General features: G+C 49.3%; 48 protein-coding genes. 28 read left to right on the top strand and 20 right to left on the bottom strand.

The window, feature by feature from the left end:
• Window positions 1–385 precede the first annotated feature (385 nt).
• Window positions 386–2,011 (top strand): FMN-binding glutamate synthase family protein, encoded by a 1,626-nt coding sequence (locus tag ACL9RG_RS20710; RefSeq protein WP_422794544.1) that lies wholly within the window; start codon window positions 386–388, stop codon window positions 2,009–2,011.
• A gap of 293 nt (window positions 2,012–2,304) precedes the next feature.
• Window positions 2,305–3,249 carry a LysR family transcriptional regulator gene (locus ACL9RG_RS20715; RefSeq protein WP_422794545.1) on the top strand — a complete coding sequence of 315 codons (945 nt, stop codon included), beginning with the start codon at window positions 2,305–2,307 and terminating at the stop codon, window positions 3,247–3,249.
• 4 nt (window positions 3,250–3,253) lie between these two features.
• Here the strand turns inward: ACL9RG_RS20715 and argE are convergent, their stop codons facing one another.
• The 3 genes from argE to ACL9RG_RS20730 are packed head-to-tail and all read right to left on the bottom strand — an operon-like array spanning window position 3,254 to window position 5,497.
• Window positions 3,254–4,405 (bottom strand): acetylornithine deacetylase, encoded by a 1,152-nt coding sequence (gene argE / locus ACL9RG_RS20720; protein ID WP_422794546.1) that lies wholly within the window; start codon window positions 4,403–4,405, stop codon window positions 3,254–3,256.
• Window positions 4,398–5,075 (bottom strand): DUF1028 domain-containing protein, encoded by a 678-nt coding sequence (locus ACL9RG_RS20725; protein ID WP_422794547.1) that lies wholly within the window; start codon window positions 5,073–5,075, stop codon window positions 4,398–4,400. The genes argE and ACL9RG_RS20725 overlap by 8 nt, the downstream gene beginning before the upstream one ends.
• Window positions 5,072–5,497, bottom strand: a complete 426-nt coding sequence (locus ACL9RG_RS20730) for a RidA family protein (protein WP_422794548.1) — start codon at window positions 5,495–5,497, stop codon at window positions 5,072–5,074. The genes ACL9RG_RS20725 and ACL9RG_RS20730 overlap by 4 nt, the downstream gene beginning before the upstream one ends.
• 905 nt (window positions 5,498–6,402) lie before the next feature.
• On the opposite strand from ACL9RG_RS20730, the gene ACL9RG_RS20735 reads away from it, so the two are divergent.
• The gene (locus tag ACL9RG_RS20735) at window positions 6,403–7,413 is read left to right on the top strand and encodes an acyltransferase family protein (RefSeq protein ID WP_422794549.1); all 1,011 of its coding nucleotides are present in this window, start codon (window positions 6,403–6,405) and stop codon (window positions 7,411–7,413) included.
• 280 nt (window positions 7,414–7,693) lie between these two features.
• On the opposite strand, the gene hemW is transcribed toward ACL9RG_RS20735, so the two are convergent.
• The 5 genes from hemW to ACL9RG_RS20760 all read right to left on the bottom strand — a co-directional run bounded on the left by hemW (window position 7,694) and on the right by ACL9RG_RS20760 (window position 11,717).
• Entirely contained in the window at window positions 7,694–8,836 is a 1,143-nt protein-coding gene (gene hemW, locus ACL9RG_RS20740; protein ID WP_422794550.1) for a radical SAM family heme chaperone HemW, read from the bottom strand.
• A complete protein-coding gene (locus tag ACL9RG_RS20745) occupies window positions 8,829–9,437 on the bottom strand; it encodes an XTP/dITP diphosphatase (protein ID WP_422794551.1) in 609 nt (202 codons plus the stop codon). Before ACL9RG_RS20745 ends, hemW begins: the two co-directional genes overlap by 8 nt.
• A gap of 97 nt (window positions 9,438–9,534) precedes the next feature.
• A complete protein-coding gene (locus ACL9RG_RS20750) occupies window positions 9,535–10,089 on the bottom strand; it encodes a YggT family protein (RefSeq protein ID WP_422794552.1) in 555 nt (184 codons plus the stop codon).
• Between the two features lie 35 nt (window positions 10,090–10,124).
• Entirely contained in the window at window positions 10,125–10,946 is an 822-nt protein-coding gene (proC, locus tag ACL9RG_RS20755) for a pyrroline-5-carboxylate reductase (RefSeq protein ID WP_422794553.1), read from the bottom strand.
• A 45-nt stretch (window positions 10,947–10,991) separates the two neighbouring features.
• Window positions 10,992–11,717: a YggS family pyridoxal phosphate-dependent enzyme gene (locus ACL9RG_RS20760; RefSeq protein WP_422794554.1), complete on the bottom strand. Its 726-nt coding sequence runs from the start codon at window positions 11,715–11,717 to the stop codon at window positions 10,992–10,994.
• 21 nt (window positions 11,718–11,738) lie between these two features.
• Between ACL9RG_RS20760 and ACL9RG_RS20765 the strand changes: the two genes are divergently transcribed.
• Both ACL9RG_RS20765 and ACL9RG_RS20770 read left to right on the top strand, forming a co-directional pair.
• Window positions 11,739–12,758, top strand: a complete 1,020-nt coding sequence (locus ACL9RG_RS20765; RefSeq protein ID WP_422794555.1) for a type IV pilus twitching motility protein PilT — start codon at window positions 11,739–11,741, stop codon at window positions 12,756–12,758.
• A gap of 119 nt (window positions 12,759–12,877) precedes the next feature.
• A complete protein-coding gene (locus ACL9RG_RS20770; RefSeq protein ID WP_422794556.1) occupies window positions 12,878–13,156 on the top strand; it encodes a hypothetical protein in 279 nt (92 codons plus the stop codon).
• Window positions 13,157–13,246: 90 nt separating this feature from the next.
• Here ACL9RG_RS20770 and ruvX read toward each other — a convergent pair whose 3' ends face one another.
• The 8 genes from ruvX to metK all read right to left on the bottom strand — a co-directional run bounded on the left by ruvX (window position 13,247) and on the right by metK (window position 21,663).
• Entirely contained in the window at window positions 13,247–13,684 is a 438-nt protein-coding gene (ruvX, locus tag ACL9RG_RS20775; RefSeq protein ID WP_422794557.1) for a Holliday junction resolvase RuvX, read from the bottom strand.
• A complete protein-coding gene (locus ACL9RG_RS20780) occupies window positions 13,684–14,247 on the bottom strand; it encodes a YqgE/AlgH family protein (RefSeq protein WP_422794558.1) in 564 nt (187 codons plus the stop codon). The genes ruvX and ACL9RG_RS20780 overlap by 1 nt, the downstream gene beginning before the upstream one ends.
• A 159-nt stretch (window positions 14,248–14,406) precedes the next feature.
• Window positions 14,407–15,357 carry a glutathione synthase gene (gshB, locus tag ACL9RG_RS20785; RefSeq protein WP_422794559.1) on the bottom strand — a complete coding sequence of 317 codons (951 nt, stop codon included), beginning with the start codon at window positions 15,355–15,357 and terminating at the stop codon, window positions 14,407–14,409.
• A 22-nt stretch (window positions 15,358–15,379) separates the two neighbouring features.
• A complete protein-coding gene (gene rsmE / locus ACL9RG_RS20790) occupies window positions 15,380–16,111 on the bottom strand; it encodes a 16S rRNA (uracil(1498)-N(3))-methyltransferase (protein WP_422794560.1) in 732 nt (243 codons plus the stop codon).
• Between the two features lie 187 nt (window positions 16,112–16,298).
• Window positions 16,299–17,003, bottom strand: a complete 705-nt coding sequence (endA, locus tag ACL9RG_RS20795) for a deoxyribonuclease I (RefSeq protein ID WP_422794562.1) — start codon at window positions 17,001–17,003, stop codon at window positions 16,299–16,301.
• 109 nt (window positions 17,004–17,112) lie between these two features.
• Window positions 17,113–17,619 (bottom strand): SprT family zinc-dependent metalloprotease, encoded by a 507-nt coding sequence (locus ACL9RG_RS20800; protein ID WP_422794563.1) that lies wholly within the window; start codon window positions 17,617–17,619, stop codon window positions 17,113–17,115.
• Window positions 17,620–18,745: 1,126 nt separating this feature from the next.
• Complete coding sequence (locus tag ACL9RG_RS20805) at window positions 18,746–20,146, bottom strand: sugar porter family MFS transporter (RefSeq protein ID WP_422794564.1); 1,401 nt, start codon at window positions 20,144–20,146, stop codon at window positions 18,746–18,748.
• A gap of 365 nt (window positions 20,147–20,511) precedes the next feature.
• The gene (metK, locus tag ACL9RG_RS20810; protein WP_422794565.1) at window positions 20,512–21,663 is read right to left on the bottom strand and encodes a methionine adenosyltransferase; all 1,152 of its coding nucleotides are present in this window, start codon (window positions 21,661–21,663) and stop codon (window positions 20,512–20,514) included.
• An 872-nt stretch (window positions 21,664–22,535) separates the two neighbouring features.
• Between metK and speA the strand changes: the two genes are divergently transcribed.
• Window positions 22,536–24,515: a biosynthetic arginine decarboxylase gene (gene speA / locus ACL9RG_RS20815; protein ID WP_422794566.1), complete on the top strand. Its 1,980-nt coding sequence runs from the start codon at window positions 22,536–22,538 to the stop codon at window positions 24,513–24,515.
• Between the two features lie 93 nt (window positions 24,516–24,608).
• Here speA and ACL9RG_RS20820 read toward each other — a convergent pair whose 3' ends face one another.
• Window positions 24,609–27,767 (bottom strand): autotransporter outer membrane beta-barrel domain-containing protein, encoded by a 3,159-nt coding sequence (locus ACL9RG_RS20820; RefSeq protein ID WP_422794567.1) that lies wholly within the window; start codon window positions 27,765–27,767, stop codon window positions 24,609–24,611.
• A 666-nt stretch (window positions 27,768–28,433) separates the two neighbouring features.
• Between ACL9RG_RS20820 and speB the strand changes: the two genes are divergently transcribed.
• From speB to ACL9RG_RS20860, 8 genes are all read left to right on the top strand, one after another.
• Entirely contained in the window at window positions 28,434–29,360 is a 927-nt protein-coding gene (gene speB / locus ACL9RG_RS20825; protein ID WP_422794568.1) for an agmatinase, read from the top strand.
• 355 nt (window positions 29,361–29,715) lie between these two features.
• A complete protein-coding gene (yhfZ, locus tag ACL9RG_RS20830; protein ID WP_422794569.1) occupies window positions 29,716–30,615 on the top strand; it encodes a GntR family transcriptional regulator YhfZ in 900 nt (299 codons plus the stop codon).
• Between the two features lie 19 nt (window positions 30,616–30,634).
• Entirely contained in the window at window positions 30,635–30,991 is a 357-nt protein-coding gene (locus ACL9RG_RS20835; RefSeq protein ID WP_422794570.1) for a PRD domain-containing protein, read from the top strand.
• Between the two features lie 120 nt (window positions 30,992–31,111).
• Entirely contained in the window at window positions 31,112–32,275 is a 1,164-nt protein-coding gene (locus tag ACL9RG_RS20840; protein ID WP_422794571.1) for a YhfX family PLP-dependent enzyme, read from the top strand.
• Window positions 32,275–33,507: a phosphopentomutase gene (locus tag ACL9RG_RS20845; RefSeq protein WP_422794572.1), complete on the top strand. Its 1,233-nt coding sequence runs from the start codon at window positions 32,275–32,277 to the stop codon at window positions 33,505–33,507. The genes ACL9RG_RS20840 and ACL9RG_RS20845 overlap by 1 nt, the downstream gene beginning before the upstream one ends.
• A complete protein-coding gene (locus ACL9RG_RS20850) occupies window positions 33,504–34,394 on the top strand; it encodes a phosphotriesterase-related protein (RefSeq protein WP_422794573.1) in 891 nt (296 codons plus the stop codon). The genes ACL9RG_RS20845 and ACL9RG_RS20850 overlap by 4 nt, the downstream gene beginning before the upstream one ends.
• A 69-nt stretch (window positions 34,395–34,463) precedes the next feature.
• Entirely contained in the window at window positions 34,464–34,817 is a 354-nt protein-coding gene (locus ACL9RG_RS20855; RefSeq protein ID WP_422794574.1) for a DUF2620 domain-containing protein, read from the top strand.
• Window positions 34,818–34,833: 16 nt separating this feature from the next.
• On the top strand, window positions 34,834–36,126 hold the full coding sequence (locus tag ACL9RG_RS20860) for a YhfT family protein (protein WP_422794576.1): 1,293 nt from the start codon (window positions 34,834–34,836) through the stop codon (window positions 36,124–36,126).
• Between the two features lie 96 nt (window positions 36,127–36,222).
• On the opposite strand, the gene ACL9RG_RS20865 is transcribed toward ACL9RG_RS20860, so the two are convergent.
• Window positions 36,223–36,975 carry a M48 family metallopeptidase gene (locus tag ACL9RG_RS20865; RefSeq protein WP_422794577.1) on the bottom strand — a complete coding sequence of 251 codons (753 nt, stop codon included), beginning with the start codon at window positions 36,973–36,975 and terminating at the stop codon, window positions 36,223–36,225.
• A gap of 354 nt (window positions 36,976–37,329) precedes the next feature.
• Between ACL9RG_RS20865 and tkt the strand changes: the two genes are divergently transcribed.
• The 4 genes from tkt to ACL9RG_RS20885 all read left to right on the top strand — a co-directional run bounded on the left by tkt (window position 37,330) and on the right by ACL9RG_RS20885 (window position 44,681).
• Window positions 37,330–39,324: a transketolase gene (tkt, locus tag ACL9RG_RS20870; protein WP_422794578.1), complete on the top strand. Its 1,995-nt coding sequence runs from the start codon at window positions 37,330–37,332 to the stop codon at window positions 39,322–39,324.
• A gap of 1,066 nt (window positions 39,325–40,390) precedes the next feature.
• Complete coding sequence (gene cysJ / locus ACL9RG_RS20875) at window positions 40,391–42,199, top strand: NADPH-dependent assimilatory sulfite reductase flavoprotein subunit (protein WP_422794579.1); 1,809 nt, start codon at window positions 40,391–40,393, stop codon at window positions 42,197–42,199.
• Between the two features lie 20 nt (window positions 42,200–42,219).
• A complete protein-coding gene (cysI, locus tag ACL9RG_RS20880; protein ID WP_422794594.1) occupies window positions 42,220–43,935 on the top strand; it encodes an assimilatory sulfite reductase (NADPH) hemoprotein subunit in 1,716 nt (571 codons plus the stop codon).
• A gap of 11 nt (window positions 43,936–43,946) precedes the next feature.
• Window positions 43,947–44,681 carry a phosphoadenylyl-sulfate reductase gene (locus tag ACL9RG_RS20885; RefSeq protein ID WP_422794580.1) on the top strand — a complete coding sequence of 245 codons (735 nt, stop codon included), beginning with the start codon at window positions 43,947–43,949 and terminating at the stop codon, window positions 44,679–44,681.
• A gap of 174 nt (window positions 44,682–44,855) precedes the next feature.
• Here the strand turns inward: ACL9RG_RS20885 and ACL9RG_RS20890 are convergent, their stop codons facing one another.
• Window positions 44,856–45,899: an aminopeptidase gene (locus ACL9RG_RS20890; RefSeq protein ID WP_422794581.1), complete on the bottom strand. Its 1,044-nt coding sequence runs from the start codon at window positions 45,897–45,899 to the stop codon at window positions 44,856–44,858.
• A 276-nt stretch (window positions 45,900–46,175) separates the two neighbouring features.
• On the opposite strand from ACL9RG_RS20890, the gene cysG reads away from it, so the two are divergent.
• The 10 genes from cysG to ACL9RG_RS20940 all read left to right on the top strand — a co-directional run bounded on the left by cysG (window position 46,176) and on the right by ACL9RG_RS20940 (window position 55,492).
• Window positions 46,176–47,600, top strand: coding sequence for a siroheme synthase CysG (gene cysG, locus ACL9RG_RS20895; RefSeq protein ID WP_422794582.1), 1,425 nt, complete (start codon window positions 46,176–46,178; stop codon window positions 47,598–47,600).
• 9 nt (window positions 47,601–47,609) lie between these two features.
• Complete coding sequence (gene cysD, locus ACL9RG_RS20900) at window positions 47,610–48,518, top strand: sulfate adenylyltransferase subunit CysD (RefSeq protein ID WP_422794583.1); 909 nt, start codon at window positions 47,610–47,612, stop codon at window positions 48,516–48,518.
• Window positions 48,519–48,530: 12 nt separating this feature from the next.
• The gene (gene cysN / locus ACL9RG_RS20905) at window positions 48,531–49,958 is read left to right on the top strand and encodes a sulfate adenylyltransferase subunit CysN (protein ID WP_422794584.1); all 1,428 of its coding nucleotides are present in this window, start codon (window positions 48,531–48,533) and stop codon (window positions 49,956–49,958) included.
• A gap of 1 nt (window position 49,959) precedes the next feature.
• A complete protein-coding gene (gene cysC / locus ACL9RG_RS20910; RefSeq protein ID WP_422794586.1) occupies window positions 49,960–50,565 on the top strand; it encodes an adenylyl-sulfate kinase in 606 nt (201 codons plus the stop codon).
• Between the two features lie 130 nt (window positions 50,566–50,695).
• Window positions 50,696–51,034: a DUF3561 family protein gene (locus tag ACL9RG_RS20915; RefSeq protein ID WP_422794587.1), complete on the top strand. Its 339-nt coding sequence runs from the start codon at window positions 50,696–50,698 to the stop codon at window positions 51,032–51,034.
• 228 nt (window positions 51,035–51,262) lie between these two features.
• On the top strand, window positions 51,263–51,586 hold the full coding sequence (ftsB, locus tag ACL9RG_RS20920) for a cell division protein FtsB (protein ID WP_422794588.1): 324 nt from the start codon (window positions 51,263–51,265) through the stop codon (window positions 51,584–51,586).
• Window positions 51,583–52,311, top strand: a complete 729-nt coding sequence (gene ispD, locus ACL9RG_RS20925) for a 2-C-methyl-D-erythritol 4-phosphate cytidylyltransferase (protein ID WP_422794589.1) — start codon at window positions 51,583–51,585, stop codon at window positions 52,309–52,311. The genes ftsB and ispD overlap by 4 nt, the downstream gene beginning before the upstream one ends.
• Before the next feature lie 35 nt (window positions 52,312–52,346).
• A complete protein-coding gene (gene ispF / locus ACL9RG_RS20930; RefSeq protein ID WP_422794590.1) occupies window positions 52,347–52,820 on the top strand; it encodes a 2-C-methyl-D-erythritol 2,4-cyclodiphosphate synthase in 474 nt (157 codons plus the stop codon).
• Between the two features lie 4 nt (window positions 52,821–52,824).
• Window positions 52,825–53,871 carry a tRNA pseudouridine(13) synthase TruD gene (truD, locus tag ACL9RG_RS20935; RefSeq protein WP_422794591.1) on the top strand — a complete coding sequence of 349 codons (1,047 nt, stop codon included), beginning with the start codon at window positions 52,825–52,827 and terminating at the stop codon, window positions 53,869–53,871.
• Window positions 53,872–54,298: 427 nt separating this feature from the next.
• Window positions 54,299–55,492, top strand: a complete 1,194-nt coding sequence (locus ACL9RG_RS20940; RefSeq protein ID WP_422794592.1) for a tyrosine-type recombinase/integrase — start codon at window positions 54,299–54,301, stop codon at window positions 55,490–55,492.
• 174 nt (window positions 55,493–55,666) lie between these two features.
• Here ACL9RG_RS20940 and ACL9RG_RS20945 read toward each other — a convergent pair whose 3' ends face one another.
• Window positions 55,667–55,888 carry a hypothetical protein gene (locus ACL9RG_RS20945; RefSeq protein ID WP_422794593.1) on the bottom strand — a complete coding sequence of 74 codons (222 nt, stop codon included), beginning with the start codon at window positions 55,886–55,888 and terminating at the stop codon, window positions 55,667–55,669.
• Between the last annotated feature and the right edge of the window lie 74 nt (window positions 55,889–55,962).

Here is a 55,962-nt window from a genome sequence, read left to right on the forward strand (position 1 = left end):
ATTGAACACTGCATTTGAAAAGCCGAAAAATTCACTAATCCATTTTTAAAAAATCCCAGCGTTGATTCAAACGCCACTTAGCGCACTACCCTTATGGCGGCTTAGACTGCAACGCCTCATTGAACACTGCATTTGAAAAGCCGAAAAATTCACCTTTCTAGCTTTGAATACCGCCTAAGTCCGGTCTGGCTTAAAAAACGCCCCAATCCCGGTATGGCTTGAACAACCGCCCAAATCTCGGTCTAGATTTACCCTTTTTGTTTATTTTTTGTAAAAAATAACAATGTCGCCATAACAGACAAATAACATTGTTGCTCAATCATTAATCTGACTATTCTCAGTAAGTACTCTTATTTTTAATAATGATAAAGCGACAGGAGTCGTTATGAGATTGTCTTTGTTTAGCCGTTATACGTGCTTTGCCCTGTGTATTTTGATTTTCATTGTGAGCTTGTTTTATCTGCATCATGTTGAGGGCATGTGGATTCTGACGCTGATTTTTGGCGCATTAACCCTGCTCGGTTGCCATGATGTGTTGCAGAAACCCCATGCGATTTGCCGCAACTATCCGGTGATTGGTCGCATTCGCTTCTTAATTGAATTTATCCGTCCAGAACTACGTCAGTATTTATTGGAAGAAGATAACGCCGAAGTGCCTTTCTCTCGTACTCAGCGCTCTTTGGTCTATCGCCGGGCCAAAAATGAGATGGGGGAGAAGCCTTTCGGTACGTTGCTTGATGTTTATCAAACCGGATACGAATGTATTGGTCACTCGATGCAACCGGTGCCCGTTGCCGATCCTGAAAGCTTCCGTATCACCATAGGTGGACCAGATTGTACTCAGCCTTACTCAGCATCCGTTTTTAATATCTCGGCGATGAGCTTTGGTGCGCTGTCTGCCAATGCGATTCGGGCGCTTAATCTTGGCGCGGCAATGGGTGATTTCTATCATGATACTGGCGAGGGCAGCATTAGCCGCTATCACCGCGAGCACAAAGGGGATTTGGTATGGGAATTGGGCAGCGGTTATTTCGGCTGTCGCACCGCCACCGGGCAATTTGATCCCGAGGCGTTTTCCCGCCAGGCCAAAGATCCGCAGGTGAAAATGATCGAAATAAAACTCAGCCAAGGGGCTAAACCAGGCCACGGTGGGATTTTGCCGGCGAAGAAGGTTGATGCGGAAATTGCCGCAACTCGTGGTGTGCCACAGGGTGTTGATTGTATTTCTCCGGCGTCACACAGCGCCTTTAATACCCCGCTGGAGATGATGAGTTTTATCGCCAAACTGCGTGAATTGTCCGGCGGTAAGCCGGTCGGTTTCAAGCTTTGTATCGGTCATCCTTGGGAATTTGTTGCCATTGTGAAAGCCATGCTGGAAACCGGTATTACGCCAGATTTTGTGGTTGTCGACGGCAAAGAAGGTGGCACCGGCGCTGCGCCATTGGAACTGTCCAACTATATGGGCATGCCGCTGCGTGAAGGCTTACTGTTTGTGCATAACACGTTGGTTGGCGCTGGGCTACGCGACAAAGTGAAAGTGGGAGCGAGCGGTAAAATGATCAGCGCCTTTGATATCGCCAGTGTTATGACGCTGGGGGCGGATTGGGTTAACTCAGCGCGCGGGTTTATGTTTGCCGTTGGTTGTATTCAGTCGCAGAGTTGTCATACCAACCGTTGTCCAACGGGTGTGGCGACGCAAGATCCGCTGCGTCAAAAAGCGCTGGTGGTGCCAAGTAAGGCTGAACGGGTGTATCACTTCCACCAAAATACAGTAAAAGCCTTGGCAGAAATGCTGGCAGCAGCGGGCGTTAGCCGCCCGGAAGATTTAACATCGCACCATATGCTGCGGCGTATTACGGCCACTGAAATAAAAGTCTTTGCCGACATCTATTACTATCTACAGCCCGGCGACTTGCTAAAGAAACAGATCGACAGCGAGTTTTATGCCCGTATGTGGCGTATGGCATCGTCACGCAGTTTTGATGCGCAGGCCATTCGTTTAGTTGGGTGATGAAAGGTCCGGCTTAATGGTTGCACTTCATTAGGCAGAACACTTCATTTAGTCGATGTACTTCGCATCTTCATCATGCTATGCCGCTCGATGAAGGTGCGTTTTTATTTTGTGATCACCAATCACTTTCTTACTGGCTACACTCTGTCATCTTGCCTTTGGTCCGTTTTCTTAATGCGACAGTATCTCTTTGCGTGCCAGCTATATGGCTGGCATAGAGTTTGCTTGTTAATTAAGCCTCGTATTTTCCTATGCAGAGGTCGCTATTGAATAACAAAAGAGAGGTTAAAGGCATGGCTCATTTCACGTTAAGGCAGCTCAAATACTTTGTTACGGTGGTTGAATATCAAAGTATTGCTGAAGCCTCTCGTCACCTTCATATTGCTCAGCCCTCGATATCGAGTGCAATTAAAGGGCTGGAAGAAAATTTCGAACAGCAGCTGTTCATACGCCACCACGCGCAGGGCGTTTCTCTAACACCGAGTGGCCGACGTTTTTATGAAAAAGCCTCTGAGTTATTGCGTATGTCCTATCAGTTTGAGCAAAACACGCTGGCAGATAATGATTTGGTTTCCGGTACGATTTCGGTGGGCTGCTATGAAACAGCTGCGCCCCTTTATATGCCAAAATTGATCGCAGGGTTTAAGGCCATCTATCCCGAAATTGATGTACAGATTTATGATGGTGAGCAGCACGAACTCATGCATGGTTTGCATCGCGGCCGCTTTGATATGGCGATTGTCTACAACCACGAACTCGATTCGAGCATTCAAACTGAAGCGCTTAACGCCCCACAAAAACCTTACGCGTTGTTCCCCGCAGACCACCCTTTAGCTATGCGTGACAGCGTGAGTATCGAGGAGCTAAGCCAGCAGCCGATGATTCTGCTTGATGTGGTACCAAGCCGTAACTACTTCCTTGATATTTTTAAAGAGAAAGGGCTGAAACCCAATATTGCTTTCAGCTCGCCTTCGATTGAGATGGTGCGTTGTATGGTAGCACAGGGCTTTGGCTTTTCACTATTGGTGACACGACCTTACTCTGACGTGACTTACGATGGTCAGCGGGTAACGCGTGTTGCCATTCGTGATGAAGTCAGTTCATCGTGCCTGGTGATGGCATATTTACGCCACGCCGAACCCACGCGTCCGACGCGGCTGTTTATGGATTACTGCCGCACGCAGGAGTTAACACCAGGTCATCTTAGCGAGGCCGAAGTATCACGCCTGTCGGCGTAACCGTTCAATCTTGCAGCCAGTGCCAGAGGCGTAGCATAAATGCATCACATGCTTGCAACTGTTCCAAGGTAATAAACTCGTCTGGTTTGTGTCCTTGCTCCATGCAGCCGGGGCCGCAAACCAACGTTGGAATACCGTGCTGCTGGAATAAACCGCCTTCGGTACCATAAGCCACAGTTTGCAGTATTTGCGGTTTGGGTAGCAGGGTAAGCAAGGCATCAATCATGTCTACAGATTGTGTTTGCAGAGCAGGGTAACGGCTTAGTGTGCTGAAGGTGATGGCACACTGTGGTGAGATTGCCTGCATTTCTGGCAGCAGTTCTGCTTGCGTCCAGGTGGTAATTTCATCGACTAATTGCTGGGCATTAACTTGCGGTAAAGTGCGGATTTCAAAATCAAACTGGCAATGTTCAGGCACAATATTTAGAGCCTTGCCGCCGTTAATCAGCCCGGTTTGCAGCGTGGAAAAAGGTGGGTCGAAGTCCAAGTTTTTCTGCTGCTTTAGTCGGTTCGCCAGCGTCATCAATTGCTGCATAATGCGCACAGCATACTCAATGGCGTTGACGCCCTGCGGCGTGTAGGCGGAGTGCGCGCTTAATCCTGTCACATTGCAGCGTACGGCGATTTTGCCTTTATGCCCCATCACCGGGTACATTTCAGTGGGTTCACCGACGATGCATGCCGCGGGCAAGACCGGCAATTTATCCAACTGAGCCAGCAAACCGTGTACGCCTTTACAGCCGACCTCTTCATCATAACTAAAGGCAATCCATACGGGCATTCGCAACCGTGCGGCAACAAGGCGCGGCACCAACGCCAGCACTGCCGCCAGCCAGCTTTTCATATCGGCGGTTCCGCGTCCGTAAAGCTTACCTGAGCGTTCAGTAAGCAAGAAAGGATCGCTGTGCCAATCCTGACCATCAACCGGTACGACATCGGTGTGACCCGATAGCACGATGCCCGGCAAATCTTGCGGCCCAATGACGGCTAATAGATTGGCTTTTTCGCCGCTGGCGTCGTGAATAATCTGCGATTCGACGCCATAACTCGACAAATACACCTGTACATAATCAATCAGCGCTAGGTTGCTATTACGACTGACGCTATCAAAAGCGATAAGGTCGGCCAGAATGTCTCGGGTGGTGGGATTATTCATCGCCGGGAACACCATAGCTTGGTGCCTCCACAGGATTAATTGCGCGAGTTAAATAGGCTTGGCTTTGCGGCTGCCATAGCTGCCACAAACGAGCGAGTTCGCCGATGGCGTCTTGCTCATGCCAGTCCACTCGCAAGTCGGTCAACGGCCAGCTCTCGGTACTGACGATTTTTAACCCGGCAGAATAAATCGGACCTGCCTCGCCACCGGCGTGCAACCCGGCTTGCAAAGCCGCGATCAGTCGATCGCCTAAAGACAGTGACGCGTCGAGGACAAAAGCCTCAACCATGGCCATAATAACCTCGCTGTTGGCCAGCATGTTGCCAGCAGCAACGCAGTGGGCACCTTGCACGGTGTTATTCACACCTAGCGTTTTTGCCCCTGAAAATACCGCGCTATTACCTTGATTATCGAGCACTGTCACCTGTCGCCAGTCGGCATAAGGTTCTGCGTTTATCACCGCATCCAGCGCTTGCTGCGCGGTATTGCCTTGAGCCAGCTTGACGAGGATCTGCGGGCCGAGCGAAGGCAAGGTTACGTTTTGGCTAGATACGGCACCTACGCCGCTTTGCAACCAAGGACATCGTGCCGCCACCGCCATACTTGAAGAACTTAATGCAATACCATACTGCCCGGTTCGCGGGCAAAATCCGGCAATTGAAAATGTCATGCATCCTCCTCGGGGATGACGGCAATAACATCAATCTCAACGAGCCATTGTGGCTGCGCTAGGGCAGAAACCACTAAACCGGTAGAGATCGGAAACACGCCTTTGAGCCATTTTCCCACTTCAAGATAAACCGGCTCACGATAACGCGGATCGATAATATAGGTGGTGGTTTTTACAATATGGCTGAGATCACTACCGGCTTCTTCCAACAGTTGCTTGATGTTTTTCATCGCCTGTTCAGCTTGTTTTCCCGCATCACCTAATCCGACTAAGTTACCCTCAAAGTCTGTGCCTACCTGACCTCGGACATAAACGGTATTCCCTGCTCGTACTGCTTGGCACAAATCGTTATTCAGCGCTTGGTTTGGGTAGGTGTCTTTGGTGTTGAACATGCGAATGCGCGTATGAGTCGGTTTGCTCATGATCATTTCCTGTTGTGGACGGTGAATAAAAGGGCGTTAAGTGTGGGACACATAGCGTGTTGGCTATGGCGCCGCACACTTGAGTTAGTCACCATTCTTTATGGGGAAGTGCTAGAAAATAAAGAATGATTTTACTCTCCAACAGATATGAAAAAGCTTGCCTCCTCCCGTCTCATTTTTTGAGACGAATGCTTAGATAAATACTGATTTATCTTTTTCTCTTTTTCACGCGGAATGGTACTGCGAATTGTTTTTAAATTATTGATATTTATGTGATGTTTTGTTTTTTTACCGTGTTTGCGTTTGGTCGAATCTCTCTAGATTCATGAAGCACGTGACGTAACGCTTCTGGCGGTAACTATTGGTAACAAGAATGCACGAAAGATGTGTCGAGATGTCTTGAAGTAAATACTCGAGTGCGGCTACACTCGAGATGCAGTTTTGTGACGAGTTTCACATAAGTCTGTTAGATGGTTAAGTGAGTTCCCCAACTAATTTAATCGTCGAAAGACCGCCCAGCAGGGCGGTTTTTTTTGGTTTATGAACTGAAGATTACGTGCGGAAAAAGAAGCCCAAGCAGCTCCTTTAATGCTCGTCAGTTCTGATGACTATATATATCAGAAGTAGATGTTTTGAAGAGAAAAATAGCGTTACTGGGAGCGCTGTTCGCTTAAAAGATAAAATCAATGAAGATTGGGAATATATATACCCAGCTAATGATTGAGTCCTGGCAGTCAATCCCATGGAACCCGTAACGTTGCCGGTCAAAAAATCATGGCGACTATGGCGGAGCTTTGCCCTAAGCGCTTGAGGAAGACGTTATGGCAAATAGATATATATATTGTTTATATTTTATTACTACTTGATTGGTATATACATAACCATTTTTTGGGAAAGATAAGTAAATGAAAGAAAGAATTGAATGGATGGACTTCCTTAGGGGAGTTTGTATAATTTTAGTTATTCAGCTTCATACTTTGTTATTGTCGGGGTGGTTGCGATCTGGAGGTTTTTTAGATATTGAAAGCTATATACTTTCACCATATAGAATGCAGATATTATTTTTCCTTTCTGGTTTGGTAGCCAGTAAGTCAATAAACAAAAACAACATTGATTATTTTAAAGGGAAGTTTAATAATATTCTTTATCCATATTTAGTCTGGTCATTGCCATACTTATTGGTTATGCATGGTGATTACTTTTATAATTCAGAGTATCACGAGATTGTTAAGTCTGTTGTTGGCGTTTTTGTTGGTATTTCTGACCTTACCTGGTTCCTGTATTTTATCTTTTTATTCTTTGTGCTTGCAAAGCTAGCATTTAATTTTAAGGTGAATAATAATGTTCTCATTGGAGTATCATTACTGCTTTATTTAGCCTTCGATAAATATGATTTAATATTAATGTACTATGGGGACTACTACAGTAAGTTTCTCCGGTTTAATGATTTCTTTTATTATTTTATCTTCTTTGTTTGTGGTATTAAATTGGGGGCGGGTAAAGTTGAGTCTCTTTCAAAGAATAAAATTCTTGTTGCTGTGTCGGTCGTAGCATGTTTGATTGTTCTTACCATTCCATTGGCAATGTTCTTATATAAGAATAATATTGTCTTCATGCCCTTGGTTTTACTTTCAATTCCTGGAATTGTTTGTGCGTCTAGAGCTTTAGAATCCAGACTTGGTTTTTTATCAGTCTTTATAAGATTTGTTGGGAGAAACTCGATTTATTTCTACCTGACTCATATGCTTATATTGTTCATATTGGTTAATGCATTTAAAGGCGTCAATTCTTCACTTATTCCTGGAGTTGTTTTCGTTATTACACTTGTCATTATCTCTGTGTTTCTTAAACTTAAGGATAAACATCCTATCCTTGATCTTTTATTCACACCTAAGATGCGAAAAAAAGTAAAGTAACGCATTGATACTCAAGGTAATTAGAGTTTTTTTAAAACGGTAAAGGCGCGAAAAACCAGTCTGGAACTGATTTGAATAGCGCTTTGCGCTGGCCCGCAGTGTGAGTCTACGGATGGTGCTCATAATTCCGATAAGCTTACTGGGGGAAGTGATTCGGATAAATTGCTGGCTTAACACATTATGGAAACTGATACGACGCGTTAGCGCGTCGTATCAGTTTAATGACATTCTAACCTGTAATGTTTCCTTCCAGACTTTCTATGCCATAGAAGCAAAACTCTTACGCTTCTTCACTTAAAAACAGCTCCAGCAACGAGTTCAAGAATAACTTGCCTTTCTCAGTGATCTGCCAGTGCTGCTCGGTTTCCAGCAGATAGGCTTTGGCGATGGCTTCATCAAGCTGGGGACGGATGGCGGATTCATCTAATCCGGTATAAACAGCAAACTCATCGCGTGGCGCAGGTTCTAGCAGACGGAAACGGTTCATGAAGAACTCGAAAGGCAGTTCTGCTGTTTCAACCTGATGCTGTTTGTCCATATAGCGTCCCTGCATATAACCGCGCGGGTGCTTGGTTTTTACCGTACGCAGAATGGTACCGTCAGGTTGCGTTAATTTGCCGTGCGCACCGCAGCCTACGCCGATATAGTCACCAAAACGCCAATAGTTGAGGTTATGCTGGCATTGATAGCCCGGTTTCGCATAAGCCGAGGTTTCGTATTGTTGATAGCCTGCAGCCGTTAACAGTTGGTCGCCTTGCTCAAAGATATCCCACAGCGCATCATCATCCGGCAATACCGGTGGGCGTGAAGCAAACATGGTATTCGGCTCGATAGTCAGCTGATACCACGACAAATGCGGTGGGTTAAGTGCAATCGCCTGACGTAAATCATCCAGCGCTTGTTCCAGCGTTTGATCCGGTAAGCCGTGCATCAAATCCAAATTGAAACTGCGCAGCCCAAGGCCGGTTGCCAGATTCGCCGCGCGTTTAGCTTCATCGCAGCCATGAATTCGCCCTAAACGCTGTAGTTTTTGGTTATCAAAGCTTTGTACACCGATAGAAATACGGTTGACGCCAGCGCGCTGATAGCCGCTAAAACGATCTGCTTCAACCGTGCCTGGATTAGCTTCCATGGTGATTTCCGCCGTCGGCGACAGCGGCAGGCGTGAGCGCACGCCATCAAGCAGCGTTTGCATCGCTTCGGCGCTTAACAGGCTCGGCGTGCCGCCACCGATAAAGATGGTTTCAACGCTACGTCCGGCAGTTAGCGGTAAATCTGCATCCAGGTCGGCCAGCAGATGTGCCACGTAATCATCGTGTGGCACCTCGCCTTTGAGGGCGTGAGAGTTAAAATCGCAATACGGACACTTTTGCACACACCACGGAATATGCAGGTACAGACTAAGCGGCGGCAACTTACGCATGTTGAGCGTGTTTCCCTTTCATCGCTTCGAGCAGCAACGCTAACGCCTGACCACGATGAGATACCGCGCTTTTCTCTTCACGCGTCAGTTCGGCCGCTGTTTTACCCAGCTCTGCTACAAAGAAGATCGGGTCATAGCCGAAGCCACCTTCACCTGCTGCGCTTAGCGTAATCTCACCGGCCCAGCTGCCGTGACAAACCAGCGGCGTTGGGTCATCGGCATGGCGCAGATAAACCAGTACGCAGTGGAACTGTGCGCCGCGCTCGGCGGCTGGAACATCTTGTAAGGCAACCAGCAGCTTTTCAAGATTTTGCTGGTCACTCGCGTCTTCACCGGCATAACGAGCAGAGTAAATACCCGGCGCGCCGCCAAGATAATCCACCGCTAAACCTGAATCGTCAGCAATTGCCGGCAATCCGGTAATACGTGCGGCATGACGCGCTTTGAGGATGGCGTTTTCAATAAAGGTCAAACCGGTTTCTTCAGCAGAATCAACGCCCAATTCGGTTTGCGCGACTACGTCAAGACCGAAGTCTGCTAATAGATGAGCGAGTTCGCGGACTTTGCCAGCGTTGCCGGTAGCCAGAACGACTTTTTGCATGAGAATTCCTAAAAGACTGTTTTACGGTTAGCGCATCACACGCTTAAGTGCAGAGAGTGAACGGGCAGAAAAGCTTTCTGCCCGTGAAATACTTAAGTCAGAGAATAATCCACAGCTCGCCCAGCAAATCCATGCCCAAATAGTTGAGCATATAGAGGATTAACACCACAACCATTGCCGAGAAATCGATGCCGCCCATCGCAGGAATAATCCGGCGAATTGGGGACATTAGCGGCTCGGTAAGTTGCATCAGCACGTAATCCATCGCGCCGCGGCCTTGGCTGACCCAACTCATCAATGAGCGAATGATGATCAGCCAAAACACCAGATAACCGGCGGCTTTGACTAGCGCTATCAGGCCAAAGAGCAGATTCATTAGGTTAATCGACAGCCCACCGCCTTGAATGAGCAGTAATAGCGGGAACTTGATGGTCGTTAGCACGAACGCCAGCAGCAGTGACGCGCTGTCGATCGGGCCTAATGGCGGAATAATTCGGCGCAACGGGCCAATAATCGGTTGGGTAATCTTCACCACAAACTGTGCGAAGGGGTTATAAAAATCTGAACGCGCCCATTGCATCCAGATACGTAACAGGAGAACCATGACATACAGGTCAATCAGTGTTTTGACCAGAAAAGTCAGCGTGAGCATAAGTACTTTATTCCTTGGTGGTTAGCTGTGTTGACTCAAAAAAGTTTTTCCATCTCTTGTGCACGCGCAATCGCTGCCTGCATTGCCAGAGAAACGGTCTCAGGCAATTTTTGCTCGTTGAAAGTGCGTAGCGCCTCAAAGGTGGTGCCGCCTTTAGAGGTGACATTCTCGCGCAGTTGGGACAAAGGTTTATCTGGACTGGCGGCAACGAGGGCCGTTGCCCCGCTGGCGGCTTGCTCGACCAGCATTCGTGCGGTTTCTGGACTAAAGCCTAAACGCTCGGCTTCTGCCTGCATGGCTTCCATAAACAGGAAGAAATAAGCCGGTGCGCTGCCTGCGGTCGCAATAATATGGTTAATACCTTCTTCGGTTTCAACCCAGCAGATTTTGCCGACTGAACTCATTAAATCACTGCTGTAATCGCGGTCTTGCTGGCTGACATAATCGGGTGCATATAAGCCGCTGAGGCCTTTACCCACCAATGACGGGGTATTTGGCATAATGCGTACAATATTGAGTGACTCGCCCAACATCTCGCAAAAACGCGCCACGCTAATGCCAGCAGCAATCGACAGCACCAGTTTAGCGCTGAAATCGACGTGCTCATGTAATGGTTTGCACACCTCGGCCATTAACTGAGGTTTGACTGCCAGTACAACCACATCGGCCTCTTTGGCGCAGCTAATATTGTCATCGCTGCTTTTTACGCCGTATTTCTGTGCCAGCACATCGCGACGCGCAGTCGAGGGCGCACAGACGCTGATTAAATCCGCAGGATAGCCATTCTCAACCAAGCCAGAGATAATGGCACCCGCCATATTGCCCGCGCCGATAAAACAGATTTTACGATATAGCATGGTGATCCTTATAGACCTCGCAGGGGGTGGATAACGTCAAATTTGTTATGATTTTGTCGCCGCGGAATAATCACGCGCGCCAAATATCGCGGTGCCTATGCGCACCATAGTGCTGCCAGCGGCGATAGCGGCTGGCATATCGTCGGTCATGCCCATCGACAGCGTGTCGACCTGTGGGTGACTGAGTTGTAGCTGTGTAAATGCGGCCGCCATTTGCTTAAACACGGCAAGCTGTTGCGCATTATCCGGCTCGGGTGCGGGGATTGCCATTAGCCCGCGCAATTGCAGGCGAGGCATCTCACAAATTTGCGCCGCTAACGCTGGCACTTCCGCTAAGGTTATCCCCGATTTGCTGCTTTCATCGCTGATGTTGACCTGAATCAGCACCTGCAACGGTGGCAGCGATGCCGGACGCTGATCGTTGAGACGCTGTGCGATCTTCAGCCGGTCAATAGTGTGGCACCAGTCAAAGTTCTCTGCCACCAAACGACTCTTATTCGATTGCAACGGACCGATAAAGTGCCAGACCAGCGGCGGCTGATGTCCAGCAAAATGCGCAATCTTATCGACGCCTTCCTGCACATAGTTTTCACCAAAGGCCAACTGCCCCGCATCAATCGCTAATGCGACATCGCTCGCAGGTTTGGTTTTACTCACTGCAAGCAGAGTAACTTCCTCTGAAGACCTGTCGCAATCCTGTGCAGCAGCGGCAATACGTGCCTGAACATCCTGTAGATTCTTCGAAATTGCGTGGTGCTGGCTTTGGCTCATAGTGACTCAGGAGTAGTAGAAATGGATATCGATCAATATGTGGTACGTAGTGTAAAGCAAAACGCCTCCGATCTGCACCTTTGTGCAGGTTATCGGCCGATGTTCCGTATTGATGGCCAGTTATGCCAGTGGCAAACCGACCCAGAGCTTAGCGCTCGGCACATGCAGGCATTGGCGGAACAATGGCTGGATCGCGCCCAGCAACTAGAGTTGCAACAGCAAGGGCAGGTCGATTTCGCCATAACCTTGAGCGAGGGCCAGAGAATGCGGGTGAATATCTTCCAACAAAATTTAGGGATATCGATAGCATTGCGGCGTATTGCCACCGACAGCCTCACGCTGGAACAGCTCGATGCCCCAGCCATTTTACAGCAGTTGGTTGAGCGGCAAGACGGTTTGATTTTGGTGACCGGTGCCACCGGTAGCGGTAAATCGACTACGTTGACGGCGATGATCGAACACCTCAATCAACGGCAATCGCGGCATATTATTACACTGGAAGACCCGATCGAGTTCATCTATCAAGGAAAGCAATGTCTCATCCAACAGCGAGAACTTGGTCGGCATACTCACTCTTTTACCCAAGCGGTACGAGGCGCGTTGCGTGAAGACCCTGACGTTTTGCTGCTTGGCGAGCTGCGCGATAGCGACAGCATTCGTTTGGCGCTAACGGCGGCTGAAACAGGTCATCTGGTACTGGCAACCTTGCATACGCGCAGCGCAACGCAGGCGGTCGACCGGCTGATCGACGTTTTCCCGGCAGAAGAGAAAGCCTTTGTTCGGGCACAATTGGCAGGCAGCCTCGCCGGTGTGGTGGCACAAAGATTAGTAACACGCCAGCAGGGCGGACGCATTGCGCTCTATGAAGTACTCACCTCCACACCCGCCGTCGCCAGTTTGATTCGCGAAGGGAAAACACATCAGCTGTTAGACTCTTTACAAACCGGCGCACAGGCCGGTATGCAGACATTTGAACAAAGCAGACAACAGCGGGTGAGCGCGGGGCTGTTAACCCAAGCCCCCGAAACATCGAGTCTTTAATATTCCTGCGGTTTATTCCACTTATAGCGCCAGGCAGAGTAGTATCAGAGCATGAATCTGAAATGCCAAGGCTGGCCTAATAGCGTTCGATTAGGTGGATATACAGGGAGTAAGTAATTTTGAAGATGGTAAAGCAAGTAACTAAAAACATCCTGCTCTTCATCGTCTGTTTCTTTGTGGCGTTTTGGCTTTCCTCTTACGGAAAGCCGCTTTATGCCATCACGTCAGCAGTGATGGATTTTTCATATCAGGAGTTTAAACACACCCTCACACAAAGCTATGAAATGGATTTAGATCCTATAACGACGTCCACGCTGATGTTTATGATCACTTTGTATGCATTGGTATTGTTTATGGCTGTGAAGCTAACCATAAAGAAAATAATAAATAACGAATAACTAGAAAGAATGCTAGCCACTCTTAAGCGAGTGGCTAAGACTTTGGCTTTTGGCGTTGCTGTTAACCCAAGCTCCAGAAATCTCGAATCTCTAAGATTCCTGCGGTTTATTCCACTGATTTTCAAACCAGCTTTCGAGGATGATCACCGCGGAGGCGGAGTCTACGCTGCCTTTATCCAGCGCTTTGTAACCACCGCGTGAGAACAAATCGGCGCGGGCTTCAACGGTGCTTAAGCGCTCATCGTGCAGTTCGACTTGAACGCCGAAACGGCCGTGCAGCCGATTGGCAAACTTGCGCGCACGCGCGGTCAACGGCTGCTCGGTGCCGTCCATATTCAATGGCAGTCCAACGACCACTAAATCGGGTTGCCACTCTTTAAGCAGTTTTTCGATTTTTTGCCAGTCCGGTGTGCCATCTTGCGCTTTAAACGCCGCCAGTGGACGAGCTGTGCCCGTCACTTCTTGACCAATAGCCAGGCCGATGCTTTTGGTGCCGAAATCAAAGGCAAATAATGTGCGGTTAGCCATTAAGCGTGTCCTGCGTGGGTTGCCAGTTGGCTGACATTAATACCAATCATTTTTGCCGCTTCACGCCAGCGCTCGTTAATCGGTGTGTCGAAGAGAATTCTGCTGGTGGCCGGCACAGTCAGCCAGCTATTGTTCAGCACTTCCTCTTCGAGTTGCCCCTGCGACCAACCTGCGTAACCGAGTGCGACCAGTACGTCTTTTGGTTGTTCTGGCGTACCGAGGGTTTCCAGCACGTCTTTTGAAGTGGTCAGCATGGTCTGCTCAGAGATACTGATACTTGAGGCAAAACCGTCATGCGGCGAATGCAGAATAAAACCACGGTCGTCTGCCAGCGGGCCGCCGGAGAACACCGGGCGATCGAGACGAATAGCCGGATCTCTTGGCGTTGGGTGGATGTCGAGTTTGTCCAAGACGTTCTCGACGGTGAATTCACCCACCAATTTATTAATCACTAAGCCCATTGCGCCTTCTTCATTGTGTTCACAGACATAGATGACGGAACGTTTGAATAAAGGCTCATCCAGTGCGGGCATCGCAATAAGGAAGTGATGTTGTAAGTTCATAGTAATTAAGATACTTAGCCGTTGGCACTGATGGAACAAGGGGAAACTTTTTCTATTGAGTGAGGGCTTGCGCGGTTCAATCGGCAAGCCCCCATCAAACAAGATATTTTCAAAGCAACTTGCCTTCAAATATATCCGCTTCAAACAAGACGTCTACGCTTAGCGAGCCGCCAGACGCTTCTCAATGGCATCCATCAACATACCAGTGACGGAGATGGGGAACGCGGCTTCAATTTCACGTGCACAGGTTGGGCTGGTGACGTTAATTTCAGTCAGGCGATCGCCAATGATATCCAGGCCAACGAAAATCAGCCCTTTCGCTTTCAAGGTTGGCGCAACGGCACGAGCAATTGCCCAATCGCTTTCGCTCAATGGACGGGCTTCGCCGCGGCCACCGGCGGCCAGATTACCACGAGTTTCGCCTTGTGCAGGGATACGCGCCAGGCAATAAGGTACCGGCTCGCCGTCCACTACTAATACGCGTTTGTCGCCGTCTTTAATGGCTGGCAGGTAGTTCTGCGCCATACAGAAGCGGCTGCCGTGTTCGGTCAGGGTTTCGATAATCACCGAGACGTTGGCATCTTCTGGCTTCAGGCGGAAGATAGATGCGCCACCCATGCCGTCCAACGGCTTGAGGATCACATCGCTGTGTTCTTGGTGGAATGCGCGCAACTGTGCGGCATTACGGGTCACTAATGTATCTGGCGTCAGCTCAGGGAACCAAGCGGTAAACAGCTTCTCGTTACAGTCGCGCAGGCTCTGCGGTTTGTTAACGATCAAGGTGCCTTTTTCTTCTGCGCGCTCAAGAATATAGGTCGCGTAGATAAATTCAGTATCAAACGGCGGGTCTTTACGCATCAAAATGACGTCTAAGTCGTGCAGCGCAATATCCTGCTCGTTGCCAAACTGATACCACTCGGCGTAATCTTGCTTAACTGACAGTTTGCGCGTCGTTGCACGACCTTCGCCACCGCGCAGATAGAGGGAATCCATTTCCATATAGTGCAGTTCATAACCGCGACTTTGCGCTTCTAATAGCATGGCGAAGCTGGTGTCTTTCTTTATATTGATGGATGCAATGGGATCCATAACAATGCCGAGCTTAATCATTCTTATCTCCTAGAGCCTGGGATTATCCCAGATCGCCGAAACGGACCTGCAGGGCCGTAATCGCGGTAAGTGCCGTCGTTTCTGTTCGTAGAACACGAGGCCCCAGCAGAATATCAGTAAATCCATAGCCGGTGGTCATGGCTATTTCATCGGCTGACAAGCCGCCTTCTGGACCAATTAACAAGCGCACATCGGTAACGGGCAGTGGCAAGGTATTAATGCTGTGGCTAGCGCGCGGATGCAGATTGAGTTTTAGGCTGTCATCTTGCTCTGCGCACCATTGTTCGAGCGACATGACTTCGCGTATTTCAGGAACACGGTTACGGCCACATTGCTCGCAAGCGGCAACGGCAATTTTCTGCCACTGCTGCAATTTCTTACTCAAACGTTCGCCGTCGAGTTTAACGCCACAACGCTCGGAAAGCAGCGGAGTGATGGTATTTACCCCCAGCTCGATGGATTTCTGGATAGTGAACTCCATTTTTTCACCACGGGACATCACTTGCCCGAGATGCAAATTCAGCGGAGATTCGTTATCACTGATTTCACCAGCGGCAAGCTTAACCCGCACGCTCTTTTTATCCACCTGAGTAATGGTCGCTGCAAATACCTGATTACTGCCATCAAAGAGTTGTAGCAACTGGCCCGGCTGCATACGCAGAACGCGGCCAACGTGATTGGCAGCATCTTCGCTAAGCGATAATTCGCTAAAGTCAGTCAGAGGTTCCGGGTGGTAAATGCGAGGTATACGCATGCGCAGCTGTGATCCTTTGGTCAAATAGGGGGCGTTACGTACAGTCCCCTAAGAATAATCTGGTTGAGTTAAGACTCAATAGAGTTCGATATGTGGGTTGATAGCAAGCGAATCAATCCCCAAAGCGAAGATAACTTGTCTTTGGGGCTAACAATGCTGCGAATTGAAATGCGATGGATATACTAAGTTAGGCTTTTCTCTGCTGGCAAGCCCGCAATACATACTCATTATGATTGCCTTGCACCTGAGCAATACGATTGTCTCGCTCGCACTCCCAGTCGGTCACCGGATATTGGCGGTCCCAGGCGGTAAATAGCTGAGTCTGCTGGCGAGATAAAGGTAACTGATAACGGTCGCGCATATAAAAATAGGTGCGCGCAATGGCACCGCGAGCGCGGGCCGGTGGCTCGGCAACTTTGTTTTTAAAATCGATTTTCATATCGCAACGCCCGTATTGATCCGCGGGCCCGTTCCATTGGCCGTACATAAAATTATTACGGTCGCCGTTCACTTCGCCAATAGCAGGTTGCAGGTTATGCAGGTCATCTTCTATTTGGCGATAACCCGGGTCTTTGGCGCAGTTTTTGCGTCCACCATTTTGCCAGCACTGGCGCAGATGACCAAACTGCCAGGCAGGCATCACATGTTCCCACTCAATACGATTAGCCCGCTGCTGGCCTTTACGCGTCTGATAACCGCAAGATTGTAAATCTGGCGTGCCTTTCTTACCCTGCCAATTTACCTGACAGCCGCAGTAAAACTCTTGGGCATCTTGATTGATTTTCACCGCCTCGGCTTTTGCCTGCGTGAAATTATTGATGGGCTTGGCTAGCGCATTGACTGAGGTTGATAGGCTAAGTGCGAGGATAAAAAAGTGAATTTTGCGAGACATATTCCAAAACGACCTGATAAAGCAAAGGGGGGCAGGGTAACGGATGTCAGGCGGTGTGACAATCAGGAATAAGGCTATTTTTATCCATAAAACTCAACGGGTAAGCGGATTAAGTAAGCTTAAAACGCAATATTTCTCCACAGCGACGGCAGCGATATTCAGCTTCTTTACGCAGTACGCGGTTATGACGGCGGATAGTCAGTTGATGATCCCCGCAGCCGCATAAGTAGGGATAGGTTTTACTCTGTACAGAGGAGATTTCAAATTGGTGGGTACGACTGGCCGACACGCCCAGCACTTGCTCCATCATCCACTGCCACTCTTTACCATGCGGCGCGGCTTTGCGACCAAAACGGCGATACACCAGTAAATGTGCCAGCTCATGCGGTACCACTTCATCAATAAACTGCTGCTGATTTTCCTGCAACAACACCGGATTAAGGCGGATTTTCCAGTCTTGCAGCCAGGCCGTTCCCGCTGTAGTACCGCGTTGCTGATAAGAAACGTCCGGCTCAGGGTAATCAGTACCCAGAGCCTGATTAGCAAGCTGGAGTTTCTCACGCAGACAGCGCATGACGGCTTGCTGCAAGGCAATAGGAAGGCGAATATTTTTCATTTCAGCATTATAAAGGGGATCAGTTTTTAGAAAACTAGGAAAATTAAAATTAGTTTTAAATCTAGACCGAGATTTTGGCGGTTTTTTAAAACCAGAACGGTGAATTTTTCGGCTTATCAAATGCAGTGTTCAATTTGGCATTGCAGCCGAAGCCGCCATAAGGGTAGCGCGCTACCCTTAAGAATCCCGCGCTTTTTTGATACTTAAACATCGCATCCAGCGGAGGCCATGTTTCAGAAACTTCCGTGATAGCGCCAATTTCATCCCTTCGGGATGCCCGGCTGCGGGATTCGAGCCAATGATAAAACTATTGTCTCTCACCACTTGCCGGTGAAATTTTGAGGGCGCTTAGCGGCTTTTAAATCAAGTTCAAAGGCAACGGCTGTTTAGTTTTTGACGTAAAAAGGTTGGTGGCGCACTAAAAATTTCACTGACGAGTGGTGGAGAGACGGCGAGCGTTTTTAGCGAGCAGGCTCGAACCCGAGGAAGGGATGGCGGAGCCATGAAATTTGCGCCTGTCACTGTAGTACCTGAAACATGACCTCCCTTAGAGCAAGTGCTTAAGTAGCAAAAAAGCGCGGGAAGCCAGAAGGGACGGCGCTTACCGTCCCTTCGGTCGGTTTAGGCTGCGGGGTACTATTGAGAACCGCAGCTGATAAACCGAAATATTCACTGTTCTGGTTTTAGAAACCGCCCAAATCTCGGTCCAGATTTAAAAAAACGCATTCAATGACGTGGTCTTGGCTTTTTAAATCAACAGAAAATAGAAAGTTAGAGGCAAAGGCAGTTTTTACTTTTGAATTAAAAAGCCAGCGAGGCGCGCTCGAAATGGCGCTGAAGGAGAGGTGAGAAATCGCGAAGTGTTTATTGAGCGAGTCCGAATCCCGACTGAAGGGACTGCGGAGCAGCGACATTTGCGCCTATCGTAGAGGCACCTGAAACATAGCCTCCGCTGGACTGGATATTGAAGTGGCAAAAAAGCGCGGGAAGCCGGAAGGGGCGGCGCTTACCGCCCCTTCGGTCGGTTTAGGCTGCGGGCTACTATTGAGAACCGCAGCTGATAAACCGAAATATTCACTATTCTGCTTTTAGCGGTTTTAGAAACCGCCAAAATCTCGGTCTAGATTTATTCGTCCCCGATGGATTTCAACGGCTTACCAGCCATCAAATTAGCCTCTATATGCTCCAATGAAACGTTTTTCGTTTCAGGAATCAACGCCATGGTAATGAAGATAAATACGATGTTCAGCGCACCATAAACCCAGAAGGTATTCGCGTTGCCCAGGCTGTCGAGCATGGTCAGGAAGGTCGCACCGACGATCATATTGGCAATCCAGTTGGTTGCGGTAGAGACGGTGATACCAAAATCGCGGCCTTTCAACGGTTGGATCTCTGAACACAGCACCCAAATCAGCGGGCCGGCGCTCATGGCGAAACCAACGATAAACATCAGCAACATGGCAACGGCGAAGTATTTCTCGGTGACAGAATCAATGCCAATGTGCAGCATGGAACCTAACACGCCCATGCCAATCGCCATCACCAGGAAGCCCAGTTTCAGCGTAGGTTTACGGCCCCAACGGTCAACCAGGCCGATGGCGATAAAGGTCGCTAATACGTTAACCAGACCAACGATAACCGTGCCCCACATCTGTTGAGAGGTGCTGGCGAAACCGGCGATACCGAAGATTTTTGGCGCGTAATACATGATGACGTTCATACCGGTGAACTGCTGCATCACTTGCAACAGAACGCCGAGGTAAACGGCACGACGGAAATTCTTGTTACTAGTGAACAGCGCCCAGCCGCCCTGTTTTACTTTCAGGCTTTCGCGGATCTCATCCAGCTCTTTCTTTGCCTGCTCGCTGGTATCACGCAGTTTTTCTAACACACGTCGTGCTTTGTCATTATTGCCGCGAGCTGCCAGCCAACGCGGGCTATCGGGCAGGAAGAACACACCGATCAGTAATAACAGTGCAGGGATGGTAATAACGCCCAGCATCCAGCGCCATGCGCCGCTGTAGCTAAAGCCGGTATCAGACAAATAGGCGGCGAGAATACCGATGGTGATCATGAGCTGATACATGGAGATCATGCTGCCGCGAATTTTTTCTGGTGCGATTTCAGACAGATAAATTGGTGCGGTATAAGAAGCAATACCCACCGCTAGCCCTAATAATACGCGCGCGAAGATCAATACTTCGGTGTTAGGGGCTAAAGCTGAGCAAAGTGAACCTATCACGAATAGCACGGCACCAATCATCAGGCTGTATTTACGCCCAAGACGGAAGTTCAGCCAGCCGCTGCCAACGGCACCCACCGCGGCGCCAAACATCATTGAGCTGACTACCCACTCTTGTTCATGGCTGGTAATTTGGAATTCATGGCCGATAAACGGCAGAGCCCCTGCAATAACACCGATATCGAGTCCAAACAGCAGGCCGGCTAAAGCGGCGAGAAAGCAGACAAAAAAAGTCACGCTTTTGTTTGACCGTTTCCCTGACTTGTAGGTCGTTGAGTTACTCATCTTGCCTCCAAAATGACAAAAATACTTACTTTGCTATGTTATTTAGCCTGACTGCATCAGAAAGTGCGCCAGGTCACACTGTTGTAATCGCTTACATTTATCGCACTCATAGCCACTCATCTCTATTGAGAAATGTGCGGTACAGGGAAACGGGGAAAGGTGAGCGGCGAAGAGTAATAATTCATTGTTTGAAGCAAATCAATAAATTCTTACTTCGGCCAGCTTGACTATTATTCTAATAGACTAATTTATAGAGTGTAATTTCATGAAAACGGTTTCATCAATCTTAGTGATTGGTGATAACAGGGCAAAAAAAACCTGCCGCAGAGGGCAGGTTTAGTCGAACTGTACAGACTAAGCAGAGATTAACGTGCAGCGGCTTCGCGCAGCAGTTCAGCTTTGTCAGTTTTTTCCCAAGGGAAGTGCTCGCGACCAAAGTGACCATAAGCTGCGGTCTCTTGGTAGATTGGGTGCAGCAGGTCCAGCATCTGGATCAAACCGTATGGACGCAGGTCGAAGAACTCACGCACCAACAGAGTCAGTTTCTCGTTAGAAACTTTACCGGTACCGAAGGTTTCCACCATGATAGAGGTAGGTTCCGCTACGCCGATAGCGTAAGAAACTTGGATCTCACAACGGTCAGCCAAACCGGCAGCAACGATGTTTTTCGCCACATAACGCGCGGCATAAGCTGCTGAACGGTCAACTTTTGATGGATCTTTACCAGAGAACGCCCCGCCACCGTGACGAGCCATACCGCCGTAGGTATCAACGATGATTTTACGACCGGTCAGGCCGCAGTCACCCATTGGCCCGCCGATAACGAAACGGCCGGTTGGGTTGATGAAATATTTGGTAGACGCATTCAGCCATTCGGTCGGTAGAACGGGCTTGATGATCTCTTCCATTACCGCTTCTTGAAGGTCTTTCAGAGCGATATCTTCAGCATGCTGGGTAGACAGAACAACCGCATCAATACCAACGATTTTACCTTCGTCGTATTGGAAGGTTACCTGGCTTTTCGCATCCGGGCGCAGCCAAGGCAGCGTGCCAGATTTGCGAACTTCTGACTGACGTTTTACCAAACGGTGCGCGTAGGTCACAGGCGCTGGCATTAACACGTCGGTCTCGTTGGTGGCATAACCAAACATCAAACCTTGGTCGCCCGCACCTTGTTCTAACGGATCGGCGCGATCTACACCCTGATTGATATCTGGTGATTGCTTACCAATCGCGCTCAATACGGCGCAAGAATTGGCATCAAAGCCCATTTCGGAATTGACATAGCCAATCTCACGAATGGTCTGGCGGGTGATTTCTTCAACGTCAACCCAAGCGCTGGTGGTGACTTCACCGCCAACTAAAACCATGCCGGTTTTGACATAGGTTTCACACGCCACGCGTGCTTTTGGGTCTTGCTTTAAAATCGCGTCGAGAACGGCGTCAGAGATTTGGTCTGCGATTTTATCTGGATGTCCTTCGGATACAGATTCGGACGTAAACAGGTGTTTAGCCATTATCTTCTTTACCTTTCATGCGACGGGTGAAAAATTTCTGCATTACGGCGGATGAGAGCGGCCGAAGAGATACCTGCAATGTTGGCGGCTGGAACATAGCACAGTCGCTAAACATGATGGCAGGGCAGAGCTCAAAAGCAGTTTGACGGTTAATCCGATTGGACGGATTAACATCTGGATGGCTATTCTAGGATAGCTCTTAATGCGATTACCAGCGCTTTTTTACAATCGGCTTATGCATATTGTGCCGATTTCCCGAGAAATTCACGCTTAGAAACAGCTTCGAGGGCAATTTCATTTTGCATTTAGACGGTGTTGTCGGTATAAACAGCGCGCGCTGTTGGATTTAATAATGCAGTGTATTCCAGTAATTACTGTTTACTTAGGTTCGATTGCCCGCTCGTGTCGCGTGGCACGTGTGGAGGTGGTGAGGTTAATGACCTACTTTTTACCGCTTGTTACATTCCAACAATCCTCTAAGCAGATGCTTTTACTTTCTGCTGCACGCCATTCTGAAAAATTTCTGTCATCTAACAGATGTTATAAACGGTTGTCCGCAACGCTTGCTCATTATAGACAGCCCAGCAGCCGACATCTGAGCGCTACACAAGATTCCCGGGCCGGTTAACGCCATCACCCTGAAAAATATTGTTGTAGCTTGCAGATAAGTGGAGCCTTTGCTCCATGTGTTCTCCTGACCCGTTTCGCGGAGTCTGACAACGTGATTCACAATTATATGAAAGAGCCATCCTCATTGAGCGATGTGTTACGGGATTTTCTTGTACCTTCGTTTAGCCAGTTTGGGTTGTTCTGGTCTATTGTTACTGTGCTAGTGGCTGGCCATGTTGTCAGTGTAAAAAAAGGGCTTAATTATGTCTGATGACATGCACTCCCACCGTCCGTCACATGCGGGCGAATCTGTTTCTCTACGCTCCATGCAGGAGGTTGCCGTGAATGACCGTGATGCTAGCAAAATGCTGCGCACCTACAATGTTGCTTATTGGGGCAACAACTATTATGACGTTAACGAGTTAGGTCATATCAGCGTCTGCCCAGACCCTGATGAGCCTGCTGCGCGTGTTGATTTGGCTAAGTTGGTCAAAGAGATGCAAGAGCAGGATGGTCAACGTCTGCCGGCGCTTTTTTGTTTTCCACAAATTCTTCAACACCGTCTGCGCTCGATTAACGCCGCGTTTAAACGTGCGCGTGACTCTTTTGGCTACGAGGGTGATTATTTCCTGGTATACCCAATCAAGGTTAACCAGCACCGCCGCGTGATTGAATCACTGGTGGAATCAGGCGAGCCATTAGGACTGGAAGCTGGCTCGAAAGCTGAGCTAATGGCGGTACTGGCCCATGCTGGCATGACCCGTTCGGTGATCGTCTGTAACGGCTATAAAGACCGTGAATATATTCGTTTGGCGCTGATCGGTGAAAAGCTGGGCCACAAGGTCTATCTGGTTATCGAAAAGATGACCGAGATTAAGCTGGTACTCGAAGAAGCTGAACGTCTGAACGTGATCCCTCGTTTGGGTGTGCGTGCGCGTCTGTCCTCGCAAGGTTCTGGCAAATGGCAGTCTAGCGGTGGCGAAAAATCCAAATTTGGCCTGGCCGCTTCGCAAGTGCTGCAACTGGTTGAGATGCTGCGTTCCGCTGGACGCTTGGAAAGTCTGCAACTGCTGCACTTCCACTTAGGTTCACAGCTGGCGAATATCCGTGATATCTCCACCGGCGTACGTGAATCTGCGCGTTTCTATGTTGAGTTGCATAAGCTGGGCGTGAATATTCAGTGCTTTGACGTCGGCGGCGGTTTGGGTGTCGATTATGAAGGCACGCGTTCCCAATCTGATTGCTCGGTTAACTATGGCCTGAACGAATATGCCAACAACGTTATCTGGGGCATCGGCGATGCGTGTAATGAGCATGGCTTGCCGCATCCAACGGTGATCACAGAATCAGGTCGTGCGGTGACCGCGCACCATACGGTGTTGGTCTCTAACGTTATCGGCGTTGAGCGTAATGAGTTCCGTGAACCCGTTGCGCCAGAAGATGACGCGCCGCGCGCACTTGGCAGCCTGTGGGACACCTGGAATGAAATGCATGACCCGGAAAATCGCCGCTCATTACGCGAATGGCTGCACGACAGTCAGATGGATTTGCATGACGTTCACAGCCAATATGCACACGGGATTTTGGATTTGACTCAGCGCGCTTGGGCTGAAGATATCTATCTGAATATTTGCAACATGATTCAGGATCAACTGGATCCAAGTAATCGTGCGCACCGTCCGATTATCGACGAACTGCAAGAGCGTATGGCGGATAAACTGTACGTTAACTTCTCGCTGTTCCAGTCAATGCCGGATGCGTGGGGCATTGATCAACTGTTCCCGGTATTGCCACTCGAAGGGCTGGATAAACCGCCGGTTGGACGCGCTGTACTGCTGGATATTACCTGTGATTCTGATGGTACTATCGATCATTACATCGATGGTGATGGCGTGGCGACCACCATGCCAATGCCGCCATATGATCCGGAAAATCCTCCGTTGTTGGGCTTCTTCATGGTTGGGGCATATCAGGAAATTCTGGGGAATATGCACAACTTGTTCGGTGATACCTCTGCGGTTGATGTTTTCGTCTTCCCTGACGGCACCGTTGAAGTACAGCAATCTGACGAGGGTGATACCGTGGCAGATATGCTCGAATACGTGCAGTTGGATCCAAATGTCCTGCTGAGCCGTTTCCGTGATCAGGTAAAACAGACTGACTTGGATGCTGAACTGCAAGCGCAGTTTGTGGAAGAGTTTGAATCTGGTCTATATGGCTACACTTATTTAGAAGACGAGTAAGTCTTACTGAATATCGGTAAGCGTATTGAAAATGTGGGGGAATCATCCCCCACATTACTATGGCGAGAAAAGCTGCTCAAAAGCTGCTGCGACTTAGAAACTGTAACGATAACCGGCGTTAAATTGCCGCTGGTCGAATTTGCCACCGCTGGTGCTATCTAAATCGACATATAAACTGTGCTGTTTTTTAATTTCGGTGCTAATACCGATAGCGTTATTCCAACCGCCGCCCTTGTTTGAATACTGCTCACTCGAGCCGTTGAGCCGATAATCTATTTTCCCAGAGAACTCTCGAATATAGCCACTCTTCAGATAAATATTGGTCGGCATGCTGCCGTCACTAATATTGTAACCGGCCACTAGACTGGCGCGTCCGAGCGTAGAGTTGTAAGAATCAATATTGATTTTTAGGTTATTCGAGGCGTGAATAGACTCGCTACTTTGATAGCTTAGGCTCAGCTGTGCCTGGGGTTCCAGGTAGAATCCTGTTGGTTTCTCATTGAAATAAAAACGCTTTCCAGACTCGACGGAGGCGGCAAATCCGTTGACCGAGTCTTTTCCTCTGACCAATTGATCGGCAGTGTCGAGTACGCTGAATCTATTTCTCATGTTGGAGTATTTTAAGACGGTATCGACATAAAAACCCGTTGGTGTGAGGTAAGTACTGTATAGGCCAACGCTGGTGCTCTTGAGTGAGCCATCGCCATCTTGATAGGCTTGACTGGAGTTTCCCAATCCCATAAATGTACCTAAGTACATTACGCCATCCTGAAGAGTGAGTTTTTTATCCGCACCGAATTGGAAGCCATGATAGTTCATGGTAAAGCCGCTAAGCTTGCCATTGGAGAAATTGTCAAAGCGACCGACGAAGCCTCTTCCCCAAAGTCCGATGGATTTATCATTGCCTCGTAATTCCCCCATACGTTGCATCAATGTCTGCGTTTCGGCGTAATTCATCAGATAAGTGGTATTGGCAAAGCTGGCCGCGGCTTTTGCCGTTGAGGTGAGCGCACCATGTCCGGCAGGCGGCTTTGATGGGGTAGAGGGCTGCTCTGGTGTGCCCGGTTCAACGGGGTCTTCTGTGGTGGGTTTCTCCCCTAGCGAATAAAGCTCCCAATTATTGGGATTAGCTGCCTGACGTAAACCATAAAGGTAGCCACCTTGTTCAACCTCATGAGACAGCGCAAAGCTACCGCCAGATTCCGCTGTTTTAACCATCGTGAGTTGTTCACTACCGTTAGTCTGTTGCCCTCCATCATTTTTAATATCCAGACGGAATTGTCCATCAGTACTGTGTTGTGTGACTAATAGATCACCCTGCTGCTCTGCCATGGCGGCTCGCATGGCAAATTCGCCATTGCCTTGCAGGCTATTTTTAACCGTTAGCGTGTTATAGCCACTGTTGTTTTGCGACATATCGAGAATGCCATTCATGTTCAGCGTATTGGTATCGCTATCGCTGGTTAATACCCATTGGCTATCTGGGCTAATCTCGATATCGTTGGTATTGTGCGCACCGCCACTCCAGATAGATTTATTGCTTAAGGACAGATTTATTTGGTTATTATCGGTAGCAGTAATATCACCTTCCAGCGTTGATTGGTCAGCGGCGGTAATGTTGACGAGGCTATCGCTATTTGAGGCGCTGTCGACGGTTGCTAATACATTATTGCCGCCGCGAAGCGTTGAGCCATTTTTAAGATTCACATTCAACTTAGCGCCGGCAGCGTTAATGCCAGGGCCTGATGTCGGTAGCAAAGTACTATTATCGAGTGTGATAGTGGTCTCTTTTGTGGCGGTACCTTGAGCATATATGCCGCCGCCACCTTCACCTGTCATGCTCAGAGTACTATTGAGAATATTGGTCGTACTGCCGCCAAGCGCGTAAACACCGTAGGCATTTTTCCCTGACGATTCTGCACTAATGCCGTCAGCATTAATGGTCGAACTGCCAAAGTTGAGCAGCATATGCCCAAGGTTGCCGGTTGTTTTAATCGTCGAATTCTTAACGTTAATTATCCCGCCTCTGGCGGCGGTAATTGCGGCGCTGCTGCTACCGTTGGTTTCCACATTTGTATCATTGGCATTGAGGGCACCTTCAGAATAAAGTGCATAGGCATTATTGCCTTTAGTCAAAATCGAGCTGCCCTTTATATTCGTGGTTCCGTGGTTTTCTATGGCCGCTGACGCATTTCCCTCGGTGGTGATGGAGGTATTATTAGCCTCTAATGTCGCGGTATTATCAGCAATATATGCTCCGGTATCGTTGTCTCCTTTGAGAAGATAAGAGCCGCCATTGAGCGTAATTTTTGAGTAGTTATTAGCATCAATCATGGCGCCAGCGCGTGATTGCGAGGTTGCGTTAACGTTATTCAAGACCAGGTTCGCGTATTTGTCAGTACTGCCCATCGCAATAGCCACGGAACCTTGGGTCAGGTTGATGCTGCCATTATCTATCAACGCGGAATCGGCGATATTTAAGGCATGGGTCGTAGAGCCATTAACGGTCAGATTTTTCATGGTGAGCGAGGTATTTGCATTGCTGCGAATAGCGGATAAACCACCATTCATATTAATGGTCGTATCCTGTAAATCGGCGCTGCTCCCTGAGTTCAAATCGATGCCATCACTATAGGCATCCAGGCTAATATGGTTGTTTGCACCATTTAACGTTGTCCCCTGATCTTTTAGGTTAATACCGGGTAAACCGCCTCCCGCAATCGATATATTACTGTTGTTTAGCGTAACCTGAGAGCCGCCGCTAGCATCGATAGCAGACGAGCTATATTGCTTAGTACTTATCGTGGTTCCATTAATATCAAGGTGAGAGTGATTATTGATGCGAACCGCTGTACTGGAACTTCCTGATGTCGCAATACTGCCACCAGTAATTTTCGCCGAGCCGTTGCTGAGCACGACGCCATTAGCTGCGCCACCCGAAGTATTGATGCTCGAGTCTGTCAGGTTAAGATTCCCGCCGTTATAAATATAGGCGCTGTAAGCCGCGCTACCACCGGTGGTAACTGATACTTCTCCATTACTTGTCAACGTGCTATTCGTGCCGCTGGCTGTCAGTGCGTGAGTCGCTTTTTTCGACGTACTATATTTGCCAGAAATCGGTAGGTTTGTGCCATCAGTCACCGAAGCCGTGATGTCGTTGGCGTGAGCATAAATTGGGGTTAATATTGAAAATAGGATATTAGCTAATATTTTTATTTTAAACTTTGAATGTTTAAATGTTGTATTGTTCATTAACATGCGTCCATTCGTGGGGTGTGGATCAGTAAATTACGACGATAAAGCGAAGTGGTTATTTTAATGAGACTTAGTGTGTGTTGTTAATTTCAAGCTTGGCACTATAGTGTCTATTATTATGTTTTTGTATCGTATATTTAACGATAAGTTCCACATCTGAGTGAAGTTGAAATAATCCGATTTCAACTTTTTGTTTTACTTGCTATTTGTTTTGCATTTTTATTTGAATGATATTGCTAATTAGCTTTTCTATTTATTTGTTTTTTATGTTTATATTATGAGGTGCTGTGTTCTTGATTTTTTGCATGATGGGTTTTAACTATATTGATATTGGTCCTTTTAGCCTGTTTTGTGGTACGAATTTTTTCGTGGTGGTGTTAAATATTTTTTTGTAAACATGATTGTTCTTGTTAATAGTTGTATCAGTACAATGTTCACTTTAATTTTCCCGCTATTGATTTTATTTTTTCAGGGCTTGCCGCATTAAAAAAATGCGGTGATAATCCGTCCTTATAGACCATCGGCCGGTAGATACGCTGATAGTCACTGAATTCAAGCAATCCCTTTCGTGTCGGGTCAACGACGTGAAAGGGATTTTTTTTCACCTTAAATACTTAAATTTGCAGGATTGCTACCTGCCTGGAACGCTAAAAAGGATTTGTAATGAGTACATTAGATCATCAAGCCGATCACTCTCTGGTTTCCAACGCGTTTGGATTTCTGCGTTTTCCACTGAATTTTCAGCCTTATGAAGCTGACGCCGATTGGGTGATTACCGGCATTCCTTTCGATATGGCAACATCGGGGCGCTCCGGGGCACGTTTAGGCCCGGCGGCAATTCGTCAGGTATCAGTGAATCTGGCGTGGGAAGGTCAACGCTGGCCGTGGGATTTTAACCTGCGTGAGCGTCTGAAAGTGATCGACTGTGGCGACGTGGTATTCAACTTTGGTGACGCGCAGGATCTGACCGACAAAGTACAAAAACATGCGGAAAAAGTGTTGGCCTCTGGCAAACGTATGCTGTCTTTTGGTGGCGATCATTTTGTCACCTTACCGCTGTTGCGTGCTCATGCTCGCCACTTTGGCAAAATGGCGCTGGTTCACTTTGATGCGCATACCGATACGTATTCGAACGGTAGTAAATTTGATCACGGGACCATGTTCTATCATGCGCCAAATGAAGGGCTAATCGATGCCAATCACTCGGTACAGATTGGTATTCGTACCGAGTTTGATAAGGATCTAGGTTTCACGGTGTTGGATGCGGCGCAGATTAACGATCGCAGCGTCGATGATATTTTGGCTCAGGTGAAACAAATCGTCGGCGGGCTGCCGGTTTATCTGAGTTTTGATATCGACTGTCTGGACCCGTCGCATGCACCGGGCACCGGTACGCCAGTCATCGGCGGTTTAACGACAGATCGCGCACTGAAACTGGTGCGTGGCCTGAAAGATTTGGATCTGGATATTGTCGGGATGGATATCGTCGAGGTGGCACCAGCGTATGACCAGTCAGAAATCACGGCATTGGCGGCAGCCACGCTAGCGCTGGAAATGCTGCATGTGCAGGCAGCTAAAAAAGCCAAATAATCTCCGAATCGATAAGATAACAAGCCCGGTGTGTTATAGCAGGCCGGGTTTTTTTACGTCGATTTTCTCATCGTAATAGCCTTTACTTATGACCGCATGCTGAGAATTTGTCTTCTGTAACCTATTAAAAATAAGCTTCTTTTCTATCGACGGCTTTCGCCCCGCAGGCTGTCAGCGAGGCTATGACTCCTACAAGCTGTAAAATAATGTTTGTGATCCCGTCCACACGATAAGTTTTTCATCTTTGATTTATACCTTCAAATAATTGAATATTTAAATCATCAAATTAATGAAGATTTTTGGTTATACTCTTGGTTCATTTTTGCATGTCTTATGCGCCGGGAAAACAACCACTATGAGCAGAACTTTCATCAAAAAAGAAGGGATAGCACTCGTCAGCCTTGCCAGATATTTACTGGTCATGAAAGAAGGTGAACGTTTACGCACTATTGATGAAATGTCGGCAGAATTCTTGCTTTCTGTCGGCGTGGTACAGAATGCCATGAAAACGCTGGAAGCCAATGAATCAATAAAATTGGAACGGCGTGGGCGTAACGGTACCGTACTTACCCAATTAGATATGGCCAAATTACTACAACAAGCCGATCTGGGGAACTTGGTATGTGCCATGCCGCTGCCTTATACCAAACTCTATGAAGGGTTGGCGAGCGGGCTAAAAGCACAATTTATTACTGTACCGCTCTACTTTGCACATATGCGTGGAGCCGAAGTACGCATTAATTGTTTGATCGAAGGTATTTACGATATGGCGGTGGTTTCCCGTTTGGCTGCGGAGAGTTATCTACAGCAGGGAAATGTCGCCATAGCGCTGGCACTAGGGAAATGTTCTTACGTTGACGGCCACCAGTTAATTTGCCGACAGGGCGAAGCTGAGCAAATAAAAAGAGTAGGGTTCGATCCAGCCTCACCGGATCAGCGACTACTCAATGAGGTCGTCTTCGCTGGACAACAAGTTACATGGGTGGAAACACCTTATAGCGACTGCCTGCGGCATATCGAAACTCACCAGATCGATGCCGCAGTGTGGAACGTGGGGAGCGCAACGCCGAGTCCGCAGCTTGAAGCGCACCGGTTAAACGGCAATCCACGTTATCAACAGGCGTCGGAGGCGGTGATTTTAGTGCGCAAAGATAATGCGCCGATTCAACGCTTACTGACAACGTTGGTTGATACCGCCGCCTTGCTAGATCATCAGCAAGCGGTAGAACAGGGGGCAATTGAGCCCCGCTATTGATTGGTATTAAAGGGGAATCATGGAAACGCGACTGGCTATTCTGGCTGAGGCTGGTGTCATTGATGAAGATATTCATCAAGCAATGAGAAAGGTCACTCTGCGTCTGGAAAAGCATTGGCAGTTGCCAGTGCGAACCGAGCAGGGCACCTTGGCCTTAACTCATCTGGCTAACGCGATTATGCGGGCGCGGCGTGGCGAGGTGATCCAAGGAATTGACGACGAATTGCGTCAAGAATTGGAATCACTGGAGACGTTTCCAATGATTTTTTCTATTCATCAGGATGTGATGGCACATTTTCCATTGGCTGTACCTGAATATGAAGTGGGGTACTTACTGGTGAACCTTGCCGCGATGTATGAAGGAAAGGCGGTATGAAAAATGGACGGTATGAAGGACGAGCGGAGTGCCAGTCTCAATAATTCATTGTGCTTTATTTGCACCTAAATATTCAAAAAAATGATGATTTAGATAGCCAGTCGAAAGGGAAACCGTCATATGTTCCTGAATGCGCTAGAACAACAAAACCCAGCTTTGATTGATGCTGCCGTTACCTTGTGGCGTAACGGCGAGATCAAACCCGACACCTGCGTGATCGACGTCGATCAGTTTTTGCAAAATGCCCGTGAACTGCTCAGTGAAGCGCAGCGTCACGGCATACAACTTTATGCGATGAGCAAGCAGATTGGGCGCAACCCACGTTTGTGCCAAATGCTGCTCGACCTCGGTTATCACGGCATTGTGGCGGTAGATTTTAAAGAGGCTCGCCAGCTATTGCGCCATGGCGTCGCGGTGGCGCATATCGGCCACCTTGTGCAACCGCCGCAAAGTATGTTGGCCGAAATGTTGCAACATCGCCCAGAGGTCATCACCGTCTATTCGCTGGAAAAAGCGCGCAGTATTTCTGATGTTGCACAGCAACTCGGTATCGTGCAACCGCTGTTGTTGAAAGTCACTCGTGCTGGCGATGCCTTATACAGTGGGCAGGAAGGTGGCTTTGATCTTAGCGATCTGCCACAAGTCATTAGCCAACTGCGCGAACTACCTGGCATCCGCATTGCCGGTGTGACGCATTTCCCTTGTATGCAATACAACCCGCTGCGCCAAAGCACCTTACCTACCGCCAATATGGCCACGCTGCTGGCGGCACGAGATTTGCTAATAGCACAAGGCATTGTGCCGACGCAGATTAATGCACCCAGCGCCTCGAGTTGCGAAACCTTACCGCAGCTGGCGGCGTTGGGAGTGACCCACGCTGAACCTGGGCATGCGCTGACCGGCACGACACCGGCAAATCAACATGGCGAAGGACGTGAGAAAATCGCCATGTTGTATCTCTCAGAAGTCTCTCATCAGTTTGCCGGACGTGCCTATTGCTTTGGTGGCGGCTATTACCGCCGCGGCAATCTGGAACATGCGCTGGTCATTGATGGTGCTCATCGCCAACGCGATAAGGTGATCGAACCAGACATCACCAGTATCGATTACTGCTTGCAACTCAGTGAGTCTCATCCGGTTGGTAGCGCGGTGGTGATGTGTTTTAGAACCCAGGTTTTTGTCACCCGTAGCGATGTTGCGCTAGTGAGCGGGGTAGCGAGTGGTAAGCCGTTATTGATTGGGCTTTATGACAGCCTGGGCAATGAAGTGAAGGGGGAGGCGTGATGAGTAAGTTTATCGTACTGGTGATCGACAGCTTTGGTATCGGTGAAATGCCCGATGTACCAGAGGTACGCCCGCAGGATATTGGGGCGAATACCTGTGGCCATATCCTTGAACGCCTGCCGCAACTTAATTTGCCGGTATTGCGCCAACTGGGGCTGATGAATGCGTTGGGCTATGTGGTGGGATGCATGACGCCGTCGGATTCGGCGACATTTGGCCGCATCGGCTTGCAACATGAAGGCGGCGATACTTTTGTGGGGCATCAGGAGATTATGGGCACGCTGCCGCTGCCTCCACTCAGCCAGCCGTTTTCGGCGGTGATTGATCGGGTTGAACAGGCATTACAACGTCAAGGCTATATCGTCGAACGCATTACGCTAGATGATCTCAGCTACCTGTGGGTCAATAACGCGGTGGCTATTGGTGACAACTTAGAGGCTGACGTTGGGCAGGTTTACAATATCAGCGCTAACTTATCGCAAGTCAGCTTTGCCCAAACCCAAGAAATTGGGCGCTGTGTACGTGCCTGCGTCAAAGTAGGACGAGTGATTGCTTTCGGCGGTGAAATTGACGATAGCAGCGCTATCCGCGCGGCGGCTGAAGTTCGTGATGGTAAATATATTGGGATTAACTCTCCGCGCTCAGGTTTGTATCGGCATAACTTCCAGGTCGTGCATCTGGGATACGGTGTTGACCCGCAAACCCAGGTGCCAGCTCAGCTGGATACATTGGGTATCAAGACGGTATTAGTGGGTAAAGTAGCGGATATTGTCAGCAATTCACAAGGGCGTAGTTACCCGCAGCTAGTTGATTCTCAGACTATTCTTGATATTACTCTTGATGAGATTCGCACGCCGGGTGATACCTTTATCTGTACTAACATTCAGGAAACCGATCTTGCCGGTCATGCTGAAGATGTTGAACGTTATGCCGATCGTTTACAGGTGGTGGACCGTGCATTAGCTCAATTTATCGAGGCGATGCAGCCGGAGGATATGCTGGTGGTGATTGCCGATCACGGTAATGATCCGACCATCGGACACAGTCGCCATACTCGGGAACAGGTACCGCTGCTGGTTTATCAGCATAATCTGGCTCCGACAAGTCTTGGCTGGCGTACTACGCTTTCAGACGTAGGTGCCAGTGCTTGTGATTTCTTCGGCGCGCCGATGCCACAAAACGGCCGCTCATTCTTACCTTTGCTGTCGCCAACACCGGGGAAACTATCATGATCAATCCGCAGGGCTATACCTACGCGCATGAGCATTTGCATATCGATTTGTCCGGTTTCAAAGACAATATCGATTGCCGACTGGACCAATACCAACCGCTCTGCGATGAGATGCGTGCTCTGGTCGCAAATGGCGTATTCAATATTGTCGAAGTCACTAACCGTTATATGGGGCGTAATGCCCAATTCATGCTCGATTTGATGCGTGATACCGGGATTAATGTGCTGGCCTCAACCGGTTATTACACCGATAGTTTCTACCCTGATCATGTGCGCGGCATGAGTGCACAGCAGTTGGCGGCGGAGATGATAGACGAGATTGAAAATGGTCTTGATGGGACGGCGTTAAAACCTTGTGTGATCGCCGAGATCGGCACCAGTGAAAATCGCGTTACCGATGATGAAGCCAAAATGTTCCATGCTGCGGCGTTGGCGCATCACGCGACCGGCTTACCGATTTCGACCCACACTAGCTTTAGCACTATGGGCGCGGAACAGATTGTGTTGCTGGAAAAACATGGCGTTGATTTAGAGCGTGTGGTGATCGGTCATTGTGATCTGAAAGACGATCTCGCACAGATCCTGCATATGCTCGATAAAGGCGCCTATGTGCAGTTTGATACTATCGGTAAAAACAGCTACTTCCCTGACACGCGGCGCGTTGAGATGTTACAAGCCCTGATTGAACGCGGGTTTGGTAATAAAATCATGTTGTCGATGGATATCACTCGTCGTTCTCACCTACAGGCTAACGGCGGTATTGGCTTCAATTATTTGGTCGATACCTTTGTACCAATGTTACTGACTGCCGGCATCAGCCAACAACAGGTTGATACCTTGCTACGCGATAACCCGGCAGTATTTTTCGGCGGTTCGGCTTCACTCTGACGTTATTGAGTACATCTGGTTATTTCGGGCTATTCCCGATAAGTATTCGGACTACATAGGAAAATAATAATGAAAAAGATCGGTATTGCAGGACTCCAACGTGAACAAATTCAAAAACTGGTTGAGCAGACCGCGCCTGGTGAGTTTGAGTGTCACATCCTCACTGATATGGATGCCGCGGCAAAAGTGAAAAAGGGCGAGCTAGATTATTACATCGGTGCCTGTAATACCGGTGCGGGTGCTGCGCTATCGATGGCGATAGCCATTATTGGCTACAACAAATGCGCCACTATTGCCAAGCCAGGGATTCAGGCCAAAGCCGACCAGATTGCCAAGTTTATTGCCGAAGGCAAAGTGGCATTTGGTTTATCCGTTGAGCATGTGGAACACGCGGTTCCCTTGCTGACTGCCCAGCTCCGTTGACAGTGAGATAATCACGATGGACTACATACATATTATTGTCGTTGCGCTGCTTACCGGTATGACGGCGTTGCTGGCGCACAAATCTGTCGCGGTTTTCCATGATGGTATCCGGCCGATTTTGCCTCAGTTGGTCGAGGGAAATATGAGCCGCCGCGAAGCAGGCAGCATCGCTTTTGGACTCAGCGTTGGCTTTATTGCTTCGGTAGGTATCTCTTTTACCTTATCTACGGGTTTGCTCAACTCTTGGTTGCTGTTCCTGTCTACCGATATTATCGGCGTGCTGGCGGTGAATATCTATCTGGCGTTTGGCCTTGGCGCGCTGTGGGGCGTGCTGGTGTTTACCAGCCTGCCTGCGGTGAACAGTGTATTGACTTCACTACCGGTCAACTTTATCGGTTCATTGGGTGAGCTGAGTTCGCCGGTGATTTCTGCCTTTGCGCTGTTCCCACTGGTGGCGATTTTCTACCAGTTTGGCTGGAAATCCGCGGTGTTCTCCTCATTAGTCGTGGTGCTAACACGTTTGTTGATCGTGAAATTCACCAAGCTCTCGCCGGAATCTATCGAGATTTTCGTCGGCATGATTATGTTGATCGGTATTGCGATAGTGAAAGATGTACGCGCTAAAGCTCATCTTGGTGGGGGCGGTGAGTCGATGTTTGAAGAGCGAACATCACGCATCATTAAAAACCTACCGCTTATCGCTATCGTCGGAGCCTTGATCTCCGCGGTTGCTAGCATGAAGTTATTTGGCGGTAGCGAAGTGTCGATTTATACCTTAGCTAAAGCCTATGCGCCAGGCGTGACGCCTGCTGAATCTACCAGCTTAATTCATCAGGCGGCATTGGCAGAGTTCATGCGTGGTTTAGGCTTCGTGCCGATGATTGCGACTACCGCATTAGCGACCGGCGTTTATGCCGTTGCCGGTTTCACTTTCGTGTTTGTCGTGGGTTATTTAGTGCCAAACCCTTGGCTGGCAGCCTTGCTCGGGGCGATTGTCATCAGTTTGGAAGTATTGCTGCTGCGCTCAATTGGCAAGTGGATGGGACGCTTCCCGTCGGTACGTAATGCCTCCGATAATATTCGTAATGCCATGAATTTGTTGATGGAGTACGCTTTATTAATCGGCGCCATTTTTGCCTCGATCAAAATGGCAGGCTATACCGGCTTTACCATGACGACGGCGATCTACTTCCTTAATGAAGCGATGGGTCGACCGGTGTTGAAAATTGCCGCTCCGGTCGTTGCCGTTATTATCACAGGTATTGTGCTTAACCTGTGCTTCTGGGCGGCGATCTTCATTCCTGCTTAAGTTGGAATGTTGGTCGTTAAAGAAAGAAAGGCGCGGAATAAAATCCGCGCCTTTCTTTTACCACGATGGTTTAGCCGTCAGAGAGATATCCTCTGATTACTTACCGCTGGCGATACGATCGCGGATATGCTGAGCGCGCGCCTGTGAAGCTGGGTGATCGGCAAACACGCTACTCTCATTACCGCCTTCCAGTTTTGCGAGCTTTTCAAAACTGGTTGCCAGGCCTGTTGGATCAATACCGCGTTTTTTCAGCAGATCGAAAGAGTAATCATCGGCTTGGGATTCTTGCTTTTGCGAGAACTGAGCGTTGACGAGCTTCTCGCCTAAATCTGCCAGTTGTGACTGGGAAAGGCTGGCGCTGATGCCGCCCAGTGAAGAGGCGGCAGTACGCGCCGCGGTTGCAGCGTAGGCGACTTGCATGGCTTTACGAGTGTGGCCCAATGCAACGTGGCCCATTTCGTGGCCCAGTACGCCTTCGACTTCATTATCATTCATCATATCCATCAGCCCGCTATAGACGCGAATACAGCCGTTGGCCATCGCCCAAGCGTTAACATCTTTGGTGAGATAAACTTTATAGTTAGCCGGCTGCCCGTTGATGTTATCACCCAGAGCCGCGGAGATTTTTTGTAGACGCTGTGCATATTCACTGTTAGCTGGCGCGATTTGTGCTTTTGCATCCATTTCAGCGCAAGATTTCTCGCTGAGCGTTTTAACATCAGCGTCAGTTAGTGTGGCCGCTTGATAAGCTTGTGCACCTGATTGCATTAAACTGTCAGCATTCAGATTGGCGCAACCTGATACTAAAGATACAAGGCCCAGAGTAAGTAAAATTGGTTTTATTTTCATCTGATTTCCTTCCTGGAAATAGTTAATAAATAGGTTAAAAAGTTGAAACTGATAACTGCTGCGTAAGGGTAGGCTTTTGGCGCGCTGCGATCTATAGTGGATGCCTGAAAACGCTTAGCTATTTAGTAGAAAGTTTATCCCGATAAGCCTGACTTTTGTGCATTTTGGGTCTGATTGACCGAATAATCAGGCTTACCGGGATAGACTTTACGCATTTCGACTGGTTTGGTGGAGAAACCCTTTGGTTAACCGTCATCGAGTTGGTAACGCGCATTAATAGATATTGCCGATTCAATGTTTAGTCTGAGAAAATGCAATTCTTGACTGATTTTTTAATCCGACCTGGAGTAGAACATGTCCTCTCGTAAAGAGCTTGCGAACGCTATTCGCGCACTTAGTATGGATGCCGTGCAGAAAGCAAAATCTGGCCACCCTGGTGCCCCAATGGGCATGGCGGACATCGCCGAAGTGTTATGGCGCGACTACCTGAACCATAACCCGACCAACCCACACTGGGCAGACCGCGACCGCTTCGTGCTGTCTAACGGCCACGGTTCTATGCTGATTTACAGCCTGCTGCACCTCACTGGTTACGCGCTGCCAATCAAAGAACTGGAAAACTTCCGTCAACTGCATTCTAAAACTCCAGGTCACCCAGAATACGGCTACACCCCAGGTGTTGAAACCACCACGGGCCCATTGGGTCAGGGTATTGCTAACGCCGTAGGTTTTGCTATCGCAGAACGTACGCTGGCTGCACAGTTCAATAAACCAGGCCACGACATCGTTGACCACCACACCTACGCGTTCCTGGGTGACGGTTGTATGATGGAAGGTATCTCTCACGAAGCCTGTTCACTGGCTGGCACCATGAAACTCGGCAAACTGACCGCGTTTTATGATGACAACGGTATCTCTATCGACGGCCACGTAGAAGGCTGGTTCACCGACGATACGGCTGCTCGTTTTGAAGCCTACGGCTGGCACGTTGTGCGCGGTGTTGATGGTCACAATGCTGATTCCATCAAAGCGGCTATCGAAGACGCCCGTAAAGTAACCGACAAACCTTCCCTGTTGATGTGCAAAACCATCATCGGTTTCGGTTCGCCAAACAAAGCCGGTACTCACGATTGCCACGGCGCACCGTTGGGTGATGCTGAGATCGCCGCAACTCGCGAAGCGCTGGGCTGGAAATACGCGCCGTTTGAAATCCCACAGGATATCTACGCACAGTGGGATGCGAAAGAAGCAGGCAAAGCGAAAGAAGCGGCATGGGATGAGAAATTTGCCGCCTATGCAAAAGCCTTCCCTGAGCTGGCTGCTGAGTTCAAACGCCGTGTGAACGGTGAACTGCCTGCCACCTGGAAAGCTGACGCCAAGAAATTCGTTGAGCACCTGCAGGCTAACCCGGCGAACATCGCCAGCCGTAAAGCGTCACAAAACGCGCTGGAAGCCTTCGGTAAAGTGTTGCCTGAATTCCTCGGCGGCTCTGCTGACCTGGCACCAAGCAACCTGACCATGTGGTCTGGCTCTAAAGCGTTGAACGACGACGCTGCGGGTAACTACATCCATTACGGCGTGCGTGAATTCGGCATGACCGCCATCACCAACGGTATCGCGCTGCACGGCGGTTTCCTGCCGTACTCTGCCACCTTCCTGATGTTTGTAGAATACGCGCGTAACGCGGTACGTATGGCGGCGCTGATGAAACTGCGCAACGTGTTCGTTTACACCCACGACTCTATTGGTCTGGGCGAAGACGGCCCGACGCACCAGCCGGTTGAGCAAATCGCCAGCCTGCGCGTCACGCCAAACATGAGCACCTGGCGTCCTGCTGACCAGGTAGAATCAGCGATTGCCTGGCAGTACGGTATCGAGCGCAACGACGGCCCGACCACGCTGATTTTCTCTCGTCAGAACCTGACCCAGCAGCCACGTACCGCTGAGCAACTGGCGAACGTGTACCGCGGTGGTTATATTCTGAAAGATTCAGAAGGCACCCCGGACGTTATCCTGATTGCGACCGGTTCAGAAGTGGGTATCACTGTTGAAGCCGCTGACAAACTGGCCGCTGCGGGCACCAAAGTGCGCGTGGTGTCTATGCCGTCTACCGACGCTTTCGACAAACAAGACGCCGCTTACCGCGAGTCTGTGCTGCCAGCAGCCGTGACTGCTCGCGTGGCGATTGAAGCGGGTATCGCTGATGCATGGTACAAATACGTTGGCCTGAATGGTGCCATCATTGGGATGACCACCTTCGGTGAGTCGGCGCCTGCGGAGCTGCTGTTCGAAGAGTTCGGTTTCACCGTAGAGAATATTGTTGCTAAGGCGCAAGGCTTACTGAAATAAGTTTCGCGTTTCACGCACGTTAAAAATGCCTGGTCAGAGAATGCTGACCGGGCATTTTTTTTAACGCTTTTGCGAAGCGTTGATATCGCTATTTAAAACCGGAACGGTGTAATGTTCGGTTGAGGAAGCAATGACCGTTGCTTTAGCGGTTTTTAAAATCAGAACAGTGTAATTTTCGGTTCTTCAAATGTAGTGTTCAATGTAGCTTCATAGACCGAACCGCCGAAAGGAGGCTGGCCGCCCCCTTTGCGAATCCCGGGCCTTTTCAAACTTTTATATCGAGTCCAGCGGAGGCCATGTTTCAGGGGGCTTCCGTTATAGCGCAAATGCCAGCCCTCCGGGCTTCCCGCCTGCGGGTTCAAGCCAACGATAATTCCATTGTCTTTCACCACTCCGACGGTGGCATTTTGAGTGCGCTTAGCGGCTTTTAAGGTCAAAGGCAGAAGCAGTTTTTGACGTTAAAAAAGCCTGGTGGCGCACTCAAAATTTCACTGACGAGTGGTGGAGAGACGGCAAAGCTGGCTCGAACCCGAAGGAAGGCATGGCGGAGCCATGAAATTTGCGCCTGTCGCTGTGGCACCTGAAACATAGCCTAATTGGAATGAGATATAACACCATGAAAAGGCGCAGGATTGTAAAGGAACGCGCCTTCGTTCCTTTACTCGGTTTAGGCTGCACGGCAGCATTGAACGCCGTACTTCGGAAACCGAAAAATCACCGTACTGGTTTTAAAAACCGCCAAAGCAACGGTCATTGCTTCCTCAACCGAACATTACACCGTTCTAGTTTTACAAAACCGCTAAAGCACGGTTATTGCTTCCCCACTGAAATACTCACCGCTCTGGTTTTAAAAACAGTTTTCCCTGGTTTTCCAAAACCAGCTCCCCTGATAAAGGCTTATCACTTTTGGTGATAGATTTTATCGCTAAAACCACTTAGTCATTTTGGTTATTTAATATTTCCATCACTTATTTAATTGTTATCATTTGGCTGGTTAACCTTACAAACTCTCCGCCTCTTTTTCCGGGCTGACACTGGCTTAAGCAACAAGGGAATTCGTACCGCGATGACGATTCAGGCACCACCTACATCTCTACTCCCGCTTACTCCGGAGCAATTAGCCCGGTTGCAGGCGACAATTGGTGAATATTCACCAACCCAATTAGCTTGGCTTTCCGGTTATTTTTGGGGAATGGTTAATCAACAGCCTGGCGCAGTCGCCGTTCCCGTAGCGGCTCCGGCCCCGGTTGCGGCCTCTATTACGCTAATTTCTGCTTCGCAGACCGGAAATGCACGTCGCGTGGCGGAGCTATTACGTGATGATTTAATTGAAGCCAAACTTAACGTCACTTTGGTGAACGCTGGTGATTACAAATTTAAGCAGATAGCTCAAGAGAAACTGCTGATTGTCGTGGCGTCAACGCAAGGGGAAGGCGAACCGGCAGAAGAAGCCGTCGCGCTGCATAAATTCCTACAATCGAAGAAAGCGCCACAGTTGAAAGATACCGCCTTTGCGGTGTTTGCGCTGGGCGATACGTCTTATGACTATTTCTGCCAGTCCGGCAAAGATTTTGATACCCGTTTGGGTGAGCTGGGCGCAGAGCGTTTGCTGGATCGCGTCGATGCCGATGTTGATTACCAAGAGCTGGCGCAAGAGTGGCGTAATAAACTGGTTGAGACGCTGAAAAAACGCGTGCCTACTGATGCACCAGCGACCATTGCCGCAACGCAGGCGGGCAGTGTTGATCAGCTTGATAGCTCGCCTTACAGCAAAGAGCAGCCACTGACGGCGTTGTTGTCGGTGAATCAGAAAATTACTGGGCGTAACTCAGACAAAGACGTGCGCCATATCGAAATCGATCTGGGTGATTCTGGCTTACGTTACCAGCCAGGCGATGCGCTGGGTATTTGGTATGAAAACGATCCGGCATTAGTCAAAGAATTAGTCGAACTGCTGTGGCTGAAAGGCGATGAGCAGGTCGAATTGCAGGGTAAAAAATACTCGTTGAATGAGGCGTTACAGCATCATATCGAGCTGACGCAAAATACCACGGTTATTGTTAACCAGTACGCCGCGCTATCGCGTGACGACGAACTTCTGACTCTGGTCGAAGATAAAAGCGCGTTGCAGCACTATGCGCATAATACGCCGCTGGTAGATATGGTGCGTCAGGCTCCGGTTGAGCTGGAAGCGCAACAACTTGTCGACCTGCTGCGTTCTTTGACGCCGCGCCTTTATTCGATTGCCTCTTCACAGGCTGAGAATGAAAACGAAGTGCACATTACCGTCGGCGTCGTGCGTTATGACATTGATGGACGCGCGCGTACCGGTGGTGCATCGGGTTATCTGGCCGATCGCTTAGAAACTGATGGTGAAGTACGAGTGTTCATTGAACACAATGACAACTTCCGCCTGCCGACTAATCCCGATGCGCCGGTGATTATGATTGGGCCGGGCACCGGTATTGCGCCGTTCCGTGCCTTTATCCAGCAGCGCGATAACGATGGCGCTAGCGGCAAAAACTGGCTGTTCTTTGGCAATCCACACTTTACCGATGATTTCCTCTATCAGGTTGAGTGGCAGCGTTATGTCAAAGATGGCTTACTGACCCATATCGATTTAGCCTGGTCACGCGATCAGGCACAGAAAGTCTACGTACAGGACAAACTGCGAGAGAAGGGCGCTGAAGTATGGCGCTGGCTGCAAGAAGGCGCGCACGTTTATGTCTGTGGTGATGCTAATCGCATGGCGAAAGACGTTGAACAGGCTTTACTGGATATTATTGCCGAACATGGCGCGATGGATTTAGAAGCCGCCGACGAATTCCTCAGTGAACTGCGTCTCGATCGCCGCTATCAGCGGGATGTGTATTAATGACTACGAATAATGAGCTTATGAGCGAAAAACACCCCGGACCTTTAGTGGTCGAAGGCAAGCTATCGGACGCTGAGCGTTTAAAAAAGCAGAGTAACTATCTGCGCGGCACCATTCGTGAGGATCTTAGCGACGGTCTGACCGGTGGTTTTACCGGCGATAACTTCTTGCTGATCCGTTTCCACGGTATGTACCAGCAGGATGACCGTGATATTCGTGCTGAACGTGCCGAACAGAAGCTGGAGCCTCGTCATGCAATGATGCTGCGCTGCCGCTTGCCGGGCGGTGTCATGACGCCAGAGCAGTGGCTGGGTATCGATAAATTCGCGGCTGAAAGTACTCTGTACGGCAGTATTCGTATTACTAACCGTCAGACTTTCCAGTTCCACGGTATTCTCAAGCCGAACGTTAAGCCGGTTCACCAATTGCTCAATAAACTGGGGCTGGATGCGCTGGCAACGGCTAATGATGTTAACCGTAACGTGCTGTGTACCTCTAACCCGGTAGAATCCGAGCTGCATCAGGAAGCTTACCAATGGGCGAAAAAGATCTCTGAACATCTGCTGCCGCGCACTCGTGCCTATGCGGAAGTGTGGCTGGATCAAGAGAAAGTCGAAACCACCGATGAAGAGCCTATTCTTGGGGCGACCTATCTGCCGCGTAAGTTTAAAACCACGGTAGTGATCCCACCGCAGAACGACGTCGATTTGCACGCCAATGACCTCAACTTTGTGGCCATTGCCGACAATGGCAAACTGGTTGGTTTTAACGTATTGGTTGGCGGTGGCTTGTCTATTGCTCACGGTGATAAAGCCACCTATGCGCGTACGGCCAGCGAGCTGGGCTATATTCCGTTGGAACATACGCTGGCAGTCGCTGAAGCAGTTGTCACCACGCAGCGCGATTGGGGTAACCGTACCGATCGTAAAAATGCCAAAACCAAATACACGCTGGAACGCGTGGGCGTTGAGACTTTTAAAGCCGAAGTTGAAAAGCGTGCCGGTATTGGTTTTGAAAACGTGCGTCCTTATGAATTTACCGGCCGTGGCGATCGCATCGGCTGGGTAAAAGGCATCGATAAGCAATGGCATCTGACGCTGTTTATCGAAAATGGGCGTATTCTGGATTATCCGGGCCGTCCGTTGAAAACCGGGCTGGCCGAAATTGCCCGCGTTCACCAAGGCGATTTCCGCCTTACCGCCAATCAGAACCTGATTGTGGCGGGTGTAAATGAAAACGATAAAGCTGTTATTGAACAACTGGCTCGCGATCACGGCTTGATTGATGATGGCTTGACCGAGCAACGTAAGAATTCGATGGCCTGTGTTTCTTACCCAACTTGCCCGCTGGCGATGGCTGAAGCCGAGCGCTTCTTGCCGGAATTCGTCACCAAAGTTGAAGGCATCATGCATCAACATGGCGTAGGTAATGAGCATATTGTCTTGCGTGTTACCGGTTGCCCGAACGGTTGCGGCCGTGCGTTGCTGGCAGAAATTGGTTTAGTGGGCAAAGCGCTAAATCGCTATAACCTGCATCTGGGCGGCAACCGCGCAGGTACGCGTATTCCACGCATGTACCGTGAAAACATTAGCTCTGAAGAGATCCTGACGGTTATCGACGAACTGGTCGGACGCTGGGCCAAAGAGCGGGAAGCGGGCGAAGGCTTCGGCGATTATGTGATCCGCGCTGGCATCATTAAGCCGGTGCTTGATCCAGCCCGCGATTTCTACGACTGACAGGAGGCGATATGAGTGTTCTCTCTCTAGCAGAATTGAATGCGTTACCTAAGTCCGCTCAGGCACTGGCCTTGGCGGAAGTAAACGGACAGCTGGAAAAGCTTTCTGCGCAAGAGCGCGTAAGCTGGGCGCTGGAAAATCTGCCGGGCGAGTTCACTTTATCGTCCAGTTTTGGTATTCAGGCGGCGGTTTGCCTGCATTTGGTGACGCGCCAGAAAGCCGATATCCCGGTGATCCTTACCGACACCGGTTATCTGTTCCCGGAAACTTACCAGTTTATCGATGCGCTGACCGAACAGCTCAACCTGAACTTGCAGGTTTTCCAAGCGGCCCAATCGCCAGCCTGGCAGGAAGCGCGCTACGGAAAACTGTGGGAGCAGGGCGTGGAAGGTATCGAGCGCTATAACCAGATCAACAAGGTTGAACCGATGAACAGGGCATTGGAAACGCTGGGTGCACAAACCTGGTTCGCGGGTTTACGCCGCGAGCAGTCTGGTAGCCGGGCCAATCTACCCGTTTTGGCCGTGCAGCGCGGCGTGTTTAAGATCCTGCCGATCATTGACTGGGATAACCGTCAGATCTTCCAATACTTGAAAGAGCACGGTTTAAGCTACCACCCGCTATGGGATCAAGGTTACTTGTCGGTAGGTGATACGCACACAACGCGTAAATGGGAAGAAGGGATGAGCGAAGAAGAAACGCGCTTCTTCGGCCTTAAACGCGAATGTGGTCTGCACGAAGGTTAATGAGGAAAGATTGATAAACTCAAACGGGCGCAGATAAAAATGCGCCCGTTTTTTATGGAAGTGTTTGGTTTTTGACCTTGCGGGGCAGGTCCGGTTAATGAGGGACCGAACCTGCGCAACGTTGATAGAGTTTGCCTCATCCCCACGAAGCGATGACTCGCAGTCATCACCCTGTTAACTGCGCTGTACGCTGCTCGGATTGGCTAGCTCTTGCAGCAATGGCAGCAAGATTTTCACACTGTCGCTTGAACGCTTGGCAATGCGCCCGGGCAAGTAACGGTCAAGATACTGCAAATTATCCAGTTGCCCCTGTTTACGGCTGGTGCCTTCAGGGAAATGTGTACTGATGGCGCGCTGCTGCTTGCCGTCTTTATTGCCTTGCGTCCAATCACTGGCAGATACCAGCAGCAGGGGAATATTGGCATCATCGAGCGGCTGTAAGTCTCCATCGCTATTGGCTGTCGCAGGACTGCTTGCGGCTGGAATCTCTAATCGCTGAGCCAGTGCCAGCGCGCGGTTGCGCGAGAGCTTGGTCACTTCAGCCGAGGTATGTGCACCGCTATTGAAATAGAGTCGTTCACCAACAATCAATGAGTTGAGATTGACCACTAAAAGCGTATTTTTTCGCTCTTCCGGCGTCATGTTATCGACAAAATCTTTGGCGCCTTGCGACCCGGTTTGCTCGGCACTAAGTGCAACGAAACGTAGGCTGTAATGCGTCGGCACATTACTCATACGCTGCGCCAGTTCAAGCATGACACCTACGCCAGAGGCGTTGTCGTCAACGCCTTGTAATGTTAATCCGCCAAGATTATGGTTGGCGTCATTATCACTGAGCGGCATATAGGTATCAAAATGGGCCATGACCACAATTTGTTGAGGAACTTCGCCTGCATGCAGTGCGTTCACTGAGGTAGCATTAATGTTCTGCCAAGACTGTTTGCCATTCTCACTGGTGTAAATGTAGCGCGTCTTAAAGCTGTGCAGACTGCTCTGATAACCCATTTGGCTGAAATGTTGAGTCAGATAATCAGCAGCGATAAGTTCGGCAGGACTGCCCGCCATGCGACCCGGGAAATAAGTGGCAATGTGGCGTGTTTGCCAGGCGGCAATTTTGCCTAAATGTGCATCAAGTTTTGGTTCAGCTGCTTGTGCGGCACATAGGCCTAAACATGTCAGGCTGATTAGGGCTGTCCTTATGTGTCGGAGGGAAAACATATCTGGCTGTCCTTAATGGCAAGTCGTCACAATTACAAGCATCACAGTATGCGATTGTGAGCCAGATTAGACAATTTCCGGCGTTCTCAAAAGTGGTGCTTTTTGTGCCATTTGTAGAGAAAACGGCGACTTGCGGGCAATGCCAAGCGCGTTTAGATTTATTATTCCGGTCTATATTCCAAAATAGAACTATTCATTCCATTTAGTCATTTCATTCGCAACAACCCCACGCCGTATAGTTTGGTTATTGATTTGTGACAGTAATGAAAGGTTCTCGTGGACTATCTACCCTTATTTGCCGACCTGAAAAAACGGCCTGTGTTGGTCGTCGGTGGCGGTGATGTTGCCGCACGCAAAATAGACCTGCTTCTGCGGGCGGGGGCTGAGGTGAGAATAGCCGCACAGACGCTCTCCCCTGAAGTTGAACAACGCCATCAGGCTGGAGAGGTTATCTGGCTGGCGAGAGAGTTTCGTGCTGAACAACTTGACGATGTTTTTCTGGTCATTGCCGCAACTGATGATGCTGCGCTTAATAGCGACGTGTTTGAACAGGCCAATCAACGTTGTGTATTGGCGAATGTGGTTGATGATCAACCTAAATGCTCCTTTATCTTTCCCTCTATTGTCGACCGCTCACCACTTGTTGTTGCCATCTCGTCTAGTGGTCAGGCGCCAGTTTTAGCGCGCCTGCTGCGTGAAAAACTCGAAACGCTGCTACCCGCCAGCCTTGGCAAAATGGCCGAGATTGCCGGTGAATGGCGTGGGCGTGTTAAAGAGCGCTTTAAATCGATGTCGGCGCGCCGTCGCTTCTGGGAACAAACATTCAATGGACCTTTTGCATCGCTTACCGCTGCGGGACAACTCGCACAAGCCGAAGAAGTGTTGCAGCAGCAACTTGATAATCCAGAAGTCAGCTCGCAGAACGGCGAAGTGATACTGGTTGGGGCCGGGCCGGGTGATGCAGGATTGCTCACATTGCGTGGCTTGCAGGTGATGCAACAAGCCGATGTAGTGCTTTATGACTACTTGGTTAGCGAAGAAGTGCTTGATTTGGTCCGCCGCGACGCTGAGAAAATCTGTGTAGGTAAACGTGGCGGTGGCTCTTCTGTCGCACAAGATGAGATTAACCGTCTGCTGGTGGAGTTCGCTTTACAGGGCAAGAAAGTCGTACGCCTGAAAGGCGGCGATCCCTTTATTTTTGGTCGCGGTGGTGAAGAGCTACAGGCTGCTGCCGCTGCGGGTATTCCTTTCCAAGTGGTGCCGGGTGTGACTGCGGCTGCCGGAGCAACGGCTTATGCCGGTATTCCACTGACGCATCGTGATTATGCGCAGAGCGTAATGTTTGTTACCGGTCAGGCTCGTCCCGATGGCGATACGCTGGAGTGGGCGACGTTGGCAAAAGGTCAGCAAACCCTGGCGATTTATATGGGGGCAATGAAAGCCGGAGAGATTGGCCAACAGCTGATCGCTCACGGTCGCTCCGCACAGACGCCGGTTGCGGTAATTGGTCGAGGCACTCGACAAGATCAGCAAGTCTTCACCGGTACGCTAGAGAATATTGAACAATTGGCTCAACAGGCACCAACGCCAGCGCTGCTGGTAGTGGGCGAGGTCGTTGCGCTTCATCAACAACTTGCCTGGTTCGGGCATCAACCTCAAACCGAGGGCGTTCAACGTCCGTCGGTGGTGAATTTGGCTTAAGGAACTGATATGGACGAAAAACGACTCACTCATTTGCGGCAATTGGAGGCGGAAAGCATTCATATCATCCGTGAAGTTGCGGCTGAATTCGCCAACCCAGTGATGATGTATTCCATTGGTAAAGACTCCTCAGTGATGCTGCATTTGGCACGCAAGGCTTTCTTCCCTGGTACGCTGCCATTCCCGCTGTTGCACGTTGATACCGGCTGGAAATTCCGCGAGATGTATGAATTTCGCGATCGCACGGCGAAAAACTACGGTTTTGAGCTGCTAGTGCATAAGAATCCAGAAGGTGTCGCAATGGATATCAATCCGTTTGTGCATGGCAGTGCCAAACATACCGATATCATGAAAACAGAAGGGCTGAAGCAGGCGCTGAATAAATATGGCTTTGATGCTGCCTTTGGTGGCGCGCGTCGTGACGAAGAGAAATCTCGCGCTAAAGAGCGTATTTATTCGTTCCGTGACCGCTTCCACCGTTGGGATCCTAAAAACCAACGCCCTGAACTATGGCACAACTACAACGGCCAAATTAACAAGGGTGAAAGCATTCGTGTTTTCCCGTTATCTAACTGGACCGAGCTGGATATCTGGCAATACATCTATCTGGAAAATATTGAGATTGTTCCTTTGTACCTTGCCGCACCGCGTCCTGTATTAGAGCGTGATGGCATGTTGCTGATGGTGGACGACGATCGCATTGATCTGCAACCCGGTGAAGTTATTGAGCAAAAAATGGTGCGTTTCCGTACGCTAGGCTGCTGGCCGCTGACTGGGGCTGTGGAATCTGAAGCTCAAACGCTGCCGGAGATCATTGAGGAGATGCTGGTATCGACCACCAGTGAACGCCAAGGCCGGGCCATTGACCGCGATCAGGCCGGATCGATGGAACTCAAAAAGCGCCAAGGTTATTTCTAAGGAAACGTCACTATGAACAATGCAATTGCCCAACAAATCGCTGAGCAGGGTGGCGTCGAAGCTTATCTGCATGCTCAACAACATAAAAGTCTGCTGCGTTTCTTGACCTGCGGCAGCGTTGACGACGGTAAAAGTACCCTGATTGGCCGCTTGTTACACGATACGCGCCAAATCTATGAAGATCAGCTCTCTTCACTGCATAACGATAGCAAACGTCACGGTACTCAAGGTGAGAAGATCGACCTGGCCTTACTGGTTGACGGCCTGCAGGCTGAGCGGGAACAGGGCATTACGATTGATGTGGCCTACCGCTATTTCTCGACTGAAAAACGCAAATTTATTATTGCTGATACGCCAGGGCACGAGCAGTACACCCGTAATATGGCAACCGGTGCCTCAACCTGTGATTTGGCTATTTTGTTGATCGATGCGCGTAAAGGCGTATTGGATCAAACTCGCCGCCACAGCTTTATCGCTACGTTGCTCGGCATTCGTCATCTGGTGGTTGCCGTCAACAAGATGGATCTGGTTGATTACAGCGAAACAGTATTTGAGCAGTTCAAGCAAGATTATCTGGATTTTGCTCAGCAACTGCCGACCGACCTCGATATCAAATTTGTGCCGTTGTCGGCGCTGGAAGGCGACAACGTGGCAACGCCAAGTGAGAAAATGGCGTGGTATCAAGGCCCGACACTGCTCGATGTGCTGGAAACCGTCAACGTCATTAATGTACGTGAACAACAGCCGATGCGTTTCCCGGTGCAATACGTTAACCGTCCAAATCTCGACTTCCGCGGCTATGCCGGTACGCTGGCTTCCGGTTCTGTGCGGGTTGGGCAAAAAGTTAAAGTGCTGCCGTCTGGTGTTGAATCGACCATTGCGCGTATTGTTACCTTCGATGGCGACTTACAACAAGCCTGGGCCGGTGATGCTATTACGTTGGTATTAAACTCCGAAGTTGATATCAGCCGTGGTGATACGCTGGTGGATGCGGCTGAAACAGTAAAAGCGGTCAGAAATGCCAAAGTTGATGTGGTATGGATGGCTGAGCAGCCGCTGAGCGTTGGTTTGAGCTATGACATCAAAGTCGGCGGCAAGAAAGCACGTGCCCGGGTAGAAAATATCGAATACCAGGTTGAGATCAACTCGCTGACTCAACGAGTGGCTGAAAACCTACCGTTGAATGGTATAGGTCTGGTTGAACTGGCCTTTGATGAGCCTTTACTGCTCGATAACTACCAGCAGAATGCGGTGACCGGTGGACTGATCTTTATCGATCGTCTGAGCAACGTCACTGTTGGTGCTGGGTTGGTGCGTGAAGCGTTGGAAGAGGTGTATCAAGAGCAAGATAAATACAGTGCGTTTGAGCTGGAGCTAAACGGTTTGATTCGCCGCCATTTCCCGCACTGGGGTGCGCGTGATTTGCTGGGAGGCAAATAAGATGGCCTTGCAGGACGAAAATATCGTCTGGCATCCGCACGCGATAACGCGTGCGGATCGCGAAACACAGCATGGTCATCAAGGCGTTGTGCTGTGGTTTACCGGGCTATCTGGCTCGGGAAAATCGACACTGGCGGGCGCACTGGAACAGGCACTTTTCAGTTTGGGTGTAAGCACATATTTATTAGATGGCGATAATGTGCGTCATGGTTTGTGCCGTGATTTGAGTTTTTCTGACGAAGATCGCCGTGAAAATATTCGTCGTGTAGGTGAAGTGGCCAAACTGATGGTCGATGCCGGGCTGGTGGTGCTGACTGCTTTTATCTCTCCGCATAAAGTTGAGCGTGAAATGGTCAGAGCTCAGCTTGCTGAAGGTCAGTTTATCGAGATCTTTGTTGATACACCTTTAGAGACTTGTGAAGCGCGAGATCCTAAAGGGTTATACAAAAAAGCTCGAGCGGGTGAATTGAAGAATTTCACCGGTATTGATTCTATTTATCAAGCCCCAGAAAAGCCTGAAATCCATATAGATGGCGAACAATTAGTAACACATTTAGTCCCCCAATTATTAGCTGTACTGCGCCAGCGCGCTATTATCAATCCCTAAATGTGCTCGGCTATACCCGATAAATTTTAAGATGCAGGCAGGCGACAATTGAATGTCGTTAATAAGCCTGCAGCTTGAAGTATTAAGGTATAGATGTGCCGATGACACTTGAAGTATAAGGGGATGATTTATGCAGATATCATTAAACAGGATCTTAAACCGCACCGGGCATGGCGGGAGGGCGGCTAGCGATAAAGAAGAGCCTTCTTACTCGTTGCTAGGCGGCACGACAGGCTTTGTTTTCTATTGGCTTGCTTTGGCGTTGCCGTTTGTCGTTTATGGCTCCAATACGCTGTTTTTCCTCTTGTATACCTGGCCATTTTTCCTGGCGCTGTTGCCTATCTCTGTGCTGATAGGCGTTGGCGTTAGCATGCTGTGTCGAGGCAACTTATGGAAAACAGCCTTGCTGACAGGATTGTTGGTTGTGGCGATGTTCTGGGCCGTCTTCTCTTTTCTGACGGGGTGGTAGTTTTTCATTCGATACTCATTTTCCGACTGGATATGAGTTTCGTTTCGGCTAGTTCAAATATCTTAACCACCGTGTTTTCCGGCCACTAAAGTCTGCATTACTGTAAATCCTTGTGTCATTATCTGCCTTATTCTCACTTTGATTCCTAATCTCTGCTGCATTTTCCCCTTCATAGTGGAGTCAAAGGCAAAGTTGTGGGATGATTGAGCGGCTTTTTTAGGGGGCGGGATGGGCAAACTAACGCTGCTATTATTAATAATTCTTGGCTGGCTCCAGTATTCACTGTGGCTAGGGAAGAATGGTATTCACGATTATGTCCGTGTGAACGATGACGTACAGGTGCAACAAGCCAATAACGTCAAACTCAAATCACGGAACGATCAGCTATTTGCAGAAATTGATGATCTGAATGGCGGTCAGGAAGCGATCGAGGAACGCGCACGTAATGAACTTGGCATGATTAAGCCAGGTGAGTCGTTCTATCGTCTGGTGCCAGATCAAAACAAACGCAATTCGACGGTCACGCAAGTTAAGCAAAATAACAATCCATGAGTCATACAGTCCATGAGTCACACCGTCGCCTCCTTCCAGAGATCGTCGCGGTAATCCCAGCAGCCGGTATCGGCAGCCGCATGCAAAGTGAGTTTCCCAAGCAATATCTTGCTATCGGTGGGAAAACCCTGCTTGAACATGCGGTACATGCGCTATTGCGCAGTCCGCAAATTCACAAAGTTATTATCGCAATCAGTCCACATGACCAATGGTTTGCAACCTTACCCTTGGCGGATGATCCGCGTATTCAAACGGTGATTGGCGGTAGCCAGCGTGCTGAGTCGGTAATGGCAGGTTTACAACAAGCAGGGGAGGCGCAATGGGTGCTGGTGCACGACGCCGCGCGCCCTTGTTTGCACCATGATGATTTAAACCGCTTGTTGGCTTTGGCGCAGGATAGCGACATTGGCGGTATTCTGGCGGCACCGGTTCGCGACACCATGAAACGCGGTGAGCCCGGCGTTGAGGCCATCGCCTGTACTGTTGACAGAGAAAACTTGTGGCACGCGCTAACGCCGCAGTTTTTCCCGCGAGCTTTGCTAACAAGCTGTCTGCAACGTGCGCTGGATGAAGGTGCCAATGTGACGGATGAGGCTTCAGCGCTCGAATATTGTGGTTTCCATCCAGTATTAGTCGCTGGCCGGGCTGATAATATTAAAGTGACTCGCCCTGAAGACTTGGCTCTGGCTGCGTTTTATCTCACCCAGTTAGACCAAATAATCTAATTTTTAACCAAATGAGAACAACAGGAGAACGCATAATGCGTATCGGTCACGGTTTTGATGTACATAAATTTGGCGGAGAAGGCCCGCTGGTGATCGGCGGTGTGCGTATTCCTTATCCACAAGGCTTACTGGCTCACTCTGATGGTGACGTTGCGCTGCATGCGGCGACGGATGCGCTGCTTGGCGCGGCAGCATTAGGCGATATTGGCAAGTTGTTCCCTGACACCGATCCTGCTTTCAAAGGTGCGGATAGTCGTGAGTTGCTGCGTGAAGCTTATCGTCGCATCTGCGATAAGGGCTATCGCTTAGGTAATTTAGATATCACTATTATTGCGCAGGCACCGAAAATGGCGCCACATATCCCACAAATGCGTGTTTTCCTTGCAGAAGATCTGCAATGCCATATGGATGATGTGAACGTTAAAGCGACCACGACCGAACAACTCGGTTTTACCGGCCGTGGCGAAGGTATTGCCTGCGAAGCTGTCGCGTTACTCGTCAAGGTTTGATGCAATGGATATGAATAAACTCACCTGGTTGCATGGAGAACCTGCATCCAGTGGCGTGTTAAAAGCTACCCCTGAAGATTTTCTGGTTGAAGAAGATCTCGGCTTTGAGCCGGATGGCGAAGGTGAGCACCTGTTAGTCCGCATCCGTAAAACCGGGTGTAATACCCAGTTTGTTGCCGATAGTTTGGCGCGTTTTGCGGGTATTGCTGCTCGTTCTGTCAGCTACGCCGGTCTGAAAGATCGCCATGCGGTAACGGAGCAGTGGTTCTGCCTGCATTTGCCGGGGAAAGAAAATCCCGATTTTAGCCGTTTTGAGTTGGAAGGCTGCGAAGTCGTGCGTTTTGCTCGCCATCTGAGAAAAATGCGTATCGGTACACTTAAAGGCAACTCTTTTACCTTGGTGTTGCGTCAGCTAAGCGATATCAGCGATGTAGAAGCACGTCTGCAAAAAATTGTCGTGCAGGGCGTGCCGAACTATTTTGGCGTACAGCGTTTTGGCCGCGGCGGAAACAATCTGGTGCAAGCCAAGCGTTGGGCGAACAACGATATCCGTGTCAAAGAACGCCCTAAACGCAGTTTTTATCTGTCAGCCAGTCGTAGCGCGCTGTTTAATTTGATTAGTAGCCAGCGATTAGCTGAGCATGGCGATAAACAGGTCATGTTAGGTGATGCATTGCAACTGAGCGGTCGCGGCAGTTGGTTTGTCGCCAAAGCAGAAGAAATGGCGTCAGTGCAAGAGCGAGTGCTCAGTGGTGAACTGCTGGTGACAGCGCCATTACCTGGTGATGGCCCGCTGGGAACGCAAGAAGAGGCCGAGGCCTTTGAGCTGAGTTGCATCGCTGACCAAACCGAATTGATGTCGCTACTCAAGCGTGAGCGTGTAGAACCTGCGCGCCGGGCCATGATGTTGCAACCGCAACACCTTGGCTGGTCAAGATTGGATGAGACGACGCTGAAACTGCAGTTCTGGTTACCGGCCGGCAGCTTCGCGACCAGCGTAGTGCGCGAGTTGATGCGCCAGGGCGATATCGAAGCTGATATCTCCGAGTAACTGCAGTCAACAACCCTATAACTTGAAGTATGACGGGTATACATCGGTATTTGGCGGTAGAAACCTTGGCAACAGAGGTTATAATCCACTAATTAGCCTTGCGAATGAGGCAGTATGCCGCGCATTCAATATTAAGTTGTATCTGCTATTTGGTCTGATTATCAGTTTAGTCAAACAACCATTTGGTCGAGAACACGAGCAGGCGCAGGATTAAGCGTAAATAAAACCAAGGGCGGCAGTTTACATGCGCATATTGCTGAGATATGCGCATTCTTGTTTCATGTAGTCTCATGTCATATCACCCATCAATCACCCCGCCTTTAAATTCAAACAGTCAATCTCATGTTGTCTCATGTTGTTTATTGACAGCTCACAAAAAACAGGACAACGTACAGGACAACGTTAATTCTCAGATGGCTTGTCCGGCATGGCTCTTACAGACACGAAAATAAAAAACGCAAAACCCCAAGATAAACCCTACACACTTCAAGATGGCAACGGCCTCTATTTGGAGGTTAGGCCCACGGGGTCAAAATTTTGGCGTTACAGGTTCTGGCTAACTCCGACGAAAGATAGTCGTTACACGATCGGCGAGTACCCATCCGTGTCTCTTTCTGACGCAAGAAGGGGAAGGGAGTGGGCTAGAGAGCAAGTAAAGCTTGGGTTTAATCCGACGGATGTAAGAAAGAAAGAGAAGCTTAGCAACATAGCGGAAGCATCAAACACTTTTGAATTAGTCGCAAAAGAGTGGATAGAAAAGAAGAGGCCAAACTGGACGGCTGGAACTCGCGTTCAGGTGGAAACTTTTTTAAAAGTAAACTGTTATCCGGCATTTGGCAAAAAACCGATTCGTGATGTTACCTCTCATGAGATACTCTTTGTGCTCCAGTCGATGGAAAGGCGCGGATCAGCATCTTCAGCTTTAAAGGTGAGGCAGTGGTGCTCTGCCATATTCTGTTATGCCGTATCGACACTAAGAGCTGAATCTGACCCCGCCGCCGCGCTGAAAGGGGCAATAATACAACCCAAAACCAAGAACTCTCGCTGCTTAACACATGATGAGCTGCGGCAGTATTTCAATGCCCTTGCTGATTATTCTGGATTCCCGCAGACTAAAATAACCCTGCTTCTCCTTCCGTTCTTGTTTCTTCGACAGGGAGAATTGAGGAATGGCCTTTGGTCAGAGGTAAACTTTGACGAAGCGATATGGGTGATACCTGCAAGTCGCATGAAGATGAGCCGTTCGCACTCAATACCGCTTACTGACACGACATTGAAACTGCTAACTCAATTAAAATCGGTTGTTGGTGATAATGATTTAATGATTCCGAGCATTAAAGATAAAAGAAAGTCGATGAGCAGATCTACTGTGAATCGAGCTATAGAGTATCTGGGCTTTGAAAGAACTCTGATAACTAGTCACGACTTTAGAGCAACGGCATCGACTACTTTATATGAGATGGGATTTCGGCGCGAAGTTATAGAAAAGCAACTGGCACATGCGGAAACTAACCGCGTTGTCGCCGCCTATAATCACGCCGAATATCTAAGGGAGAGAAGGGAAATGATGGAAGTGTATGACGAGTGGCTACGAGGCTTCATGCCTGATTCATTGCTTTGACTCGCTCCTGATATTTTACGATGCTCGACTCAGGCCAGCGAGACATCCTGGCCCCGTTACGGACTGGCTGGTCTATTTCACCGGCTACGACTTTTCTGTATAGCGTAGCCCGGCTAATCCCGAGCGTCTCGCATACGCCTCTTGCTTTCAAAAACTTCTCAACTATTTGCATATTTACCTCTCTTCAAACTGACCATTTAGAACGCCGATAGTCCACAGAAACAGCGGTAAGCTGAATCGCGGTGCAATCGGCGCGTGATGTTTTTTTATGATTGGGCCGGGCAGATGATCAAACGGGGTTTTGGGATTTGCTTGTATTGCTTCGTGTAGCTCTGCGTTGCATTTTCGTGCGGCAGAGCGAAGGGCATTGCGTTCTGCTTCAGATTCAGGAGACATAGTTACTCCAATTTGACACCCGGTATTTTTCCTGCTGCTATTGCATCGTATATTTCACCACAAATTCCTTGCAG

It is taken from the genome of Rouxiella sp. Mn2063 (assembly GCF_049319665.1).
Classification (GTDB): domain Bacteria; phylum Pseudomonadota; class Gammaproteobacteria; order Enterobacterales; family Enterobacteriaceae; genus JBMOUD01.

What these genes read in the sequence shown, in the direction of transcription:
- ACL9RG_RS20710 (WP_422794544.1), top strand. Translation starts at nt 386, where the DNA reads ATGAGATTGTCTTTGTTTAGCCGTTATACGTGCTTTGCCCTGTGTATT.
- ACL9RG_RS20715 (WP_422794545.1), top strand. Translation starts at nt 2,305, where the DNA reads ATGGCTCATTTCACGTTAAGGCAGCTCAAATACTTTGTTACGGTGGTT.
- argE (WP_422794546.1), bottom strand. Translation starts at nt 4,405, where the DNA reads ATGAATAATCCCACCACCCGAGACATTCTGGCCGACCTTATCGCTTTT.
- ACL9RG_RS20725 (WP_422794547.1), bottom strand. Translation starts at nt 5,075, where the DNA reads ATGACATTTTCAATTGCCGGATTTTGCCCGCGAACCGGGCAGTATGGT.
- ACL9RG_RS20730 (WP_422794548.1), bottom strand. Translation starts at nt 5,497, where the DNA reads ATGAGCAAACCGACTCATACGCGCATTCGCATGTTCAACACCAAAGAC.
- ACL9RG_RS20735 (WP_422794549.1), top strand. Translation starts at nt 6,403, where the DNA reads ATGAAAGAAAGAATTGAATGGATGGACTTCCTTAGGGGAGTTTGTATA.
- hemW (WP_422794550.1), bottom strand. Translation starts at nt 8,836, where the DNA reads ATGCGTAAGTTGCCGCCGCTTAGTCTGTACCTGCATATTCCGTGGTGT.
- ACL9RG_RS20745 (WP_422794551.1), bottom strand. Translation starts at nt 9,437, where the DNA reads ATGCAAAAAGTCGTTCTGGCTACCGGCAACGCTGGCAAAGTCCGCGAA.
- ACL9RG_RS20750 (WP_422794552.1), bottom strand. Translation starts at nt 10,089, where the DNA reads ATGCTCACGCTGACTTTTCTGGTCAAAACACTGATTGACCTGTATGTC.
- proC (WP_422794553.1), bottom strand. Translation starts at nt 10,946, where the DNA reads ATGCTATATCGTAAAATCTGTTTTATCGGCGCGGGCAATATGGCGGGT.
- ACL9RG_RS20760 (WP_422794554.1), bottom strand. Translation starts at nt 11,717, where the DNA reads ATGAGCCAAAGCCAGCACCACGCAATTTCGAAGAATCTACAGGATGTT.
- ACL9RG_RS20765 (WP_422794555.1), top strand. Translation starts at nt 11,739, where the DNA reads ATGGATATCGATCAATATGTGGTACGTAGTGTAAAGCAAAACGCCTCC.
- ruvX (WP_422794557.1), bottom strand. Translation starts at nt 13,684, where the DNA reads ATGGCTAACCGCACATTATTTGCCTTTGATTTCGGCACCAAAAGCATC.
- ACL9RG_RS20780 (WP_422794558.1), bottom strand. Translation starts at nt 14,247, where the DNA reads ATGAACTTACAACATCACTTCCTTATTGCGATGCCCGCACTGGATGAG.
- gshB (WP_422794559.1), bottom strand. Translation starts at nt 15,357, where the DNA reads ATGATTAAGCTCGGCATTGTTATGGATCCCATTGCATCCATCAATATA.
- rsmE (WP_422794560.1), bottom strand. Translation starts at nt 16,111, where the DNA reads ATGCGTATACCTCGCATTTACCACCCGGAACCTCTGACTGACTTTAGC.
- endA (WP_422794562.1), bottom strand. Translation starts at nt 17,003, where the DNA reads ATGTCTCGCAAAATTCACTTTTTTATCCTCGCACTTAGCCTATCAACC.
- ACL9RG_RS20800 (WP_422794563.1), bottom strand. Translation starts at nt 17,619, where the DNA reads ATGAAAAATATTCGCCTTCCTATTGCCTTGCAGCAAGCCGTCATGCGC.
- ACL9RG_RS20805 (WP_422794564.1), bottom strand. Translation starts at nt 20,146, where the DNA reads ATGAGTAACTCAACGACCTACAAGTCAGGGAAACGGTCAAACAAAAGC.
- metK (WP_422794565.1), bottom strand. Translation starts at nt 21,663, where the DNA reads ATGGCTAAACACCTGTTTACGTCCGAATCTGTATCCGAAGGACATCCA.
- speA (WP_422794566.1), top strand. Translation starts at nt 22,536, where the DNA reads ATGTCTGATGACATGCACTCCCACCGTCCGTCACATGCGGGCGAATCT.
- ACL9RG_RS20820 (WP_422794567.1), bottom strand. Translation starts at nt 27,767, where the DNA reads ATGAACAATACAACATTTAAACATTCAAAGTTTAAAATAAAAATATTA.
- speB (WP_422794568.1), top strand. Translation starts at nt 28,434, where the DNA reads ATGAGTACATTAGATCATCAAGCCGATCACTCTCTGGTTTCCAACGCG.
- yhfZ (WP_422794569.1), top strand. Translation starts at nt 29,716, where the DNA reads ATGAGCAGAACTTTCATCAAAAAAGAAGGGATAGCACTCGTCAGCCTT.
- ACL9RG_RS20835 (WP_422794570.1), top strand. Translation starts at nt 30,635, where the DNA reads ATGGAAACGCGACTGGCTATTCTGGCTGAGGCTGGTGTCATTGATGAA.
- ACL9RG_RS20840 (WP_422794571.1), top strand. Translation starts at nt 31,112, where the DNA reads ATGTTCCTGAATGCGCTAGAACAACAAAACCCAGCTTTGATTGATGCT.
- ACL9RG_RS20845 (WP_422794572.1), top strand. Translation starts at nt 32,275, where the DNA reads ATGAGTAAGTTTATCGTACTGGTGATCGACAGCTTTGGTATCGGTGAA.
- ACL9RG_RS20850 (WP_422794573.1), top strand. Translation starts at nt 33,504, where the DNA reads ATGATCAATCCGCAGGGCTATACCTACGCGCATGAGCATTTGCATATC.
- ACL9RG_RS20855 (WP_422794574.1), top strand. Translation starts at nt 34,464, where the DNA reads ATGAAAAAGATCGGTATTGCAGGACTCCAACGTGAACAAATTCAAAAA.
- ACL9RG_RS20860 (WP_422794576.1), top strand. Translation starts at nt 34,834, where the DNA reads ATGGACTACATACATATTATTGTCGTTGCGCTGCTTACCGGTATGACG.
- ACL9RG_RS20865 (WP_422794577.1), bottom strand. Translation starts at nt 36,975, where the DNA reads ATGAAAATAAAACCAATTTTACTTACTCTGGGCCTTGTATCTTTAGTA.
- tkt (WP_422794578.1), top strand. Translation starts at nt 37,330, where the DNA reads ATGTCCTCTCGTAAAGAGCTTGCGAACGCTATTCGCGCACTTAGTATG.
- cysJ (WP_422794579.1), top strand. Translation starts at nt 40,391, where the DNA reads ATGACGATTCAGGCACCACCTACATCTCTACTCCCGCTTACTCCGGAG.
- cysI (WP_422794594.1), top strand. Translation starts at nt 42,220, where the DNA reads ATGAGCGAAAAACACCCCGGACCTTTAGTGGTCGAAGGCAAGCTATCG.
- ACL9RG_RS20885 (WP_422794580.1), top strand. Translation starts at nt 43,947, where the DNA reads ATGAGTGTTCTCTCTCTAGCAGAATTGAATGCGTTACCTAAGTCCGCT.
- ACL9RG_RS20890 (WP_422794581.1), bottom strand. Translation starts at nt 45,899, where the DNA reads ATGTTTTCCCTCCGACACATAAGGACAGCCCTAATCAGCCTGACATGT.
- cysD (WP_422794583.1), top strand. Translation starts at nt 47,610, where the DNA reads ATGGACGAAAAACGACTCACTCATTTGCGGCAATTGGAGGCGGAAAGC.
- cysN (WP_422794584.1), top strand. Translation starts at nt 48,531, where the DNA reads ATGAACAATGCAATTGCCCAACAAATCGCTGAGCAGGGTGGCGTCGAA.
- cysC (WP_422794586.1), top strand. Translation starts at nt 49,960, where the DNA reads ATGGCCTTGCAGGACGAAAATATCGTCTGGCATCCGCACGCGATAACG.
- ACL9RG_RS20915 (WP_422794587.1), top strand. Translation starts at nt 50,696, where the DNA reads ATGCAGATATCATTAAACAGGATCTTAAACCGCACCGGGCATGGCGGG.
- ftsB (WP_422794588.1), top strand. Translation starts at nt 51,263, where the DNA reads ATGGGCAAACTAACGCTGCTATTATTAATAATTCTTGGCTGGCTCCAG.
- ispD (WP_422794589.1), top strand. Translation starts at nt 51,583, where the DNA reads ATGAGTCATACAGTCCATGAGTCACACCGTCGCCTCCTTCCAGAGATC.
- ispF (WP_422794590.1), top strand. Translation starts at nt 52,347, where the DNA reads ATGCGTATCGGTCACGGTTTTGATGTACATAAATTTGGCGGAGAAGGC.
- truD (WP_422794591.1), top strand. Translation starts at nt 52,825, where the DNA reads ATGGATATGAATAAACTCACCTGGTTGCATGGAGAACCTGCATCCAGT.
- ACL9RG_RS20940 (WP_422794592.1), top strand. Translation starts at nt 54,299, where the DNA reads ATGGCTCTTACAGACACGAAAATAAAAAACGCAAAACCCCAAGATAAA.
- ACL9RG_RS20945 (WP_422794593.1), bottom strand. Translation starts at nt 55,888, where the DNA reads ATGTCTCCTGAATCTGAAGCAGAACGCAATGCCCTTCGCTCTGCCGCA.